Origin of the sequence: Streptomyces sp. H27-H1 (genome assembly GCF_026627445.1) — a bacterium.
GTDB lineage: Bacteria > Actinomycetota > Actinomycetes > Streptomycetales > Streptomycetaceae > Streptomyces.
In genome coordinates, this window is sequence record NZ_JAPNLJ010000006.1 from 165,375 (window position 1) to 221,247 (window position 55,873).

The following is a 55,873-nucleotide window of genomic DNA, read 5'->3' on the forward strand; positions in this document are numbered from 1 at the left end:
GAGCAGCAGCCGGATGTCCTCCACCTTGACGCCGCTGCGCCCCGTCTCGATACGGCTGATCTTCGATTGGTGCCACCCCGCCAGCCGGGCCGCCTCACCGCTGGTGAATCCGGACCGGTCGCGAAGGGCACGGAGCTCCTCGCCGAGCTTGCGTCGGCGGACCGCGGGACCTTGCTGCACGCCCTCCTCCTTCCACCGGCACACCTCGCACCAGTCTGCCGTCCAAATACGCTCTTCCGTAGCAGAGTTCACTGCATCGAGCGACAGATATATGCATATCTTGGGGGATCGGCGGAAACGGCGGGACGATGGATGGCACTCTGGCGTCCAGCACAGATCCGGGACGGCTTCGCCCCGGTGGGAAAGGGACCGTCGCCATGGCAGATCACCAGGAAGCATCCGTCACTCTGCCGAGCGATCCCGCCTCGGTCGCGGCCGCCCGCCGCTACGTCGCGGAGGTGCTGGGCGGGTGGGGACTCCCCGACGGTACCGACGCCGCCGACAGCGTCCGCCTCATCGTCTCGGAGCTGGCCACCAACTCCGTGCAGCACACCTTCGGGCAGTCGCCGACCTTCACCGTGGACATCCGGCTGGAGCGCGAGGAGTGGCTCCGCATCGGGGTCACCGACAGCTACCCGCGCTGGCCCAAGCGGCTCCCGGCCGCGGTCCAGCAGGACAACGGCCGGGGGATGGTCATCATCCGCTGGCTCGCCGCGGAGGCCGGCGGCCGGCTCTCCGTCAGCCCCACCGAGGACGGCGGCAAGACCGTGTGGATCGCCCTGCCCTGGACGGCCGGCGCTCCGGCGAAGAGCGCCACCGGCTGCTGAACCAGGCCCCGGCCTGCCGGGGCGCGAACCTCAAGCGAGGTTGCGTTCCGCCGTGCTGCGCTCGATGCACAGCTCGTTGCCATCCGGGTCGGCGAGTACCACCCAGCCCAGAACCCCATCCTCCGAGCGCCGGTCGTCCACGACCTTCGCGCCGAGTCCTAGCAGGCGCTCGACGGTCTCGTCCCGTGTGCCGGTGGGCGGCTGGATGTCCAAGTGGACCCGGTTCTTGACGGTCTTGGCGTCCGGCACGCGGATGAACAGGAGTCCGGGCGCACCGGGCTGTCCCGGCTCGAGCAGGATCTCGTCGTCACCTTCGACGTCGTCGGGGTGTATCGGGAATCCGGTGACCGCAGACCAGAACTCGGCGCTCTTGTAGGGGTCGTGGGCGTCGAAGGTGATATGTCGGACGGGGTTGACGAACATGTGACTCCTCGCTGGGTGTTCTGTGAGTGCATGCGTATACGGAAACAGGCCTGGCGAGCAACCGAGTTGAACCGGGTACCTGCCCGAAACCTGGGTTAACTCGGCGGAAAAGCGCGACGCCTAGCGTGGCAGCCGCGTTCCCTTCACCATTGATCACCCATGGGCCGGCAAAGCGACGGTGGGCGGAACGGAAAGCCTTTCCCCGTGAAGGGCAAGACAAGGTTGGCTCGGATATGCGCAGGTCAACAAAGTGTTGAAGGCCCGTAGGGTCGGCTCGGCGCGATGCTGATCATGTTCCGGAAGCTTGGTGATTCCCGTGCAGTTGACCCCCCACGAGCAAGAGAAGCTGCTCATCCACGTGGCCGCCGACGTGGCCGAGAGACGCAGGGCCAGGGGCTTGCTCCTCAACCACCCCGAGGCGATAGCCCTGATCACCGCACACATCCTCGAAGGAGCCCGCGACGGCCGGACGGTGGCCGAACTGATGGCCTCCGGGCGGACCGTGCTCTCCCGCGAGGAGGTCATGGAGGGGATACCCGAGATGATCCACGACGTCCAGGTCGAGGCGACCTTCCCCGACGGCACCAAGCTCGTCACCGTCCACGATCCGATCGTAGACAGGGGAGTCCTCGCGTGATCCCCGGCGAAATCGCCTACGGAGACGGCCCGGTGCGCCTCAACGAGGGCCGGCCCGTCACCCGGCTGACCGTGCTCAACGCCGCCGACCGGCCCGTCCAGGTCGGCTCGCACTACCACTTCGCCGAGGCCAACCCCGGCCTCGACTTCGACCGCGGCGCCGCCCGCGGACTGCGGCTCGACATCGCCGCCGGCACCGCCGTCCGCTTCGAACCGGGCATCCCGGTCGCCGTGGACCTCGTACCGCTGGCCGGGCTGCGCACCGTGCCGGGACTGCGCGGAGAGACCGGAGGGCCGCTCGATGGCTGAGATATCGCGCCAGGTCTACGCAGACCTCTTCGGGCCCACCACGGGCGACCGCATCCGCCTCGCCGACACCGACCTCTTCGTCGAGATCGAGCGGGACCTCGGCGGCGGCCCCGGCCGGGCCGGTGACGAGGCCGTCTTCGGCGGCGGCAAGGTCATCCGCGAATCCATGGGACAGGCCCGCACGACCCGCGCCGAAGGAGCCGCCGACACCGTCATCACCGGGGTGGTGATCCTCGACCACTGGGGCATCGTCAAGGCCGACGTCGGCATCCGCGACGGCCGGATCTGCGGCATCGGCAAGGCCGGCAACCCCGACACCATGGACGGCGTCGACCGGACCCTGGTCATCGGCCCCGAGACCGAGATCATCGCGGGCAACGGGAAGATCCTCACCGCCGGCGCCATCGACGCCCACGTGCACTTCATCTCCCCGACCGTGATCGAGGAGGCCCTCGCCTCGGGGATCACCACCCTCGTCGGCGGTGGCACCGGCCCCGCGGAGGGAACCAAGGCCACCACCGTCACCCCCGGACCCTGGCACCTGGCACGGATGTTCGCCGCGCTGGAGGCCTACCCCGTCAACATCGGCCTGCTCGGCAAGGGCAACACCATGTCCCGCGAGGGCATGTACTCCCAACTGCGCGGCGGAGCACTCGGCTTCAAGCTCCACGAGGACTGGGGGTCCACCCCGGCCGTCATCGACGCCTGTCTCACCGTCTGCGAGGAGACCGGCGCCCAGGCCGCCATCCACACCGACACCCTCAACGAGGCCGGGTTCGTCGCCGACACCCTCGCCGCCATCGGCGGACGGACCATCCACTCGTACCACACCGAAGGCGCGGGCGGCGGGCACGCCCCCGACATCATCACCGTGGTGTCCGAGCCGAACATCCTGCCCAGCTCCACCAATCCGACCCGGCCGCACACCGTCAACACCGTCGAGGAACACCTCGACATGCTGATGGTCTGCCACCACCTGAACCCCGCCGTCCCCGAGGACCTGGCCTTCGCCGAGTCCCGGATCCGGCCCTCCACCATCGCCGCCGAGGACGTCCTGCACGACCTCGGAGCCATCTCGATCATCTCCTCGGACGCCCAGGCCATGGGCCGCGTCGGCGAGGTCATCCTGCGCACCTGGCAGACCGCCCACGTGATGAAGAAGCGACGAGGCTCCCTGCCCGGTGACGGACCGGCCGACAACCACCGGGCCCGGCGCTACGTCGCCAAGTACACGATCAACCCCGCCGTCGCCCAGGGCCTGGCCCGCGAGATCGGCTCCGTCGAGACCGGCAAACTCGCCGACCTGGTGCTGTGGAACCCCGCCTTCTTCGGGGTCAAGCCCGAACTGGTCATCAAGGGAGGCCAGATCGCCTACGCGCAGATGGGGGACGCCAACGCCTCCATCCCCACCCCGCAGCCGGTCCTGCCGCGCCCGATGTTCGGGGCGTACGGTCGGGCCCCCGGGCTCAACTCGGTCAACTTCACCGCCCAGGCGGCCCTGGACGACGGACTGCCCGAACGGCTCGGCCTCGGCAAAGAGTTCGTCGCCATCGAGAGCACCCGCAAGGTGACCAAGGCGGACATGCGCAACAACGACGCCATGCCCAGGGTGGAGGTCGACGCCGACACCTTCACCGTCACCATCGACGGCGAAGTGGTGGAGCCGGCCCCCGCGACAGAACTGCCCATGGCCCAGCGTTACTTCCTCTTCTGATGGGCGCGGACTCCGCCGCCGGGCACGGCCCGATGGGCCTCGCCACCCTCCTCGTGCTCGCCGACGGCCGCTTCCCCGCCGGAGGGCACGCCCACTCCGGTGGGGCCGAAGCGGCTTGCAAGGCGGGCCGGATCCACGACGCCGCCACCCTGGCGGAGTTCTGCCGGGGCCGGCTGCACACCGCCGGGCTCGTCGCGGCCGCCCTCGCCGCGGCGGCCGCCCTCGGGATCGACCCGGCGGCCCTCGACGAAGCCGCCGACGCCCGGACCCCGTCGCCCGCGCTGCGCACCGCCGCGCGGCGGCTCGGGCGCCAGCTGATGCGGGCCGCCCGCGCCACCTGGCCCGGCGCGGAACTCGACGCACTGGCGGCCGCGTTCCCGCGCGGGGCGCACCAGCCCGTGGTGCTCGGCGTCACGGCCCGGTCGGCGGGGCTCGGGCCGCTCGAGGCCGCGCACGTGGCGGCGTACGAGAGCGTGAGCGGGCCGGCCACCGCCACCGTACGGCTGCTCGGGCTGGACCCCTTCGAGGCGACGGCGGTCCTGGCCGGGCTCGCCCCCGAGCTGGACTCCGTGTCCCGTCAGGCGGTGCGGGCAGCCCTGCGCGCCCGCACCGACGGCACGCACACGCTGCCCGCGGCTTCCTCGCCGCTGCTGGACATCGCGGCGCAGGCCCACGCCGACTGGCCGGTACGCCTGTTCGCCTCCTGATCAGCCGCTCGATCCGGCGCCTGTCCTCCCGTAGCGGGACCCCGTACGCACTCCCACCCCGCATCTCCCCTCCCGCCCCAGCTCAAGGAGAGCCCCCATGCATCTCGACCACGGCGTGACCTTCCCGCACCGCCACACCCACAGCGCGGAGCCGCTCCGGGCGGACGGCACCCGCCGCGCCCTGCGCATCGGCCTCGGCGGGCCCGTCGGCTCAGGCAAGACCGCCACCGTCGCCGCCCTGTGCCGGGCCCTGCGCGCGGAGGTGTCCATGGCCGTGGTCACCAACGACATCTACACCCGGGAGGACGCCGAGTTCCTGCTCCGCGAAGCCGTCCTGCCGCCCGAGCGGATCAGCGCGGTCGAGACCGGGGCCTGCCCGCACACCGCCATCCGCGATGACATCTCCGCCAATCTGGAGGCCGTCGAGGAGCTGGAGGAGGCTTTCCGCGAACACGGATCACTCGGCTTGATCCTCGTCGAGTCCGGCGGCGACAACCTCACCGCCACCTTCTCCCGGGGCCTCGTCGACGCCCAGATCTTCGTCATCGACGTGGCCGGCGGCGACGACATCCCCCGCAAGGGCGGCCCCGGCGTCACCACCGCCGACCTGCTCGTCGTCAACAAGACCGACCTCGCCCCCCACGTCGGCTCGGACCTGGGCCGGATGGCCCGCGACGCCGCCGAGCAGCGCGGCGAACTCCCCGTCGCCTTCCAGTCCCTGCGCAGCGAGGAGGGCGTGGCCCCGGTGGCCGCCTGGGTGCGCGAGCGGATCGCCGCCTGGACCGCCCGGTGAGCCCGAAGGGGAGCCCTACGGTCACCAGCGCGGCCCCCGCCCTCCCCCCGGCCGGTCTGCGTGCCACCGCCCGGATCGGCGCCGCCGCCGACGGGCGGGGCTCCACAGCCCTGCCGCTGCTGGCCGGAGAGGGGCCGCTCGCCCTGCGCCGCACCCGGGGCGGGCCCGGCGAGGCGGGCGTCATGCTGGTCGGCGCCATGAGCGCCCCCCTGGGCGGCGACCACCTCACGGTCGAGGCCACCGCGGGGCCGGGCGCGCGGATGGTGCTCCGCTCCGCGGCGGCCACCCTGGCACTGCCCGGGCGGCACGGGGAAGCCGCGCGGTACGACGTACGGATCCGGCTCGCGGACGGGGCGGCGGTGCGCTGGCTTCCGGAGCCCCTCGTCTCGGTGCGCGGCAGCGACCTGCGGGTCGACACCCGCGCCGAACTCGCTCCCACCGCACGGCTCCTGCTGCGCGAGGAACAGGTGCTGGGCCGTACCGGGGAGGCTCCGGGCCGCCTTCGCACCCGGCTCACCGTGACCCGGGACGGACGGCCGCTGCTGGATCAGGAGCTGGACTGCGGCCCCGGCGCACCCGGCGGCTGGGACGGCCCGGCGGGACTCGCGGGCCACCGGGCGCTCGGCCAGCTGCTGGTGGTGGACCCGGAGTTCGCGAAGGCCCCGCCGCAGGCCGGGATGCTGGGGGAGTTCGCGGCGCTCGCCCCGCTGGCAGGGCCCGCCGTCCTGGTCACGGCCCTGGCCCCGGACGCGCTGCGGTTGCGTGAACTGCTCGACTCCGCCTGCGCCGCCTACGGTTGGTGAACCCGGACGAATCAGACACCGCTCAGCGGTACACCCATTTCCGGATATCGGTCTGGCAAAGAACGGCCCCGTACTCTGTCGCACACTCCTGGTCAGGCGGAAGTATCCCCTGCACACGCCGAGGACATCCACGCCGGCGTGAACCATGCCGCCCACGGCGGCAGATGACGCAGGGGGAACAACCACGTGATACGCAACGCGGCGCTGGGGAGCGCCGCCACTCTGATCACCGGCACGCTGGCGGCGAGCCTGCTGCTCGCCCCGTCCGCGTCGGCCACCCAGGCCTTCCCGTCCGGCCCGTCCGGCCGGGACAACGGGATCGCCGAGGCCTTCGGCACCCAGATCGCAGCCGCCCGCGCGGCCCGCGCCGGGATCGACTGGAAGGGCTGCCCGCCCGACTGGGGCTTCGCGGCGCCCATCCAGTGCGGCTATGTCAAGGTCCCGCTGGACTACAGCAAGCCCTTCGGCAAGACGATCGACCTCGCGGTCGACCGCGCCGTCAGCACCGGCACCAAGGAAGAGCGCCAGGGCGCGCTCATCTACAACCCCGGCGGCCCCGGCGCCTCCGGCATGCGCTTTCCCCGCCGCATCACCACCCAGAGCCCGCTGTGGGTCAACACCGCCAAGGCGTACGACTTCGTGGGCTTCGACCCGCGCGGCGTCGGCCACTCCGCGCCCATCTCCTGCATCGACCCGCAGGAGTACGTCAAGGCCCCCAAGGCCGACCCGGTGCCGGACAGCAAGGCCGACAAGGACGCCCAGCGCAAGCTCGCCGAGGAGTACGCGGACGGCTGCAAGGAGCGCAGCGGCGAGATGCTGCCGTTCATGACCACGCCGAACATCGCGCGTGACCTGGACGTCATCCGTGCCGCCCTCGGCGAGAAGAAGCTGAACTTCCTCGGCGTCTCCTACGGCACCTACATCGGCGGGGTCTACGCGACCCTGTTCCCGACGCACGTGCGCCGCATGATCGTCGACAGCGTCGTGGACCCGTCCCGCGACAACATCTGGTACGAGGCCAACCTCGGCCAGGACGTCGCCTTCCAGATGCGCTGGAACGACTGGGAGGACTGGGTCGCCAAGAACGACGCCTCCTTCCACCTCGGCAACACCCGCGCCGAGGTCGAGGCCAAGTGGCTCGAGCTGCGCGCCAAGGCCAAGGCCAACCCGCTCGGCGGAGTGGTCGGCCCGGCCGAGCTCATCGGCTTCTTCCAGAGCGCCCCGTACTACGACTCCTCCTGGGTGCCCGTCGCCCAGACCTGGGCCGCGTACGCCGCCGGTGACGAGCAGGCGCTGATCGACGCCATCGCCCCCGACATGAGCGACATCCAGGGCAACGCCTCGGCGGAGAACGGCAACGCGGTCTACACCGCCGTGGAGTGCGCCGACGCCAAGTGGCCCACCAGCTGGTCCAAGTGGGACCGGGACAACACCAAGCTGCACGCCCAGTACCCCTTCATGACCTGGGCCAACGCGTGGATGAACCTGCCCTGCGCGACCTGGAAGTCCAAGCAGTACAACGCGATCGAGGTTGGTGTCGGCGCCCACCGCGGCCTGCCCCCGGTGCTGATCGTCCAGGCCGAGCGCGACGCGGCCACGCCGTACAAGGGCGGGGTCTCGCTGCACCAGCGGCTCGCCGGCTCGCGGCTGATCACCGAGCAGAGCGCCGGCTCGCACGGTGTCACCAACCTGGTGAACCCCTGCATCAACACGCGGGTGGACACCTACCTGCTCACCGGCAAGGTCGACGCCCAGGACGTGACGTGCGCCCCGCACGCCACCCCGGTGGCCCCGGCCCCCGTCGCCGCCAAGCTGCTCGCGCCGGCTCCGGCCGCCGACGAGCGGGCGGCCGACGAGCTCCCGGCCATCCGCTAGCCGGACCGGGCGGGAACAGCTCCGCATCACCGCACGGGAGAGGGCTCAGCGCGTCCAGCGCCGGGCCTTCTTCCGTGCTTCCTCCTCCTCCGCCTTGACCTCGGTGGCGTACCGGTCCACGTACTCCTGGCCGGACAGCGCGAGGACCTCGTACATGATCTCGTCGGTGATGGCCCGCAGCACCGCCCGCTCGCCCTCCATCCCCGCGTACCGGGAGAAGTCCAGCGGCCGACCGAAGCGGATCGTGACCCGGCGGACCTTGGGGATCTTCTGCCCGGGCGGCTGGATCTCGAAGGTCCCGACCATCGCGCAGGGGACGACGGGCACCCCGGCGCCCAGTGCCATCGCGGCCACCCCCACCTTGCCCTTGTAGAGCCGCCCGTCGTGCGAGCGGGTGCCCTCCGGGTAGATGCCGAGCAGTTCGCCCTTGGACAGCACCCCGAGCCCCTCGCGGAGCGCCGCCTTGCCGGCGTCCTTACCGGAGCGGTCGACCGGGATCTGGCCGGCGCTGCGGAAGAAGGCGGCGGTGAGCCGTCCCTTCACGCCCGGTCCGGTGAAGTACTCGGCCTTCGCGAGGAAGGTGATGCGCCGCTTGAGGATCGCGGGCATCAGGAAATGGTCGGAGAAGGACAGGTGGTTGCCCGCGACGATCGCCGCTCCGTCCGCCGGGATGTTCTCCAGTCCCTCGATGCGTGGCCGGAACAGGAGCCGCAGCAGCGGCCCCAGGATCACATGCTTGAGCAAGTGGTAGAACACCAGGCCGCTCCCGTCGACATCCCGTTGTCACGGGACATCCTACGGATGGTCGGCCCAGAGGCGCAGAGGGTGGCGTCAGGCACCGCGTGAGGCAGCCATTCCTGCTGTGAGCAGCCCCAGGACCACCCAGCCGAACCACAGCCAGCCGTTGCTTCCCAAGGCCACCGAGTACGTGGCGATCGCCACGAGAGAGGCGAAGGTCATCACTGCCATCGCCTTCACGGATCCGGTCATGCCCCATGGTGGCGCGCGAAGGCGGTTCCGCGCTACTGGCCACGCGCTTGGAGTGCGGCGAGATACGAGTTGTAGGCCGCGAGCTCCTGGTCCCCGTTGCGGTCCTCGGCGCGGTCGGAGCGCTTCGCGGCCCGCTGCTCGGAGTGGTACCACTGGTAGACCAGCGCGATCAGCACCAGCACCGAGGGGATCTCGCTGAAGGCCCAGGCGATGCCGCCGCCCCACTGCTGGTCGAGCAGCGGATCGATGCCGAGGGAGGCGGACGGGTTCGCGTACGTCTTGATCATCGGCTCGCTCGCCATCATCAGCGCGATGCCGAAGAAGGCGTGGAAGGGCATTCCGGCGAACAGCTCCAGCATCCGCATCACGTAACCGGGGCGGTGCGGGCCCGGGTCCACGCCCATGATCGGCCAGAAGAAGACGAGGCCGACGGCGAGGAAGTGCACCATCATCGCGATGTGGCCCATCTTCGACCCCATCAGGAAGTCGAAGATGGGGGTGAAGTACAGGCCGTAGAGGCTGGCGATGAACATCGGGATGGTGAACACCGGATGGGTGATCACCTTCATGTACCGGCTGTGCAGGAGCATCAGCAGCACCTCGCGCGGCCCCTTGTGGCCGCGGGCCGCCGGCGGCAGTGCGCGCAGCGCCAGCGTCACGGGCGCGCCCAGCAGCAGCAGGATCGGGCTGAGCATGCTGATCACCATGTGCTGGACCATGTGCACGCTGAACATGACCATGCCGTAGTCGTTCAGCTTGGTGCACATCATCAGGGCCACGCTCAAAACGCCGACGGTGAAGGCGATCGTCCGCCCGGCCGGCCAGGAGTCCCCGCGCCGCAGCAGCCGCACCACGCCCCACCCGTACAGCGCGAGGCCGACGAGCGAGCCGATCAGGAAGAAGGCGTCGAAGGAGAACTCGAGCCCGCGTCCGAGGGTGAAGGGCGGCAGGTCCATGTCCATGTTCATGCCGTCGTGCGCGAGGTAACTCAATCTCTTCACTCCCTTGACCCGTGGTGCCCCACCACAGTAATGCCGCCCCCGGACGGGAAATCGTCCGGGGGCGGTGTCGAGAGGGGGGAAAGATCACAACACGTTCTGGGCCTCGGCGTACCGCTCGGCCGGAACCGTCTTCAGCGTCTGCACGGCCTCGTCGAGCGGCAGCATGACGATGTCCGTGCCGCGCAGCGCCGTGAGCATCCCGAACTGGCCCCGGTGGGCCGCCTCCACCGCGTGCCAGCCGAAGCGGGTCGCCAGCACCCGGTCGTACGCCGTGGGCGTGCCGCCGCGCTGGACGTGGCCCAGGATGACCGGGCGGGCCTCCTTGCCGAGGCGCTCCTCCAGCTCGACGGCGAGGCGGTTGCCGATGCCGGCGAACCGCTCGTGGCCGTACATGTCGGTGCCGCCCTCCTCGAGGGCCATCGAGCTGCCCTCGGCGGGCTTGGCGCCCTCGGCGACCACGACGATCGCGAAGCGCTTGCCCTGCTCGAAGCGCTCGCCGACGATCGTCGTCAGTTCCTCGATGTCGAAGGGGCGCTCCGGTACGACGATCGCGTGCGCGCCGGCCGCCATGCCCGAGTGCAGGGCGATCCAGCCGGTGTGGCGGCCCATGACCTCCACGACCATCACGCGCTGGTGGGACTCCGCGGTGGTCTTCAGCCGGTCCAGCGCCTCGGTGGCGACCCCGACCGCGGTGTCGAAGCCGAAGGTGACGTCGGTCGAGGCGATGTCGTTGTCGATCGTCTTGGGGACGCCGACGATCGGCAGGCCGCCCTGCGAGAGCAGGTTCGCGGCCTTCAGGGTGCCCTCGCCGCCGATCGGGATGATGGCGTCCAGGCCGAGATCGGCTACGTGGCCGCGGGCCCGCTCCACGCCGTCGCGCAGATGGGCGGGCTGGACCCGGGAGGACCCCAGAATCGTTCCGCCACGGGCCAGGATGCCGCTCACGGCATCCAGATCGAGCTTGCGGTAGTCGCACTCCAGGAGGCCGCGCCAGCCGTCGCGGAAACCGATGACCTCGTCCCCGTGGTCGACGACGGCGCGGTGCACGACGGAGCGGATGACGGCATTGAGCCCGGGGCAGTCGCCTCCGGAAGTGAGCACACCTATGCGCATGGCAGGAAGGACCTTTGCAACGTGGGCCGACGACCGGACCACGTCGTCCGGTTGGAACTGGACAGCAGCCTACAAGCGGATCGCGTGTGGACTGAACCATCCTCCACATGCTGGTCAGATCAGTCGTACGAAAAGACGTCGGCCCGGATGCCCCGAGGGGAATCCGGGCCGAAGGCCGCTCGCGGTGGTGCCGGTGAGGCTCCTACGCGGGCTGCGTCGCCGCCGCGATCCGCTCGGCGCGCAGTGCGTCGTACCAGCGGTCGTCGACGGGCGGCAGCGCGTTCACGTCGAGGGCCAGCTTCAGCAGCAGGTCCGCGATCTGCGGGTTGCGCGCCATCACGGGACCGTGCATGTACGTCCCGAACACCGTGTCGTTGTACGCGCCTTCGGTGCCGTCGCCGTTGCCGTTGCCGCGGCCCATCGTGACCCGGGCGAACGGCTTGGCCGTGGGGCCCAGGTGCGTCACGCCCTGGTGGTTCTCGAACCCGGTCAGCTGCGGCAGCCCGAGCCGCGGGTCGATGTCGCCGAGCACGTCGCCGACGCACCGCTCGCCCTCGCCGCGCACCGTCACCACGTCCAGCAGGCCGAGGCCCTGCTGGCGCTCGCCGACGTCGTTGACGAACTCCTGGCCCAGGATCTGGTACCCGGCACAGACGGAGAAGACGATCGCCCCGTTCGAGACGGCGCGCTCCAGACCGCCGTCGCGCACCAGCCGCTCCGCGGCCAGCCGCTGCGGGCGGTCCTCGCCGCCGCCGATCAGGTAGATGTCGCCCGAGGTGGGGATGGGCTGGTCGCTGCGCACGTCCACGCGCTGCACGTCCAGGCCGCGCCGGCGGGCCCGGCGCTCGACGACCAGGGCGTTGCCCTGGTCTCCGTACGTGCTCAGCAGGTCGGGGTAGACCCACACCAGACGCAGGCTGTTGTCGCTCATGCTCTTGTCCTTATGGGTACTAGTTGCCGACGCGGCGGCGCACGTCCTGGAAGGCGGTGTAGTTGGCGATCAGCTCGATCTGTCCGGGCGGCGCCAGCTGCACGGCCTCGTCGAGGGTCTCGCACACCCGGAAGTCCAGGCCCGCGACTTCGAGGCGGACCGCGAGGTCCAGCTTGCGGTCGCCGATCACGAAGATCGGGTGGCCGACCAGGCGCGGGTAGTCCACGTCCCACAGCCAGGAGGTGTCCGTGCCGTCCGCGCCGCGCGCGTTGACCGACAGGATCACCGGGGTCGGCGGCGGGTCGATCAGGGAGAAGGTCTCCAGCCAGCCCGCCGGGTTCTTCGCGAGCAGCAGCCGCAGTTCGCGGCCCTGGAAGCTCACCACGTCGTAGCGGCCGGCGACGGCCTGCACCTGGTACATCCGCTCCAGCGCCACCTGCGGCGGGACGCCGAAGACGGCTGCCACCGCGGCCGAGATGGCCGCGTTCGCCTTGTTGGCGCGGCCCGGGAGCTGGAGGCTGATCGGCCAGGCGCTGCCGTGCGGGTCGAGCACGTGGTCGCCGGAGAGCACCCAGCTCGGGGTGGGGCGGCGGAAACCGCACTCGCCGCAGTACCAGTCGTCGCCCGGACGCTGCATGACGCCACCGCAGGAGGGGCACGACCAGGCGTCGTCCTTCCACTCCTGGCCGGCCGCGACCCACACCACGTTCGTGGAGGAAGAGGCGGCCCACACGATGAGGGGGTCGTCCGCGTTCGCGACGACGACCGCCTTCGAGCCCGAGAGGCCCTCGCGCCACTTCTCCGCGAGCATGCGCGTCTCGGCGGCCCGGTCCAACTGGTCGCGGGAGAGGTTCAGCAGGGCGATCACCTTGGGGGTGACGTCCCGGGCCACTCCGGCCAGGTACTTCTCGTCCACCTCGATGACGCCGTAACGGGCGTCCGAGCCGCCCGCCAGGGCGGAGGTGATGCCCGCCGGCATGTTCGCGCCCAGCGCGTTGGAGACGACCGGGCCGCTGGCCCGCAGGGCCTCCGCGATGAGCCGGGTCGTCGTGGTCTTGCCGTTCGTCGCCGAGACGAGGACGACGTCGAGATGCTGCGCCAGCGCGCCGAGGAGATCGGGGTCGAGCTTGAGCGCGACCTTGCCTCCGATCACCGATCCGCTTCCGCGTCCCGCGGCCCGCGACACCGCCGCCGCGGCCTTGCCCGCCGTCACGGCCAGCTTGGCCCGCGGCGAAAGCGGCTCTGTGTTGCCTGCCATCGTCCCTTGTCCTCCTTGCGTCGGTCGCCCCCAGCCTATCCAGTACCGGCCCGCGCCCGGACCGCGGCGCCCCCGGTCTGCCGAAGATCTCCTCATATAGTCGCCCGTCGTACCCTTACGGCCATGCGACAGCGTCCCCTCCCCGGTACCTCCGGCATCGTCCGCACCATGAGCCTGCTGGGCGACCCGGTGCTCCATTCCGTTTGCGCGGAGGTCACCGAGTTCGGTCCGGCCCTCGACCGGCTCATCGAGGACATGTTCGCCACGATGTACGCCGCCCAGGGCGTCGGCCTCGCCGCGAACCAGATCGGCGTCGCGCAGCGGGTGTTCGTATACGACTGCCCCGACGACGAGGACGTCCGCCACGTCGGGCACATCGTCAACCCCCGCCTGGTGTCCGCCGACGGGGACGAGTTCGTGGGCCCCGAGGGCTGTCTGTCCCTGCCGGGGCTGGAGGCGGGAACGGTCCGCTTCGACCAGGCCGTGGTGGAAGGGGTCACCTCGGACGGCGCGGCCGTGCGGATCCTCGGGAGCGGGTTCTTCGCCCGCTGCCTGCAGCACGAGTGCGATCACCTGGCCGGGACCGTGTACGCGGACCGCGTGACGGGGCTCCGGGCACGGCGTCTGCGGCGGGCGATCCGCAAGACGCCCTGGGGCGCGGAGGCGCTGCGCGGCTAGCCCGCCGGTACGGCTCGCGCAGCCGGATCCGGCGGGGCTGCTCCGGCGGGGCTCAGAAGCCGGGGCCGTCCGGGCGGTTGCCGGCTGTGGCCAGGCGGCCCCACAGGAGGTCGGTCAGGGCGCTGACGAGTTCCGCGCGCTCGCAGGGGCGCTCGCCGAGCCACCAGTCGCCCGCCGCGTGCATCATGCCGACGATGCCGTGGCCCCAGACCCGGGCCAGGCGTTCGCCGCCGGGGCCGAGGTCCACGCGTTCGCCGATCACCTGGGCCAGTTCCTCGCCGAGGCGGCGCAGCAGCGGGGCCGAGTGCAGGCCGACGTCGAACCCGCGCTCGGTGGCCTGGGAGTCCTCGGCCGGATGCATGAGGAAGCGGTAGACCTGGGGCCGGGCCTCGATGGCGGAGAGATAGGTGTCGAGGGTGGCCTCCACGCGGCTGCGCCGTTCGGCGGGGGCGTCGAGCGCCGCGCGAAGCGAGTCGAGGAGGGCGTCCGTGTGCCGGACGGCGAGGGCCTGGTAGAGGCCCGCCTTGTCGCCGAAGTGGCGGTAGAGGATGGGCTTGGTGATCCCGGCCTCCGCCGCGATGGCGTTCATGGACGCCTTGGGGCCGTCCCTGAGGACGACCCGGTCGGCGGCCTCCAGCAGCTCCCGCCGCCGGCGCTCGCCCGCTCCCGGTTCGCCGGCCTGCCGTGTGGTCTCCATGCCGTGTTCTCTCCCCGCCCTTGCGATGTCCTGAGGCACACGCAACGTAACACCCCGCACACCCTGGTGATCTCATCGGTGGTCCGCCGTCGTTGCTGCTTGACAGTGCTTACCGGCCGGTAACAGACTGGAGTCGGAGTAGGGGTTACCGTTGGTAACCACTTGTAGGACAGGCGAGACGAAAGCTGGAGGGGACATGGCGGAGTTCACCATGGAGCTGAACGACGACCAGAAGCAGGTACGGGACTGGATCCACGGCTTCGCCGCCGACGTGATCCGCCCCGCCGCCGCGGAATGGGACGAGCGCGAAGAGACTCCGTGGCCCGTCATCCAGGAAGCCGCGAAGGTCGGCATCTACTCGCTCGACTTCTACGCCCAGCAGTTCTTCGACCCCACCGGCCTCGGCATCCCGATGGCCATGGAGGAGCTGTTCTGGGGCGACGCGGGCATCGCGCTGTCCATCGTCGGTACCGGGCTCGCCGCCATCGGCGTAGTCGCCAACGGCACCGAGGAGCAGATCGGCACCTGGATCCCGCAGATGTACGGCACCCCCGACGACGTGAAGGTCGCCGCCTTCTGCTCCTCCGAGCCCGACGCAGGCTCCGACGTCGGCGCGATGCGCACCCGCGCCGTCTACGACCAGGCCAAGGACGAGTGGGTGCTGAACGGCACCAAGACCTGGGCGACCAACGGCGGCATCGCCAACGTCCACATCGTCGTCGCCGTCGTGGACCCGGAGCTGGGGACCAAGGGCCACGCCTCCTTCATCGTGCCGCCGAACACCCCGGGCCTCTCCCAGGGCCAGAAGTTCAAGAAGCACGGCATCCGCGCCTCGCACACCGCGGAGGTGGTGCTGGAGGACTGCCGGATCCCCGGCTCCTGCCTGCTCGGCGGCAAGGAGAAGCTGGACGAGCGGCTCGCGCGGGCCCACGAGCGGGCCAAGGCGGGCGGCGGGGAGCGCGTGAAGAACGCCGCCATGGCCACCTTCGAGGCCTCCCGCCCGGCCGTCGGCGCCATGGCGGTCGGCACGGCGCGCGCCGCGTACGAGGTGGCGCTGGACTACGCGAAGACCCGTACGCAGTTCGGGCGGCCGATCATCGACAACCAGGGCGTCGCCTTCCAGATCGCGGACATGCGGACCTCCATCGACGCGGCCCGGCTGCTGGTGTGGCGGGCCTCGTGGATGGCGGTCGCGGGCAAGCCCTTCACCTCGGCCGAGGGTTCGATGTCGAAGCTGTTCGCGAGCGAGACCGCCAAGAAGGTCACCGCCCAGGCGGTTCAGATCCTCGGCGGCAACGGCTTCACCCGCGAGTACCCGGTGGAGCGCATGCACCGCGACAGCGCGATCTACACCATCTTCGAAGGCACCAGTGAGATCCAGCGCCTGGTGATCGCCCGCACCCTCTCGGGCATGCCGATCCGCTAGCGCGTGGCCGGGACGGAGAAGGGGTCCGGGGCCGCATCACGGCGGCTCCGGACCCCTTCGTGCGCCGGGGCCCTGCCTCGCGGCGCCCCTGCGGCGGACGGCCGGGGGCTTTCAGGGGCGTAGGAGGGCTTCCAGGGCGCGGGTGAAGAGGAGACGGGCCGCCGTCGCGACCAGGGGGTCGAAGGGGCGGCCCAGGCCGCGGACGTGCAGTTCCTCGCGCCATTGCGCCTCGCAGCCGCCGGCGGGTGAGGGACGGAGCTCGAGCTCCGCCCGGCCCCGCACCGCGCGGCCGTGTTTGACGAGCCGGACCAGTCCGGCCGAGCCGTCCCGAGGGGGCTGCCAGAAGGTGACTTCCATCGGGTCGTCGAAGGTGATCCTCCCCACGCCCGTACGCATGGTGAAACGGGTCCCGGTGTGCGTGGGAGGCGGCGTTTCGATGATCGCTCGGGTGAGCGGGACGACGGCGCCGTGGCGTTCCCAGTCCGTCAGCCTGCGCCACGCCTCCTCGGGGGCGAGAACTGTTCGGCGAATGATCCGGATAGCGGGCATGAGCGCATCGTAAGCGGGCATACACACCCTGAACTGGGCGGCGAATATGGGTTCCGTCCGGGGGTGGCGATCAGCAATACTCACCGCCACCGTGGATCGCGGATTCGACCGGGTGACCACCGGCCTTCCCGCCCCACTTTGCGAGGAGGTGCGCCATGTGCTCCCACCAGCCCCCCTGCCCGTCCGCCGACAGCGTCCACCACGATGCCGCACGCACCGTGGCCTTCCACCCCGAACAGGGCTGGAACCTGCTCTGCAATGGCGCCGTGGTATTCGACGACACCGGTGAACTGCTCCCCGACGGCCGCACGGTGGAACCCCGCCGCCCGGCCCTGGTCTGAGCGAGGAGGCAGCATGCGCCAGCAGCTGATCCGCAAGCCCGTCCCCAAGCCCGCGCCCCGAGACCTGGATCTGCGCACACCGTCGGGCAGACCCCTCCCGTACTGACGGGAGCCCCGGATTTACGCAACGGCGCCACCGGCTGAGCGTCAGCTGGTGGACGCCGCCGTGCCGCCCAGGAAGGCGCTCTCGTAGGCCTCGTCGCCGATCGCCGCCCTGGCGTTGCGCTCGCCGTGGTCGCGCAGCGCCGTGAGCGAGGGGGAGCCCATCTGCGGCCGGCCCACCGTGCGCCACCAGGCGTGCCCCGTGCCCAGCAGCCGGGCCGCCAGCTCGCCGTCGCCCATGGCCGCCACCGAAGCCGCCAGCAGGTCGAGACCGAGCGCGATCCCGAAGCGGTCGCCCAGCAGCCGCTTGCCCGACAGCATCGCCCGCGCGTGCCGGGCGGCCTCTCCGTAGTGGCCGAGCCCGAAGGCGGCCACGGCCAGGATGTAGTCCGCGTACGCCCGCAGCCAGCGCTCTCCCAGTTCCGCGCAGGACTCGCGCAGGCCGCGGGCCTCCAGCTCGGCCTCCTCGAAGCGCCCGAGGTCGCACAGGGCGTAGCCGGTGGCCAGCCGGCACAGCAGCCAGCCCACGCCGGTGGGCCTGCCGCCGTGGCCCCCGCGTGCCCGGGGGCCGGCCAGCGCCAGTGCCCGTACGGAATCGCCCGGCATCATCACCGAGACCGCATGCAGGTAGGCGGCGCGCAGCTCCGGCTCGGGATCGGCCAGCGCGGCCGCCGCGTCGGTGCACCGCCTGCCGAGTTCCTCGGCCGTGGCCAGCTCGCCCTGGAGCAGGGTGGTGAGCCCCAGTGCCCACAGGGCCTGGGCGTACGCGGCTCCCGAGCGCGGGCCCGTGCGCAGGGCCCGCTCCAGGAAGGCCCGGCCCTCGAGCACGTGGCCGCAGGAGAACCAGAAGAACCAGAGCGCGCCGGCCGTCTCCAGGGCCGCCGTGGGATCGGAGCGGAGCAGGTGCTCCAGGGCGGTACGGAGCTGGGCGTGCTCGGCGGTCATCCTGCGGTACCAGTCCACTTGGCCGGGCCCCATCCAGCCCGGGTCGGCGGCCTTCGAGAGCGCCGCGTACCAGTGGGCGTGCCGGTCGGCGACGATCCGTTCCTCGCCCAGTTCCGCCAGCCAGTCCTGGCCGTACTCGCGGATCGTGTCCAGCAGCCGGTAGCGGGCGCCCGCACCCCGTTCCCGGGTGCACCGGACCACCGACTTCGCGACCAGGCCCGCCAGCACCCGTTCCACCCGCGCGGCGGGCAGGGGGCCGCCCGAGCACACCGCGCGCGCCGCGGCGACATCGAAGTCCCCGGTGAAGACCGAGAGCCGGGCCCACAGCAGCCGCTCGACCGGCTCGCACAGCTCGTGGCTCCAGCCGATCGCGGTGCGCATCGTCTGGTGCCGGGGGAGGAGGGCGGCGGCGGCGGACAGCAGGTCGAAGCGGCCTTCGAGGCGCTGCGCCACCTGCTCCAGGGTCCAGAGCCGCATCCGGGCGCCGGCCAGTTCCAGGGCGAGGGGGATCCCGTCCAGGCGGCGGCAGATGTCCGCGGCGAGGGCCGCCCGGGCGGGGTCGTCGAAGGCCGCACCGGAGCTCGGGGTGGCGGCGAGCGCGCGGGCCCGGAACAGGGCGAGGGCGTCGCTGTCGGGTCCGTCGCTGGGCAGCGGGCTGACCTCGAGGACGTTCTCCCCGGGGCAGCCGAGCGGCTCGCGCGAGGTGATCACCACGGTCAAGCCCGGCGCTGACTGCAGGAGTTCGCCCACCAGGTGCCGGCAGGCAGCCACCAGGTGCTCGCACGTGTCGAGGACGAGCAGCATCTCCTTGTCGGCCATCCACGCGCACAGTTCCTCGTCCAGGGGGCGCCGGGACTGGGGGGCGAGGCCGACGGCGTACGCCACGGTGGCCGTCAGCAACTCCGTGTCGCGCAGCGGGGAGAGCTCCACCCACCAGACCCCGTCGGGCCTGCGCTGGCGGGTGTCCGCGGCGGCGCGCAGGGCCAGCCTGGACTTGCCGACACCGCCGACGCCCGTGAGTGTCACGAGCCGCCGCTCGCGCAGCAGGTCGGACAGGAGGCCGAGTTCACGCTCGCGGCCCACGAAGCTCGCCGTCTCCGGCGGCAGGTTTCCCGGCACGGCGCCAGAGTCTGGCCCAGGATCGCCGTCCGTGGAATCTGCCTGATTGTTGTTGACCGAGTACTCACCGAACACGGGAGTATTCTGCGTGATCTTCTTTCTCCATAGTGCCGTTCGGGCCAGATCGAACGAACAGTTCGTCAGCAGGTCTGCTCTCGAGCGGGGTTCAGGAGGTCAGGACGATCCGCCGTTCGGCCGAGAAGGCGCCCCAGGTGCCGTCGGGCAGCCGGGCCCGGATCTTCACCGTCCATACGGTGCCGGGCGGTTCGGCGACCGTCAGGCGGTGCTCCGCCCGGCCGGCCGGGACGGCGCCCGCACCGAACTGGATGACGGTGGTGGGCCGGCCATTGACGTAGAGCTCGTACTCGCTGGTCTTCCGGCCGGTCGGCGGTGGGGTCCAGGTGAGGGTGAGCGCGCCCGGCGAGGCGGCCGCCGTGAAATCGGCCGGAGCGGTACCGGTCCGCTGCCCGGGCCCGGCCGGGGTGGCCACGTCCGCCGCCGGGCCGGAGGGGGAGGAGTTGTCGGCGCCGTCGCGGGCCCGGACGGTGAAGGTGTACACGCTGTCGGGCTGGAGCCCCTCCAGGACCGTCGTGGTCGAGCCGGGGCCGGCCGTGTGGATCCGGGCGTCGCCCTGGTAGACGTCGTACGCGGTGACGCCCGTGTCGTCGGTGGCCGCGGTCCAGGTCAGCCGGGCGGAGGTGGGTCCGAGCGGCTGACCCTGCGTACGGGCCGGGGCGGTCGGGGCCTGTCGGTCCTCGGCCTTGGCGGCGGGGGTGGTGGCCGAGGCGGCCGCGCTGGACGGTGAGGTGTTCCCGGCGGCGTCCCGGGCCCGGACGGTGAACGCGTAGGCCGTCTGCGGGGTGAGGCCGGTGATGTCCGTCATCGTCTTGTCGGCGGGCAGTTCGCGCACCAGCCGGTCCTGCTGGAAGACGAGGAAGGCGGTCACCCCGTCGGCGGGCGCGGGCGACTGCCACATGACGTGCACGGAGGTGGCGCTGCCGGCCTGGGCCGTGAGATCGGCCGGGGCCGGCGGGGGCGTGGTGTCGGACGGACCGCACGCCGTCAGCGCGGCGGCCGCGAGGGCCAGGGCGAGAGCCGAGAGGCGGCCCGGCGCGAGGGCGGCCGCCGATTCCCGGAAGGCCGGCCGCCGGGGGTGGCGTGCGGGGTGCGGCGCGGTGCGGGGTGCGGGGTCGTGCACGGCGGGCGCCTCCTTCTTCCGGTTCGTGGGGTGGCTTCCGGTTCGCGGGGTCTTCCGGTTCTTCGGTTCTTCGGGTCTTCCGGTTCTTCCGGCGCCTCGGAAAGGTCTAGACATATATGGCACGCTCCGCGGCGGCCGGGCAAGACCTCTGCGAGAGCCCTTCCCGGCTCCGGCGCCCGGTTCGTGTCCATCCGTTCCCGTCCGGCAATATTGCGTACGCGCTCCGCCGGGGCGTGATGTTCAGCGACGGACGGCCCTTCGGCGCCAAGGACGTCGTCTTCACCTACCGGACCCTCCTCGACGTGAAGACGAACAACGCGTCCAAGTCCGAACTCGACGCGATCACGGACGTGACGGCGCGCGGCGACGACGCCGTCGTCTCCACCCTGAAGTACCCCTAAGCCCCCTTCGCCGAGCGGACCGTCCTGCCCATCGCCCCCGAGCACGTCGCGGGCGCACAGGACGTCAACAGCGGCGAGTGCCGGGCGGAGTCCGGGGGCGGGCCTGCTGGCCTGCTGGCGGTGGGGCACGATCCCGTGCTGCTCGCGCGATGGTGCGGTCACCGGATGGTCCGCCTGGAGGGGATCGTCAAGGACTGACAGCCGGTCACGGACGGTCAACGCCCGTTTGGCGGACACGAGTTTCGCCCGAAGGGCCCTCCTTCTGCGCCACCATGGCGCCGCGTAAGGAGGTGTTCCGATGGTGATCTCCCTCTCCGTCGTCGTCCTGCTCCTCGTCCTCGCGTGGATCTTCATGCGCGGCGGCGGTCTCAAGCTGTCCCACGCGCTCGTCTGCGTCCTGCTCGGCTTCTACCTCGCGAGCAGCAGCGTGGCGCAGACCATCCACAACGGAGTCTCGGCCACGGCGAACGTGGTCAGCGGCTTCAAGCCGTAATCCGCCCCGGGGTAAAGCCCCTTCCCGCGCAAGACGATCAACTGTTGCGCCTTCGTGAATCATCCGGCTCTTCCATGGACTCCTCAGGCAGTGCGATCTAGCGTCTGGCCGCGGCGCGATGTCATACGCAATGTCAATAAAGCTGAGGACAAGGGAGGAAGTCCGGATGTTCCGAAGAGCGCTGAACTGCGCCGTAGCCCCGGCTCTCGCCGTATGCGCGGTGATGTACGGGGTCTCCCCGGCCGCCGCCGAGGAGATACCCCTGGCCCCCGGCCACCGCCTGGTCAGCCATTACGAGGGCGGCCCTGCCACCGCCGCGCCACTGCCCGGCGAAGCCCCGCCGCAGCACCCCTTCCTCGCGCCCAACGGCCGCAGCGGCATGCACTCCGACGCGGCGGGCAGCGCCACCTCGCCCTGGTCCGGCCCGCTCGGCAAGAACCCGCAGGTGACCAGCGCGAAGATCGCCGCCCTGGGTGGCGAGTGCGCCACCGCCACCTTCGACTCGGGCGGCCGGCTGGTCACGGTGTGCGGCACCTTCGGCGGGTTCAAGGTCAAACTGCTGGAGCCCAGGACGCTCGCCACGCTCGCGGAGTACCAGCTCCCGCAGCGTTCCTCGACGGTCCAGGCGATCACCTCGCTCGACTTCGCGAAGATCTTCAAGGACACCTCGGGCGGCGCCTACTTCTATCTGGACAACCAGGACCGGGCGGTACTGGCCGACTCCCGCCAGCACATCCTGCGACTCTCGCACGTACAGAACCAGGACGGCGGCTGGCAGTTCAAGGTCGACGACGACTGGGACCTGACCGGCCAGGTCCCGCACGACTGCGTCGACTGGACCAACCTGTGGCCCACCGGCACGTGCGACCCCGTCACTTCGGTGATGCCCGACTGGAACGGCCGCGTCTGGTGGGTCACCCGCCAGGGCCGCGTCGGCACCGTGGACCCGGCGACCTCCGTGATCCGCTCGATCCGGCTGGCGGGGGAGGAGATCCAGAACTCCTTCTCGGTCGGTGAGGACGGCGTCTCCATCGTCACCGACCACGCCCTGTACAGCTTCCGCGCCACCGCCGACGGCGCCCCCGTGGCGCAGTGGCGCCAAACCTACGACCGGGGGACGGGCACCAAGCCCGGCTCGGTCAACCAAGGCTCGGGCACCACCCCGGACCTCTTCGGCGACGGCTACGTCGCGATCACCGACAACGCCGACGACCGGATGAACGTCCTGGTCTTCAAGCGGGGCGTGGAGGTACCCGAGGACCGGCGGCTCGTGTGCAAGGTGCCGGTCTTCGGTCCGGGGGCCTCCACCACGGACAACTCCCTGATCACCTGGGGCAACAGCATCGTCGTCGAGAACAACTACGGCTACGAGAACGTCACTTCGCTGGTCCTTGGAAAATCGGTCGTCGGCGGCGTCAGCCGCATCGACGTCCGCGCCGACGGCAGCGGCTGCGACACGGTCTGGCAGAGCGCGATCCGCTCGCCCTCCGTGGTCCCCAAGCTCTCCACCGCGAACGGCCTGCTCTACTTCTACGAGAAGGAGCCGAACTTCTGGGGGATCGACGCCTGGTACCTCACGGCGGTCGACTTCCGCACCGGCGAGCGCCGCTGGCGCCAACTGACCGGCACCGGACCGTTGTACGACAACAACTGGGCCCCGATCACCCTCGGCCCGGACGGGACGGCCTACGTCGGCGTCTTCAACGGCATCGTCGCGGTCCGCGACGGCGGCTGAACCACCGCGGGGGCCCACCCGGTGGGCGGGCCCCCGCGCAGGACGGTCGGCCACTCAGGACGGTCGGCCGACCCGCTCGATGGCCACCATCGCCGCGTCGTCACCCAGGAAGCCGTCCGGGGTGTGTGCGAGGAGGTCCGCGCACAGGTGGCGCAGGAGGGCCTGCGGGCCGTCCCCGGGCCGGTCGGCGGCCCGTTCCGACAGCGGATAGAAGGCCCCCGAGGCGTCACGGGCCTCGATGACGCCGTCCGTGTACAGGAGGATCACGTCCCCCGGCTCGAACGGGAAGGACTGCGCGGCGAAGCCGGCGTCCATGAACTCGGACAGGCCCAGCGGCGGCGCCGGATGGTCCACCTGGAGGGTGACGACCCGGCCCCCGCGCAGCAGCAGCGGCGGCGGGTGACCGCAGCTGACCACCCGCAGGGACGGCTCCCCGTCCGGGACGTCGAGCACCGCCGCGGTGGTGAACCCCTCCTCCGGGCGGCCGGGGCCCCCGGGACCGTCCGCGCCCCGGTCGGGGTCGGCCGACACGGCGGCCTCGAGGTAGCCGACCAGCCCCGGCAGGTCCCGCTCCAGATGGGCGGCGGCCCGGAAGGCGCCGAGGACGATCGAGGCGTCGCCGACCGCGTCCAGCCCCTTGCCGCGGACATCGCCGATGATCAGCCTCGTGCTGTCGGCGGTACGGGCGGCCGCGTACAGGTCGCCGCCGATCTGCGCCTCGGCCTCGGCCGACAGGTACACGGAGGCGATCCGCAGCGGGCCCATCCGGTCGCGCAGCGGTCGTAGGACCACCTGCTGCGCCGCGACGGCCACGGAACGCAGCCGGGTGAGCTGTCGCTCGTGCGTCTGGCGCAAATGCGCGAAGAAGGTGACGAAGACCGAGATCAGCACCAGGGCGATGATCTGGAAGGTGTGGTTGAGGTCCGTCAGGGAAGTGCGGGCGACGGCCACCGCCACCTGTGCGAGGACCGCCGCGGCGCCGACGAACCCGGTTGTGCGCGGCCCGGCGAAGGAAGCGGTGAGCGCCGGGGCGGCCACCAGGAAGGGGCCCAGGTGGACCTCCGGAGGCGCCAGTACGTCGACTGCCGTGACCACGGCGATCAGGGCGAACGGGACCGACAGCAGCGCCGCGCGTGACTCCCGGAGCCTGCTGGTGCGTGGGGACGTCGCCGAGGGATCCATGCCTCTTGCATACACCGCACACGGCCGGGCGGCACCCGCTCCGGCCGTGTGGCCGGAGCGGATGCCGCCCGGGTGGTGCTCAGGGTGCCGGGTGCGTCAGCTCACCTGGAGGGTGACGTCGTCCACGACGAAGGAGGTCTGGAGCGAGGCGTCCTCCACGCCCTGGAACTTCAGGGTGACGCTCTGGCCGGCGAACCGGGAGACGTCGTAGGTCTTGAGCTGGTAGCCGGATGCCGCGTTGACGTTGGACAGGGTCGCCAGCGTCTGGCCGCCCACCGAGACCGTGAAGGTGTCGTAGACGGTGTTCTCGGTCTCGTCGGTGTCGATGTGCAGGTAGAAGCCGAGTTGGTACGAGGAGCAGCCGGTCGGGATGGTCACCGACTGGGAGGCGCTGTCCGTGTGGGCCTGGCCGTAGCCGTTGAGCCAGGCCTTGTACGTGCCGCCGTGCGGGGTCTGGCCGGCCTGGTCGGTGATGACGCCCGAGGTGGACGTCCACGGGGTGGTGCCGCTCTCGAACCCGCCGTTGGCGACGAGCTGGCGCGGGGTGCAGGAGGGGCCGGTGCCGGTGACGGTCAGGGTGTAGGTGGTGGTGTGGCTGACCGAACCCGATCCGGTGACGGTCAGGGAGTACGTGCCGGGCGCGGCGCTCGCGCCGACCTGCACGGAGAGCGTCGAGGAACTGCCGGACTGGACCGAGGTGGGGCTGAGGCTCGCCGTCACACCGGCGGGGGCGCCCGTCACCGACAGGGCGACGGTCTGGGCGGCGCCGCTGGTGGTCGCGGTGTTGATGGTGGAGGAGGCGCTGCCGCCCTGGGCCGCGCTGCCGGTGGCCGGGGAGGCGCTGATCGAGAAGTCGGGGCCGGGGGTGGTCCCGCCGACGGCCTGGTTCCAGACGGTGTAGGCCACGCCGTCCGCGCTGCGGTCTAGGACCGTCGCGCTGATGTTGTTCGTGGTGTCGCAGGAGCTGTGGTAGCAGGGGTCGTACGCCGCGTTCGCGGTGCCGCCCCATTTCGTGGCCTGCGCCGAGGTCTTGCGGGCACTGGCGCCGGCCGCGTAGCCGGAGGTGGGGATGCCGCCCTGCTGGAAGGAGTAGTCGTCACTGCGGCCCTGTCCCTCGGTGTTCTCCTCGGGAGCGAGGTTCAGGGAGGTCCAGTAGGCCTTGAGCGGGGCGGCCGCGGTGGAGTTGACGTTGTTGATGAAGTAGCCGCCGTTGATCGAACCGACCATGTCGAAGTTGTAGTAGGCCTTGATGGCCGACTTCTGGGTGCTGGTGAGCTGGTTCACGTAGAACTTCGAGCCGTTGAGGCCCTGCTCCTCGTCGGTCCACCAGGCGAAGCGCACGTGCTTGGTCATGGTGGGGTTCTTCTGGGCGAGGACGAGCGCGTTCTCCAGCAGGGTCGCGGAGCCCGAGCCGTTGTCGTTGATGCCCGGACCGGCCGAGACGCTGTCGAGGTGCGCGCCGAACATGATCGTCTGGTCGGCGGGGCCGCCGGGCCAGTCGGCGATCAGGTTGTTCGACGGGTAGGTGCACGAGCTGCAGTTCTGCTCGCTGACCGTGTAGCCGGCCGCCTGCAGCTTGCCCTTGATGTACGCCACCGACTGGGTGTAACCAGCGCTGCCCGCGCGGCGGTTGCCGCCGTTCTGGGAGGCGATCGTGTTCAGCTGGGTCAGGTGCGCCTGGACGGCGGCCACGTCGATGTTCGGCGCGCCGGGGTTGGGTGTGGTGCCGCCGACGGTGAGTGCGTAGTCGACGGTGTGCGAGAGGCTGGTGCCCTGGCCCTTGACGACGACGGCCGAGGAACCGGGAGCCGCGCTGGAGGAGGCGGTCAGGGTCAGCGTCGAGGACTGGCCGGACTGCACGGTGGCCGGGTTGAAGGTGGCGCTCACTCCGGCCGGCAGGCCGGTCGCGGTGAGGGTCACCTGCTGGGCGGTGCCCTGGGAGACCGTGGTGGCGACGGCGGTGGTGACCGACGCGCCTTGCTGGACGGTGCCCGAGGACGGGTTCAGCGTGAGCGAGAAGTCGCTGTTCTCGCCGCTCGGAATGCAGGTCGGGTCGGCCGACTGGGCGGGCACGCTGATGGCGTCCCAGGCGCCCTTGGTCTTGTTGAACAGGTTGCAGGTGGTGTCCAGCGACTTGGCGGAACTCAGTGTCGCCGTGCGGTACTTCTTGTAGGACATGCTGGAGGTTTTCAGCAGCATGCCGCCGTAGAAGATCTTGCCGGCGTTCTGTGCGCCCACGCCGGTCAGCGTGGACTGGTTGCAGGTGCTGCTGTTCGGCTTGCCGCCGCCCGGGCTGGTGCCCTCGGCGAGCAGGTAGAACCAGTGGTTGAGCGGGCCGGCTGCCGCGTGCACCTCGGTACCCGGTATCGCGGAGCTGTAGCAGGCAGGGTCGTTGTTGACGGCCGGCGGGTTGTACATGTTGCGGATCGGACCGTTGCCCACGAGGTTGATCATCTCGCCGACGGTGTAGTCCGGAGTGTCGTACGGGGAGGGCTCGTTGATGAAGGCCTCGGTCAGCGCGCCGAAGATGTCACCGGTGGCCTCGCCGAGCCCGGATTCCTGGCCGCTGGTGCCGCCCGGGGTGTTGGAGTCGATGGCGTGCCCGTACTCGTGGGCCACCACGTCCACGCCGGCGATCCACTCGTTGGCGTTGTTGTGGCCGATGCTGACCGAGCTTCCGTCCCAGTAGGCGTTCACGTCATTGAGACCGACCTTGGCCGGGAAGCTGCGGCCGTTGCCGTTGACGCCGTTGCGGCCGAGCCACTGGCTCAGCATGTCCCACTGCTTCTGGGCCGCGAACATCAGGTCCGTACAGCCGGTCTCCTTGGACGTGGGGTTGCCGGTGCCCCAGGAGTCGGAGGACTTCGAGAAGACCGTGCCGGAGCTGTAATCGGCGCAACTCAGGCCGGTCCGGTTCGGGTCGCGCAGGGAGTAGGTGCCACCGGAGGCGGTGGTGTCGATGGTCAGCGGGTTCGGGCCGTTCCACTTGCTGTTCCCGCTGCCCGCCACCACCTCGTCGAAGCGGTCGACGACCTTGCCGGTGCGGGCGTCCACGAACACGTGGAGCTTGCTGGGCGCCTTGGCGGTCCGCCCGATCAGGACGGTCTCCCAGGCCAGTACCGGCTTGTCGTCCTTGAGCTTGACGACGAGCCGGCTGCTCTGCACCTTGTCGGTCTTGACCAGCTCGGCGCGCGCGAGGGCCTCGGCGGCCGAGGCCGTGACCGAGGCGGTGGTGGCCACGTCGATCACGGTCGCCGAGGCCGACTGGAGGGCGCGTACCCGGCCCTGCCCGTCCGCGAGGACGACCGCGTCGCCGCCGACCACGGGCAGGCCGCGGTAGCTGCGCTCGTACGCGACGGAGTACAGGTCCTTCACCCAGGGGGTGACCAGGCGGCGGTCGTACTGCTGCTGCGGGGAGTTGACCAGGCTGTCGAGCCCGCTGCGTACGGCCGCGTCGGCCGCGGCGACCGCCCGTTCGGCGGCCGTGGCGGGGCCGGGATCCGTGTTCTGCGAGGCGGTGGCGGTGGTGGCCAGCGTGCCGGCGAGGCCCGTGGTCAGCACCATGGCCGCGAGGGCGGCCATCCATCTGGTGGGCTGCAAGAGTCCACTCCGATCGTGGGGGAGGCGGGGAGGGGAACGGGGATCTGGCTGTTCCGGGCCGAGTATGGGCGTGTCCATGACGAGATCGGGACATACCTGCGGACATAAGACCGGCGTTATGGTGCGGACGGGTGGCGCTGCATAAGCTGCGGGGATGCAGCTGGAGTTGAGACATCTGCAAGCCGTCTGCCAGATAGCGGAGACCGGCAGCCTGGGGGGTGCGGCACGGAGACTCGGGGTCTCCCAGCCGGCGCTCTCCGCCCAGCTGCGCCGGATCGAGAGGGTCACCGGCGGCGAACTCTTCGTCCGGGGCCGGCTCGGAGTCGAACCCACCCCGCTCGGCCAGTTCGTCCTGGCCAAGGCGCGCCGGGTGCTCAGCGAGATGGACGCCCTCGGCGCGGAGACACGGGACCGCACATCCGATGCCCCGCTGCGCCTGGGCTGCATCCTGCTGGTCCTGATCGACGGCCTGATCGCCCGGCAGGACCTGGTCCTGTCGGGCCGCGAGATCACCGTGGACCTGGAGGACTCGGTGACCGCCCTGGTACGGATGCTCGGCGCGGGGCGCTACGACGTCATCGTGTACGGCGAGGTGAACGACCACGAGGTGCCGCTGCCCGGGGGAGTGGCGGCCCGCACCCTGGTCCCCAAGGAGCCCTTCTGCATCCGGATGTCAGCCCGCCACCCGCTGGCCCGGCTGGAGGCCCTCGACCTCGCCGACCTCGCCGACGAGCAGTGGATGACCCTGGTCGAGGACGACGACGGCGGACCCGAGGCGCTGATCGAAGCCTGCGCCAAAGCCGGCTTCGTCCCCGCGCTGCGCTACCGGATCACCGACCGCATGATGCAGTACGACCTGATCTCCGCCGGCCGCGCCGTCTCCCTCAGCCAGCCCACCGCACCCGCCGTGGCGGGCACGGTGATGCGGCCGGTGATCGGGGCGCCGATCACGGGGCGCATCCGGCTCGCCTGGAACCGCTCGACGGTCTCGGCCCTGCAGGCGGAACTCTTCTACCGCTCGGCAGCTCTCGCATACCTGGCCAATGTGGACAACAACTCCTTCCACCGTGCCTGGTGGGACCTGCATCCGGAAGTCCATCCGGTCCTGGACTGACCCTCCCGCGCCGCCGGCCCCGCCCCGGCCCGCACGGTTCTGACGTCATTTCACGCTCCGTACATTGAACGGGTATTCGGCTCCCTTCACGCTCTCCGCATGGCAGTGGCCGCCACACCATTTTCCCTTCGGACAGCAGGAGGAAATGCCGATGAGTAAGAAAGTCCGGCCGCGGGTCAGCAGGAGAGGGTTCCTCGCCGGTACGGCAGCGGCGGGGGGCGCCGTCACCGTTCCCTCGATCGGCCAGGCCTCGGCGGCCCCCGCGGCCGCTGCGAAACGCCCGAAGATCCTGCTGATCGTCACCGACGACCAGCCGAAACAGACCGATTGGGCACTCCAGAAGACCATCGGCCGGCTTGCCGGCCACAGGGTGTGAAGTTCAACCACGGCCACGTCACCACACCCCCCTGTGCGCACCCTCGCGCTCCTCGGTGTTCTCCGGGCGCCACGCCCACAACCACGGGGTCCGTAACAATGCCGCCTCGGTCGCTCGACCAGAACACCACCGTCCAGCACTATCTGAAGCAGGCCGGATATCGCACGGGTCTCTTCGGCAAATACCTCAATTCCTGGAACGTCGCTGACTCACCGCCGCATTTCGAGGAATTCGCACTGCTCCAGCCCGGATGTGTCGACGCCAAGTGGAACCTCGACGGGTCGGTCCATACGTGGAGTACTACCGGGGCCACCATGTCCTCCCCCCACTTTCCCCTGTTGCGCCCCGGGGCACGACTCCCGGGCCGCCGCCGTCACGCTGCTCCCCGCGCCCCGGCCCGTACGCGGTCTGCTCGAACTGCCCGGGGGACGGTTCCTCATGGGCGCCGAGGACGCTCGCCCAGGGGTACGCCTCGCGCGCGATGCGCGGCGGTTCCTTCCTCTGCCACGACTCGTACTGCAACCGCTACCGGGTCGCTGCCCACAGTTTCAACACCCCCGACAGTTCCACGTCCAACGTCGGCTTCCGGGTGGCTGCCTGATGGGTTGTCAGTCCGTGGTGACGAGTCCAGCCACGTGATCGGTGACCATGTCCAGGATCTCGGCTGCGGCCTTGTCGTCGCCGAGGACCAGGAAGTTCAGTGTCACCCCGTCCGTCATGGCCGCCAGATAGCGGGCCAGTACGGGCACCGGCACGCTGAGCTCGAACGGCGTGATCCGGCGCAGCTCCTCGATCAGCTGGGCGTACGTATCGCAGTAGGACTCGTACTGTTTGCGCGCCAGGTGCCCGAACTCGGGCTGACGCAGCGCGTACTGGGTGAGCTCGTAAGTCAGCATGTGCGCGCCGGGGCTGGCCGCCACATGATCCCAGTAGGCCTGGAAACCGGCCCGGATGGTCTCCCGCAGCGTCGGCCTCGGCAGGATCGCCGCCTTCACGATGGTGACGTAGTGGGCGGTGATGGTCTCGATGACCGACTCCAGCAGAGCCTGCTTGGAGTCGAAGCAGTAGTGGAAGACGCTCAGGGAGACGCCCGCCTCGGCGGCGATGGACCGGGTCGTGGTCCTGGACACCCCGTCGCGGGTCATCGCGCGGATCGCCGCCTCCGTCAGCTGCCTGCGCCGGTCGGTCAACGGCATCCGTGCCATGTACGGGTTCCCCTTCGCTCCGGTGTGCCCCGAGCGGGGTGTCCGCGGGCGCACCGGCCCCGGACACCCCGCTCGACGCCGTCAGCTGCTGTATACGCCGACTTCGTACAGGGAGTAACCCCACTGGGTAGCGCGTCCCGCTCCGTGGACGCGCACGTACCGGGCCGGGACCCCCGAGAACTGGGCCGTGTCCAGGCCGCCGTCACCGCTCGCCGTGGACCAGGCCGTCTGCCAGTTCGTGCCGTCCGGGGAGAGCTCGATGCGGTAGGACTTCCCGTACGCGCGCTCCCATTCGAGCGTGACCCGCTTGACCAGGGCCGCGGAGCCCAGGTCGAACTGCACCCACTGGTCGTCGTTCCAGTCGCTCGCCCAGCGGCTGCCCCGGTCGCCGTCCACGGCCTTGCCGGGCGCGTAGCTGACGAACGGGTTCCACTCGGCGGAGCTCGCCGAGGAGGCCGCGCCCGCCGCGAGGTTCACCCCGGCCTTGTGCCGCTCCGAGGATCCCCAGGTGCGCAGGTAGGACTCGGCGCCCTTGAACAGGTCGTCCACCACGCCCTGCCCGCCGACCAGCCGGATGTCCTCGATCCAGTCGGGGACCAGGCCGTAGTGCGAGGCGCCGTCGGTGTTGAGGTCCCACGTGCGCTGACCGGTGGTCTGCTTGTCGATGACGGAACCGCCGTCGGTGCTGCGGAACGGGTACGTGACCGGGGTGGGCGCGTTCGCCCCGCGCGGACCGGGCCAGCCGCCGACGCCGTTCATGTCGGTGCCGTAGCCGTAGCCGACGCCGTACTTGTCGCGCAGCGCGTCCGTCCGCTTGGCCTCCGCGCTGAACGCCTCGGACCCGCTCATGTACTGGGCCGCGAATCCGCCGAACTTGTAGAGCCGCTCGGTCCAGCCCAGGTCCATCCAGCTGTGCGAGGAGATCACGCCCGGGTACGACTCGGTCTCGAGGATGTCGAAGGCCTGGCCGGCCGCCTTCACGCTCATGTGGTCGATTTCGAGCATCATCTTGCGTTTCATCATGCCGCGCACCGCGTAGTCGCCGAGCTCGGTGAGGCCGCGGGTGTTGCACTGGGCGCCCGCGGCGTACGAGGGCACCGTCACGCCGGCCGGCAGCTGCTTCTCGGCCGAGGCCGCCGGGGCCAGTCCGATCGGGTTGTCGTGCTGCGGGCCCGCGCACTGCTCGGTCTGCCAGAAGGTGCCGGTCGACAGGAACTGCCCGACGTTGATGGCCGTTCCCAGCGCGCCCTCGTCGAAGCGGACCCCGCACAGGGCGTTGTCGAACTTGTGGCACAGGAACATGCTGCGCACGCCGAGGTTGTACAGCTCGTCGAGGCCGCGGTCGATGTCCTGCTTGCTGCACTGCGAGATGTCCAGGATCTGCTTGCAGCCGAAGGGCTCCGAGGTCTCGACGCCGAGTACCACCGCCAGCTTGCCCTGCTTGATCACCTCACGGGCCTGCGCGGAGTCGGTGACGATGCGGAACCACCCCTTGCCGGCGCCGCCGTACATCTTGTCGACGAAGGCCTGCATGTCGTAGGTCTTCTGCGCCTCCAGGCGGATGGCGGTCATCTCGTCGCAGGAGCGGTCCTTGAAGAAGTAGACCGAGCAGATCACCCCGTTGGTGACGAGGTCGTTGACCAGCACGCGCTGGCCGCCGCGCCAGGCCCGCTCGATCCAGGCGTAGTAGTTCTGCTGGTGGGTCAGCGAGTCGTGGGCGGGCCAGTCCTTGAAGGTCGGCCAGCCGTCGGGGTCGTGCTTGCCGTCGCCGCCCTTGGTGATGAAGTCGAAGATCGCGAGACTGCCGTCGGGATAGTGCTCGGGACAGTCCTTGAGCGCATCGGCCACCCCGGCGTCGGAGAACGGCTTTCCGCAGATCAGCCGGCCGCCGAAGCCCTCGTTGGACATGATGTGGTCGTGCGCGTCGACGAAGCCCCGTACGTTCCCCTGGGCGTCGGTGCCCTTGAAGGGCTCGCCGGTCACGTTGATCGCGGAGTCGGGTGCGGGGCGTGCGGTGGGGTTCCACCAGCCGTTGTCGGCCGCCGCTCCCGGGGTGGGGCCGAGCGCCATGGCGAGCAGGCCCATGAGCACGGACAGGATCGCGAACGGCCCCCGCCGTCGGTGGGTGCGCGGGTGCGTGTGCGGGTCCGGTTGCTGCCCCGGTTGCCGTTGTGGTTGTCGGGTGATGGCCACTACTCACGTCCTCGGTCGGCGGAGGGTGCGGTCGAGGACACGGTCCACCGGAGGCGTGGCCGCCCAGGCACCTGTTTGTCATGTCCCGCGCAAGCATTGCGTCGAGAATCGCTACTGCCGGGTACAGAGTCAAGAGTCCGGGTCACATGACCTGATGGATCGTCACCCTACTCGCCCCGTGCGCTGCGGTCAGCGGAACGCCGCGGAGCGGGCGTAGCGCCCCGGGGTGGTGCCGACGACGCGCTTGAAGTGCCGGGTGAAGTGGGACTGGTCGTAGAAGCCCGCCGCGACCGCCACCTCGGCGGCGGGCCGGCCGTCGAGGAGCAGCCGGCGGGCCAGGGCGACCCGGCGCGAGACGAGGTACTGGTGCGGGGCGATGCCGAAGGCGCCGCTGAACGCGCGCACCAGATGGGCGGGGTGGGCCTGGAGCAGGCCGGCCGCCTCGTCCAGCGACAGGCCGCCGGCCGCCCGCTCGTCGAGGAGTTCGCGCAGGCTCCGTGCGATGCCGGGGCTCGGGCCGGTCGATGCGTCGGCTGCGGGGAGTTCGAGGCGCGGACGGAGCAGGGTGCGCAGCCGCTCGCCGATCAGGGCCAACCGGCTCTCCGCCTCGAACTCGTCACCGGGGGCGGCGAGAGCCCGGTGCAGCTGCCCGACGCGTCGGCGCAGTACGGGGTCGGTGAGGTCCGGACCGTCCACGGCGGCGCCGATGAAACGCTCCTCCAGCAGGGTGGTGTCGAGGTAGACGACACGCTTGCGAAACCCGTGCGGGGTCGCGGCGGAGCCGTTGTGCGGAACCTGCGGCGGGAGCAGGCTCACCGTGCCGCCCGGGGTGCCGCGCCGGTGGCGGTCCAGGTCGTAGCGGACGGCGCCGTCGTCGACGATCAGCAGGGTCCACTCGTCGTGGACGTGCATGGGGTAGGCGTGCGCGGTGAAGCGGGCATGGAAGACCTCGACGACACCCGCGACCCGCGGGCGCCAGGCCGATACCTCCTGCTGGGGCTGCACGCAAAGAACGTACAAGACCGCGCGAACGCGCTCCCGGCAGGCTGGGGCCATGAGCGAAGAGAACAACGAGAAACACGAGAACAACGAGAAGCACGAGAAGCACGAGAAGCACGAGAAGCACGAGAAGAGTCGGCAGGGGAGCGGCCCGGACCAGGGGGTGGAGGCCGGCGCGGACGCGCCCGTACGCTTCGACACCAAGATCGCGGTGCTGCTGCGCGACGACCTGGAGACGTGGCAACGGCTCAACGTCACCGCGTTCCTGGTCAGCGGGCTCGCAACGGCGTCCCCGGAGGTGGTCGGCGAGCCGTACGAGGACGCCGACGGAACCCCCTACCTGCCGATGTTCCGCCAGCCCGTCATGGTCTTCGAGGGAGGGAAGGAAACGGTGACGGCGGCGCACGAGCGGGCGGTGCGGCGCGGGCTGCCGACCGCGGTGTTCACCTCGGACCTGTTCGCCACCGGCCACGACGCGGCCAACCGGGCGGCGGTGGCCGCGGTGGGGAAGGATCTGCTCGACCTGGTCGGGATCGCCGTCTATGGTGCGCGCAACTCCGTGGACAAGGCGCTGAAGGGCGCCCGCATGCACCGGTGAGCATCGAGGGCCGCGTCGGGGCGGACCGGCGGGCCGTACCGGCCGTCAGCGCGCGCCCTCGGCGAGCCGGCGCTCCAACTCCCCCTCCGGCAGGTCCTCCAGGTGGGTCAGGAACACCCACAGGTGTCCGAAGGGGTCGCGCAGGATGGCGGTCCGGTCGCCGTGGAACTGGTCCTCGGGCGCCTGCACGACCTCGGCCCCCGCGGCAACCGCCGTCCGGGCGAGCGCGTCCACGTCCGGGACGAAGACGTGCAGCGCGACCGAGGTCCCGCCCAGCTCGGAGGGCGCGGTGAAGGGGCCCTCGGAGACGTCGCCGAGCATCAGGACGGCCCCGCCGATCCGGATCTCGGCGTGCAGGACCCCGCCGTCCGGGTGGCCGAGGCGGAACTCTTCGACCGCGCCGAAGGCCTGTTCGTAGAAGGAGAGCGCGCGGGCCGCGTCGGACACCATGATGTGCGCCACCACGGCGGAGCGGTAGCGCTCGGGAATGACGGTCTGGACTGTCTCGTGTGTGGTCATGTGCCGGACCGTAGGACCTCAACTCGACTTGAGGTCAAGGCCCCGCGCGTGCGGTCAACCGGCGGAACCGGCCATGCCGGGCTTCTTGAGTGGGCCACGAGCGGCTGACGGTACAAGGCGCTGTACCGGCCGACCAGGGCTGGGCCGCACCACGCCGGATGCACCGCAGGACCACATCCCAGAACGGAAGCCCCATGGCCACTGACCAGGTACTGACCGGTTCTGCGCCACCCCGCTCCAGCACGGCGCCGCCCCGCGAGAGCTCCGTGCCGATCCACGGGAACACCCCGGCCGCAGCGCAGCAGCGCCCCCGTACGGTCCGGGTGGACTCCCTCACCGGCCTGCGCTTCCCGGCCGCGCTGTTGGTCTTCGCCCACCACGCCTTCCTCGGCATACCCCCGCTGCGGCTGCTGGCGGACGAGGGCACCGAGAACCGGCTGGCCCACTGGTCAGCGGGTTCGTCCTGACCTGGTCGGCCCGGGACCGGGACACGACGACGGCGTTCTGGCGGCGCCGGTTCGTCAAGATCTATCCGACCTACGTGGTCACCTGGGCACTCGCGCTGTCGCTGTTCGCGATGTTCTACACCTCCGCGGGCGTCGCCGTGGCCAACCTGTTCATGGTGCAGGTCTGGTGGCCGGAGTACATGACCAACTTCAGCGTGAACGCGCCGAGTTGGCCACTCGCCGTAGAAGCGATCTTCTACCTGTGCTTCCCCGCCCTGCTGAAGGCCTTCCGGCGAATCGACCCCGGTCACCTGAAGTACTGGATCACCGGTGCGATCGCCACCGTGGTGGCCACCCCCGCGCTCGCGTACGCCTTGTTCCCGAGCGGCGACCGGATCCCCAGCGGTCACGACAGCTCGGTCTCCCAGTACTGGTTCAGCTACGTGCTGCCCCCGGTCCGCATGGCCGACTTCGCCCTCGGCATCCTGGTGGCGCTCGCCGTGAAGCACGGGCGCTGGCGCAACATCGGCATGGTCTGGTGGAGCCTGCTGCTGGCCGCCGGGCTACTGGCTGACCTTCCACGTGCCCTACCTCTACGGCCAGCGCGCCGTGATGATCCTGCCGATCGTTCTGCTGATCGCGGCAGCGGCGAGCGCGGACATCAAGGGCGGGCCGAGCCTGTTCCGCAACCGCACGATGGTGTGGCTGGGCGAGGTCTCCTTCGCCTTCTACCTGCTGCACTACATCACGATGTGCTCACTACGATGGGCGCTCGGCGAGGAGATGTACTCGCTCCCGGTCACCCTCGCCCTGCTGGCGGGCGTCGGCGTGGTCACGCTCCTGATGTCCTGGGGGCTCTTCGCCTGGGTCAAGAACCCGCTCGTACGACGCTTCGGCCGTTCGCGGCCCGCGAAGACCGGCTGAGCTCCGCCCGGCCGGGGCCGACTGCGGCCCCGGCCTCAGGGCATCTCGTCCGGGTCGCAGCTGGCCCGGCGCAGGCCGATCGTCCGCAGGGCGCGCATCAGCCCCTCGGTGTCCCCCTCGCGGACCACGTGCACCGCCCCCTCCACGGCGACCGCCGCCAGCGCCCGGCCGGCCTCCGCGCCCGCCGCCGTACGCAGCACCACACCGCTGGGCGGGTCCAAGGCCCGCACCCCGCGGAAGACACCGGCCGCGGACGGATCGCCGTCGAGGCTGCCGCGCAGGGCGAGCACGGTGATGTCGGGGAGCAGGATCCGGGCATGGGCGAGGGCGACGGCGGGCTCGTGGGCATGCGAGATGACCTGGAAGTGCGGGTTGCTCTGGATCCGCGACCGCAGCCGCTCCAGTTCCACGCCCTCCGGTACGCCGACCACCAACACCGTCATCACAGTCCCCATCCTCCGTCCCGGCGCCCTCCCCGGCCAGACGGCCCCTTCCGCCGTCGTGGCAGCGGTCTGCGCGGCTCCCGAACCCACCGCGTCCGACAGCGACACTCCGCCCGGCCCGTCAGCCGTCTACCGCCTTCTGCTCCGGGGGGCCGGTCCAGTGCGTGCTGCTTGGTGATCTTCCAGGTCACGGCCTGGTCTTCCGCCCGGTGGCCTGCGGGCGGTATCGCTCGCCCTGAACGCGTGGGGCTGGGCGACCGTGACCTCCAGGCCGCTCCCGAAGTTTCTCGTCTCTCCCCAGGCGGTGGCGGGCGGCGGTCCGACCCAGGCCGGGGCTGGTCCGGCTCCGCCGACCACTCGGCATCGGCTGCCCGGTCAGTGGGCGGCCGCTCCGAATTCCGCGTGCCGTCCGTGTGAGGCGTACTCGGCGTCGTCGGCCGGGGGCGGTGCGGGGAAGGCGGTCCGGCGTAGTTCCGCTCGGGCCTGTTCCAGGAGCAGTTCGAAGTCCTCGTCCGTCATCGTGCTCACCTCTCAAGGTCCTGCTACGGGTGATTCGCGACGGAACCATGATCGGATTGGCCGCCGGCCGTTCGGCACGGGCCGCCGGCCGTTCGGCACGGGCATCCGGTCGTTGGGCACGGGCATCCGGCCGACCGGTACCAATCCGACCCACGTGGTGTGGAGCCTGTCCCCGGGCAGCCGCATCGAGATGGCCTGCCAGCAGGACGGCTGGTACCACCTCGCCGACGGATCGGGCTGGGTGCCCTCCCGCTACGTCCAGGCCCACGACTGGGTGCGCTACTGCTGACCGCAACAGTCGGCAGGGGCACCTTTCCGTGCCCGCGGTCGTCCCGGTCACCGGTCTAGCGGGCCCGGGGCGGCTGCGGACCTGGTTTGAGCGGCCGAGGGTGTAGCCCCGGTGCGTCGGGTCCAGGGGCTTGGTGGCCTCCTTGAAGAGGTACTCGGCACGCTCGTAGGACAGGCGGCGCCGGCCCGTGTCCGGGCACAGGTCGGCCGGCCCGGGTGTCCGGGCCGGTCCGGGCCGCCGGTCGGAGAGGAACACGGGGCCCCGGGTGCGGCCGGCCAGCAGCCGGGGCAGGAGCGGGGCGGTCCCGGAACGCCAGTTCACCCAGGTGCGGCCCGTGCGCGCCCGGCGGTCGAGCAGGTCCAGATCCTCCACGTTCAGGGACAGGACGGCCTTCACAGCCGCCCCCGATTCGTGCAGGAGCCGCCACAGCGTCTGTTCGCGCAGCGGCAGGTCCGGGGTGTTCCAGAGCACGTCGAGCTGCGCGGGTCCCAGGGCGGACGGCCGGGGACGGGGCTCGGCCCGCCGCTCCAGCCCTGCCGCGAGCTCGTCCAGGCCGGCCCAGGCGCCGAAGGAGCGTACGGCCGCGCGGTGCCGGTTCCAGGTCCTGGCCGCCGCAGCGCCCCAGGCGGCCGCGCAGACCCGTGCCACCCGGTCGGCCGTCAGGGAGGGCAGCGGAGTGCTGTCGCCGAGGGCCAGGCGTAGGCGGCGCAGGGTCTGGCCGTACGACCGGACCGTGGCCGCGTCCAGATCCTCCCGGCCCAGGAAGTCCTCGGCCGCCCGGCCGAGGGTCGCTCCGGGCGGGCCGGCGGTGGCGGGGATCTCCTCCGCGCGCCGGTGCAGGAAGGCGCGCTCGGCGGCGTTCCTGGCCAGGGCCGCCGCCCGGTGGAATTCCAGTCGCGCCTCCTGGCCGCGGTCCAGGCGCAGCAGCAGGTCCCCGCGGACACTGGGCAGGAGGTGGTAGTCGCGGAGTACGGGATCGGCGACCAGGGAGTCGACGAGGTCGAGGCCGGCCTGCGGCCCGTCCGCCATCCCGAGCGCGACCGCCCGGTTGAGCTGGACCACCGCCGTCGGCAGCAGCTGCGCCAGCCCCCCGTACAGGGCCGCGATCTGCGCCCAGTCCGCTGAGCGCGCTGAGAAACGGCGGCCCCGGCTGGCTCCAGATCGTCAACTTCCTGATCGCCGGAACGCTGCTCGCCATCGGGGCGACGGGCCTGCGCCGGGTCCTGCACGGTGCCCCCGGAGGCACGTGGGCGCCACGGCTGGTCCGGATCGTCGGCATCGGCATGATCGCCGCGGGAGCGTTCGTCATGGACCCGGTCGACGGGTTCCCCGTGGGCGCCCCCTCGGCGCAGGCCGCCACACTCACCTGGCACAGCTACGCCCACTTCGCCGCCGGGACGGTCACCTTCACCTCGCTGGTCGCCGCCTGCTACGTCCTGGGCCGGCACTTCTCCCGCGCCGGGAACCGCCGGTACGCGATCGCCTCCCGCGTCGCCGGCACCGCCCTCCTGATCGGGAACGGCTGGGCGATGGGCGGCGGCCGGGCCGGCACCCTGACCCTGGCCGTCGGTGCCATCACGGCGATGCTCTGGACCTCCGTGGTCGCGTACCGCTTCCGCCGAGGCCTCTGACCCGGCAGGCACCTTCGGCGGGCGGCGGTCAGGCAGCGCCGCCGCGGAAGGCCGTGGCATGCACGGTGTCGCCGCAGAGGGCGAAGTTTCCGCCGTCGTCGGGCGCGAGCTGGAGATGGCCGCCTCCCACGCCCAGTACCACCGAAGGCGCCACGGCCGGCTCGGCGCCGGAGGCGCAGTAACCGCCGGCCTCACCGAGCACCGGTTCGAAGGTGAGCAGCGTCGAGGCCAGGCCGCCGACCGACACCCGTACCTCGTGCACCGGGCCCTGGCGGACCACGTCGAGCGGCTTGTTCCTGTCCGGGGAGCCCTGGCCCGCGAGGGCCACGGTGGGGAAGCCCCGTAGGACGCACGCCCCCGGGCCGTCGTTGACCACGGTGATCCGGACCTGGCTGTTCCCGGTCCGCTGCGCGCTGTCCGCGATGAGCTGCCCGCCCGTACAGGCAGTGGCGGCGGCGGACCGCCCGGCCGTCTCCGCCGCGGCGCCGGGGCCGGCGGCCACCAGCAATGCGCAGGCCGTCGTGGATGCCAGGAACCAGAGGGATGGTGTGCCCTTCACGGGACCTCCCGGGCTTTTAACCGGTGATGCGCAGGGTGTCAAGTCCCGAACTTCCGGAACGTGACCCCGATGCACCCCCCGGGGCTTACTGGTGATGCGGGCCTCACCGAAAAGGAAATGAGGCAACAGGGAAGAGAAGGAAAACCTCTCAGAGGAACTCCTCCTCTCACCAAATTACCGCACCGTCCCGGATTTCCGGGGCGTCACATATCCCTCTGGATCAGTAGGAGAAGGCCATGAACCGTAAGACCAGCACCAACAACGTCGTCCGTACCAACCGTCGCGGATTCCGCATCGCAACTCTGGTCGCCTCGGCCGCCATGATCTCCGGAGGGGTCCTCATTCCGGCATCCATGGCTACGGCAGCCTCGATGCCCGCCCATGTGGCCACCGCCCTCCCGGCCGCCGGTGGCGCCGGAGGGGACGGCGGCGAAGGCGGCGGCGGCCTCATCGGCGGCGGCGGCGGCTCCGGCGGCTCCGGCGGCGGCAGCGTCCTCGGTACCGGCGGCGCCGGCGGCAACGGCGGCAAGGGCGGGACCGGAGTCCTCTCCGGCGGCGGTGGCGGCGGCGGCGGTGGCGGCGGCGAAGGGAAGATCGGCGGCAAGGGCGGCAACGGCGGCGGCGGTGGCGGCGGTCTCTTCGGAGGCAGCGGTGGCAACGCCGGCAACGGCGGCGACGGCTGGCTGATCGGCGGCAAGGGCGGCAACGGCGGCAAGGGCGGCTTCGGAGTCTTCGAGGGCGGCAACGGCGGCAAGGGCGGCAAGGGCGGCTTCGGCAACCTCCTCGGCGGTCTCGGCGGCGTCGGTGGTGCCGGAGGCGGCAGCATCTTCTAACCGCGCTTGACGGAAACCGCGCTTCACGGGGGTGGGGGCCTTCAGGGCCTCCACCCCCACCCCCCACCTTTCTCATCTGCGACACCCGTGCTTACGGAAACGGAGAACCCCCATGTTCACGAGCCCCTGGCAGCGTCCGCTCATCCTGGCGGCGGCCTCCCTGGCTTTCGTCACCGGTACGGCGTGCGCCGCACAAGCGTCGCAGTCCCACACTCCCGCAAGCGCCTCCTCCTCGGCCCAGGCCGGCCAGCCCGCCTTCTGCGGAATCGGCGGCTTCGGCGGCGGCGAAGGTGGCGAGGGCGGCGAAGGCGGAGAGGGCGGCAAGGGCGGTAAGCCCGGCAAGCCCGGGGAGCCCGGCAAGCCCGGCCGAACCGGCTGCTTCCGGTTCGAAGACCTGCCGGACAAGCCCAAGGCGGAGCTGACGATGGTGGACAAGGTGCGCATCGTGGTGACCCTGCTGGCCGACGACTCCGACAAGACGAAGGAAAAGATCGCCAAGAAGTACGAGATCTCGACCGACCAGATCGACACCTGGAAGAAGAGCTACCTCGAAGGCGACTGGCTGGCCCTGATGGGTGCGGGTACCGGCTCCCCCCTTTCCCCTCTCGCGTGACATGCGGGCCCGCCCGGCCGGTGGCCGGGCGGGCCCTTTTTCCGGCCTGATTCCCGGTCCCGCATTCGATCATTTCTTGACAAAGGAGAATCCCATGCGTCTGCGTTCTTGGAAGTTCCGAATCGGTCTCGTCATATCGTCGACCCTGATCGGCGCCGGTGCGATGGCCCCCGCGGCCATGGCGGCTCCGGCATCGCCGGTCCAGACCCCCCCGGTGTCCAGCGGCTGGAACGGACACGACAGCAGTGACAGCAGACCGGGCACACGGCTCAGCAGCAAGGTCCAAGTCGGCAACGGCAGCGTCCGCGTCGGGGACAAGGTGTGCGCGGGCAAGTGCAACGGATCCGTCAACGGCACCAACGGTGGCAACGGCGGGGTTTGCGCCGGACTGTGCAACGGCAGCGCCAACGGCGGGACCGGCACCCAGGGCCGACCGGCCGGAGAAGGCAACCAGGGCGGCAAGGGCGGAATCTGCGCCGGGTTCTGCAGTGGCAGCGTCAACGGTGGAAACGGAGGCACCGGCGGCATCGCGCTCCCCGGCGGTGACGGCGGCAAGGGCGGCAAGGGCGGTACCGGTGGAATCTGCATCGGCATCGGCTGCCAGAGCAGCGGCCGGGGCGGCAACGGCGGCGCCGGCGGATCCGACTGACCCGCCGGGCCGGGACACACCATCCCCCGTGGGGGCGAGCGCCGCTCGCCCCCACGGGCGTGCGTGTGGACCACTGGATAGACTTGCGGCGGGAGGCGCCTGATGGGCACGGCAGCGAACCGGAGCCTTTACCCGGGCCGGGCCTCCGGCCTGATCGGCAAGCAGATCGCCGGCTACCGGATCGAGCGCATCATCGGCCGGGGCGGCATGGCCGTCGTCTACCAGGCCAAGGATTTGCGCCTGGACCGTACGGTCGCGCTCAAGCTGATCGCCCCGGAGCGCGTCCGCGACGAGGTCTTCCGGCGCCGATTCGCCCACGAATCCCGGGTGGCCGCGAGGATTGACCACCCGCACATCGTGCCCGTCTTCGAAGCCGGTGAGACCGACGGGGTCCTGTACATCGCCATGCGGTACGTCGCCGGGCTGGACCTGCGGGCCCTGCTGGACCGGGACGGCCCGCTCCCCGTTCCGACCGCGCTGCGCATCGCGGCCCAGGTGGCGTCGGCGCTCGACGCCGCCCATGCACACGATCTGGTCCACCGGGACGTCAAGCCCGGCAACATCCTCGTCGCCGAGGGCACCGACAGCGACCACCCGGAGCACATCTACCTCACGGACTTCGGACTGACGAAGAAGTCGCTGGCGCTCACGGGGTTCACCACGGCGGGCGAGTTCGTCGGCACGGTCGACTACATGGCGCCGGAACAGATCTCCGGCCGGCCGGTCGACGGCCGGTGCGATCTCTACAGCCTCGGCTGTGTCGTCTACGAATCCCTCACCGGCGGGCCGCCCTTCGAGCGGGACGACGCCCCCGCGCTGCTGTGGGCGCACCAATACGACAAGCCGCCTCCCCTGACGGAGAAGCGGCCCGATGTCGCGCCGGCGGCCGGCGATGTACTGGCGAAGGCTCTGGCGAAGGTCCCGGAGGACCGCTACGACTCCTGCCTGGAATTCGTGGCGGCTCTGCGCTCCGCCACCGGCGGGGTCAAGCGCGCAGGTCCGCTGCCCCGGGTGGATCCCCGGACTCCCGGGGGTCCGGGGAGCGGCGAGCCGCCGCTGGAGCCCCCGGTCTGGGCGCGGCCGGTGTTCTGCGGCCCGCCGGACGGGCCGTAGGCCACGGGCGGTGTCACAGGTCCGGGGTCACAGGTCCGGGGTCACAGACAGGCCCGGAGTCAACAGACAGGCCCGGGGTCACAGGCCCAGGGATATGGCCAGACGGGTCATCTCGGCCGTGGTGTTGATGCCCAGCTTGGCCCGGATGCGGCGCAGGTAGGCGTCGACCGTGTGCTTGGAGAGTCCCATGGAGCGGGCCGTCTGCACGTAGGTGCACCCGGCGGCGATGTGGCGCAGCGCCTCCTGCTCACGCGGGGCGAGTGCGGCGGCGGGGGCTTCGGTGAGGGGCGCGACGAGTGTGAGGCTCATGGGACTTCCTCCGGCACATCAGCTCGGTCAGCACGGCTGCTCACACCCTTGGAAGCAGGGGACATGTCCACGAATGTGAATGTATGTCCGTGTTAAAGAGCCTGTCGGTGGGAGTTCATCGGGGTGTCCGTCGACTGTCACCGTCGTGTCACAGGGACCGTCCTCAGAGCCCGACGAGGGACTGCTCGGCCCAGATGGTCTTGCCCGTGGCGGTGTGCCGGGTGCCCCAGCGCTGGGTGAGCTGCGCGACCAGCAGCAGACCGCGCCCTCCCTCGTCGAAGATCCGGGCCCGTCGCATGTGCGGGGCGGTACCGCTCGCGTCCGAGACCTCGCAGATCAGGGTGGTTCCCTCATGGATCAGCCGCAGCTGGACGGGTGCCTGGCCGTAGCGGATGGCATTGGTGACCAGCTCGCTGACCACGAGCTCGGTGACGAAGGCGGCATCGTCGAGCCCCCAGGTCGTCAGCTGGTCGGTGGCGTTGCGGCGGGCCTGCGAGACGAGGGAGGGGTCGGACGGCAGGTCCCAGACGGCGACCTTGTCGGTGTGCAGGGCCCGGGTCCGGGCCACGAGCAGCGCGACGTCGTCATCGGGGCGGTGGGTCAGCAGAGCGGTCAGCACCCGGTCGCAGACGGTGTCCAGGGTGACGGCGGGACGGATCAGCGCCGCGAGCATGCTGTCCAGGGCCTCGTCGATGTCGTGGTCGCGGGCCTGCAGGAGGCCGTCGGTGTACAGCGCGAGGAGGCTGCCCTCGGGAAGCTCGGTCTCGACCGTCTCGAAGGGCAGGCCACCCAGGCCCAGCGGCGGCCCCGCCGGGACGTCGAGGAGGTACGCGGACCCCTCGGGGGAGACCACGGCGGGCGGGGGGTGGCCGGCCCGGGCGGCGGTGCACCGGCGGGTGACGGGGTCGTACACCACGTACAGGCAGGTGGTGCCGATGCCTCCCGACGCTTCCTGGCCGGTCTCGTCGGCCGACAAGTGGATGATGAGGTCGTCGAGGTGGGTGAGCAGCTCGTCGGGCGGCAGGTCCACATCGGCCAGCGTGCGCACCGCGGTGCGCAGCCGGCCCATGGTCGCGGAGGCGCGCATGCCGTGGCCGACGACATCGCCCACGACAAGGGCCACCCGTGCTCCCGACAGCGGGATCACGTCGAACCAGTCGCCGCCCACACCGGCCTCGCCGCCCGCGGGCAGATAGCGCGAGGCGATCTCCAGCGCCGACTGGACGGGCAGGGTGTGGGGGAGCAGGCTGCGCTGCAGCGTCATGGTGCTGGTGTGCTCCCGGGCGGTCCGGCGTGCCCGGTGGAGGCTGGTGGCCGCCCGGGCCGTGAGCTCCTCGGCCAGCCGCAGGTCCTCCGGATCGAAGGGTTCCCGGTGCTGGTGACGGCTGAAAACGGCCAGGCCGAGGGCGGTCCCGCCGTCACGCAGTGGCACCAGCATCACCGAATGGGTCCCGTACTCGCTGATCCAGCCGGCCCCGGGATCCTGTGCCACCCACCGGACGACGGCCGGGTCGGCGGTTCCGTACACGGCGCCCCGGCCGGCGGCCAGACATTCGACGGGGGGCGACAGCGGTGGGTAGACGGTCGTCTCCCCGACCGCGATCCGGGACTCCTGACTTCCGCCGAGGACAGACCGCACAGCGGTACGGGACAGGGTGAGCGGCCCCGACCCGGGCCCCGGGGACGGCCCGCCGCCGCGCCCGGACGGCTCCAGCAGATCGATCACCGCGAAGTCGGCGAGTCTGGGCACGGTCGCGTCGGCCAGCTCCTGCGCGGTGCGGGCACTGTCCGGGGTGGTGCCGATGAGGGCTCCGGCGAGGTCGGGCGGGAGCACCTGCCGCGGGGCGGTGTCGCCCATAACCCTGTCGTGCGCGGCCAGGTACACGGCACGCACCCGGCCGTCCGGGTCCGCTACGGGTGCCAGCGAGGTCGCCCAGGCGTGCGCGCCCCCCGTGCCCGGGGGGCGGACGAAGCCGTCCAGGGACTGCGGCTCGCCCGTCTCCAGCACCCGGCGCATCCCTCGCTCCGTCTCCTCGCTCACCGGGTCGGGGGCGATCTCCGGCAGGCGCAGTCCGCGCATCTCGGCCTCGGTGAGGCAGAGCGCGCGGTGCATGCCGGCGTTCGCCCGCACCAGCCGCAGGTCCTCGTCGAAGACCGCCAGGGCGCAGGGGGACCGGGCGAAGGCCCACTCGCCCAGGGGTTCGTCCCAGGACGTACGGGCTCCCCCCGCCACGGCGGTCACCAGGAACCACTCGGCCGTCCCGCCGGACGAGGTCCTGCGGTGCGCGAGGAGTGCCGCGTCGAGCTGCCGGCCGTCCCGGTGGCGCAGCGGCACGGTGCCGCTCCACCGCTCCTGCCCGGGCGCGACGGGCCGCGCCACACCATCCGTACCGGCGGGTTCGGTGGTTCCGCCGGGTCCGTCGGCGAGCAGATTCGCGGCGGGCAGCCCCACGACCTCCGAGGGCACGTAGCCGAGCAGCCGACCGGCGCCCTCGCTCCAGCCGGTCACGATGCCCTGCTCGCTGACGGTGGCCGTGGCCGTGTACGCCCCCACCGGGGAAGCGTGCGTCCGGGCCGGCCGCTCACCGGGAGGGGTGGGAAGTTGCTCCATCGCCGCTCATCTCGCCTTCGCTGGCCAGGGGCTCCACTGACAAGCATGATCCGGCGCGGCAAGGAGCACCAACGCAGTGCGGTGACGTGGCCGGGTGCGCCAGGACGAGGGCCAGGGCCGCGTCCGCCGTCTGCCACACCACCGCGCGGCGGGGCCCGTCGAGGAGGGGCGGCCACAGGCCGAGGATCACGATGCGGCGCGGAGCGGCGCCGAAGATGCCGCTCCGGTCGGCCTTGACCGCGGCCTCCTTCAGCGCCCAGGCGGCGGCCAGGACCTCCGGCCGGTCCGTGCCGATGAGGGAGAGCTCCCCGGGCGTCAGGACCTGGTCCGCGACCCGGCGTACCGCGTCGGCCGAGGAGGTCTCGCACAGGTCCACTCCGACCGGTTGCGGTGCGAGGGCCGCGGCCACGTGGCGGGCGGTGTGGCTGATGGAGAGGTGCAAGCCGGCCGGCGGGCTGCCGCCGATCAGGACGTACGGGCTGCCGTCCGCGCGGGGGAGGATCTCCACCTCCCGCGGCGACGCGCCGACGGTTTCGTGGACCAGCCGTTTGGCGAGCAGCCGGCCGGCCGTCCACTCGGCCTGCCGCCAGGCCGGCAGCGCGTGAACCACACGCCGTTCCGCCGACGAGAGGGGCGGCGGCGCCCGGTGGAGGTCGAGGCGACGGGCCACGAGGAGGCCGGCGCCGCCCCAGCGGTGGACGCGGCCCGGTCCGATCGCCGGGAAGCCGGCGGGTTCCGCGGCGGGGGCGTCGGCTGGGCGCAGGTCAGGCCGCACGGGCCGTGTCCAGGAGCCGCAGTCCCTGCTCCAGGGCGGTCACGGCCCCGCGGATCTGGCCGGCCGTGTGCTCGCTGGTGAGGAAGAAGCGCAGCCGGGCCATGTCCTCGGGAACGGCCGGATAGAGGATGGGGTTGACGCTGATGCCCTGCCGGAACAGCTCCTCCGCGAGCCGCAGGGCTTTCAGGGAGTCCCCGACGATGCACGGGACGATCGGAGTGTCGTGACTGTCGCCGACGCTGATGCCCGCCTCCCGGGCGAGGCGGACGAACAGCGCCGCGTTCTGGGCGAGGCGCGCCACCCGCTGCGGCTCGGCGCGCAGCACGCGCAGGGCCGTCAGGGAAGCCGCGGTGTCGGCCGGGGTCATGCCGGCGCTGTAGACGAAGCCCGGAACGGTGTAGCGCAGGTACTCCACGACCGCGCGGTTCCCGGCGACGTACCCACCGCAGCTCGCCAGGGCCTTGGACAGCGTGCCCGACCACAGCTCCACGGCGGACCGGTCGGTGCCGCAGTACTCGCCGACGCCGCTCCCCGTCGCGCCGATCGTTCCGATGCTGTGCGCCTCGTCGATCATCAGCAGCGCGCCGTGGCGGCGCTTGACCTCGACGAGGGCGGGCAGGTCGGCGATGTCACCGTCCATGCTGTACACGCCCTCGACGACGACGAGCACCCGGCGGTACTGGTGGCGGACCCGCGTGAGGAGGGCGTCCAGCGTGCTCGCGTCGTTGTGCGGGAACGGCCGCCGGGTCGCGCCGGAGAGCTTGCACCCCTGCAGGATGCTGTCGTGGGCGAGGGAGTCGTGGACGACGAGGTCCCCGGGTCCGACGAGATGCCCGATCACGGTGACGTTGGTGGCGTGCCCGTTGGCCAGGGTGACCGCGGATGCGCATCCGAGCAGGTCGGCGAGTTCCGCCTCGAGCTCCAGGTGGAGCGGGCGGCTGCCCGACAGCAGCCGGCTGGCGGACACCGACGTGCCACAGCGTTCGATGGCCTGCCGGGCCGCCTCGGTCACCCGGGGGTGCGTCGCCAGGCCGAGGTAGTTGTAGCTGGAGAACGAGAGGAGCTCGCGGCCGTCGACGACGGTCGTGTCCGTCATACCGGCCTCGTGGACGAGGAAGTAGGGATTGGACAGGCCCGTCAGGGAGAGCGCCGCGAACCGCTCGCCGTGGGCGGTGACCTCCGGGAAGCACTCGATCCGGGTGAGCTCATCGGGCAGCGGGACGGGCGCGGGCGCCGGGGGCGACACCTCGTCGCACGGTGCGCCCTCGCCGTGGGATGCCTCTGTGTGGGATGCCTCGGCGTGTGACGCTTCCGCCCGGGCCGCCTCGCCGTGGCCGGCGCGCTGGCCGGGGACGGCCGCCGGGGCAGTGGCCTCCACGGGCGCCGAGGCGTCCGCAGGGGCGGTGGCGTCAGCGGATCCGGTCGCGATCAGAGCGGCGATCTTCTCTACGGTCGGCCGGTCGGCGACCCCCTCGTCGAACCTCCACCGCGGCCACTGCCGCTTGAGGGAGGTGAAGAGGTCGGTCAGCATCAGCGAGTCGAAGCCGAGCTCGTCGATCAGCAGCTGGTCGCCGCGCAGGTGGCCCACCGGGAACGCGCTGATCCGGGCCACGTGGGCCAGTACGCCCTCGGTGACCTCGCCGATGTTCGCGAGGGGCGCGGCCTCCTCCACGGCCGGGACGAGGGAGACGAGCGGGCGGCGGGTCTCGACAGGGGCGGGGGCCACCGGGGCCGCGGGGACCGCAGGAGCGACCGGGGAGACAGGGACGGCCGGGGCGGGCTGGGGGAGGGGCGCCACCGCGGATGCCGCGGATGCGACGGCCGCCTTCGACTGGGCGGCCGGGAAGACCGGGGTGGCCTTCGGCGCCACGACGGAGACCGGTGCGGCGGGCCGCTGCGCCGCGGGCCGCTGCGCCGCGGGGCCGCGGGGCCGCAGTGCCGTCGGGCGGGCCGCGGGGCGCGGGGCGGGTGCGTCCTCGTTCGCGGGACGCCGGCCCGGCACCCAGTAGGACTGGCCGCCGAGCTTCGCCACCGGCAGGTCCAGCAGCCGGCGCTCCTCCTGCGGAACCAGTGCGCGCGGGTCGACCGGGGCGCCCAGGACCGCGAGCCGGGCGAGGGCCAGCACGAAGGTGCGTCCGTCGTCCGGCACCTCCCCGGCGGCGGGGACGACCAGGACGTCGCCGTGGCCGGTGAGGTTGCGGCGGACCGAGGTGAGCAGCGAGTTCCCGCCGGTCACCTGGACGAAGACCCGGGCCCCTTGGTCGTAGGCGGTGCGGACGGCGTCGCTGAAGAGGACCGGCGCGGACGCGTGCCGGGCCCACAGGGTGCGCAGCCGGTCGGGGTCGGTGCAGACCTCCGCGTTCACAGACGAGACGAACGGTACGGCGGGGCTGCTGATGCGGCGGGCGGCGAGGCCCGAGCGCACGTCCTCCTCGGCGCGGGCCAGCAGCGGGGAGTGGAAGGCGTTCGACACGTCGAGCGCCACCGTGACGACCCCGGCCCCGGCGCAGGCCTGCCGCACGGCGGCCAGTCCTTCCGGTGTGCCGCTGACCACGACCTGGCGGGGCTGGTTGAAGCAGGCCAGCCACACGTCGTCGATGCCGTCGATGAGCCGGCGGCAGGTGTCCTTGTCGGTCTGCACGGCGAGCATCCCGCCCCGGAAGCCGGTCTCGGCCCGCCGCAGGGCCGCGCCCCGGTGCACCAGCAGCCGGACGGTGTCGACGTGGGTCAGCGCTCCGGCCGCGGCGGCCGCCGCGAACTCCCCGACGCTGTGGCCGAGGGTGAGGTCGGCAGTGATGCCGCAGTCGGCGAGGACCCGGGTGGCGGCGATCTGGACGGTGCCGAGAAGCGGCTGGCACACATCGGTGGCGGCGATCCTGCGCCCCAGCTCCCCGGTGTCCGCGAGGGAAGCGGCGGCCTCGCCGTACAGCAGGTCGGCGAGGTCGAAGCCGAGGTCGCCCCGGGCCACGGCGCTGAGGACGCAGACGGCAGAGCGGTAGGCGGGGAACCTCTCGTAGAGGTCCCGCATCATGCCCGGCCGCTGGCTGCCCTGACCGGGGAAGAGGAAGGCGATACGGCGCTGCGCGGCCGGCAGCGGGGCGTCGGCCGCGAAGGCGCCGTCCCCGAGGTCGCCGCGGGAGCCGGTGAGGAGCTGCTCACGGGCGTGGCGCAGTCGCAGGACGAATCCGGCCGTGTCGGTGGCCACGATCGCGAGCCGGGCCGGCAGCGGAGCCCGCGCGCCTAGGGTGTGGGCCACGGCGGCCAGCGGCGTACGGTCCGCCGCGTCGAGTACGTCGAGTACGTCGCCGATGTGCTGGTCCAGCAGCTCGGGGCTTCCGGCCGAGAGGAAGACGAGCTGGGGCCGGGCGCCCTCGGTGTCTCCCGTGCTCTTGGCGCTTGTGGTGAGGCGCGGAAAGTGGCCGTGGACCGGGGCGGGCCGCTCCTCCAGGACCACATGGACGTTGGTGCCGCCGAATCCGAACGAGCTGACTGCGGCACGCCGCGGGGTGCTCCCGACCGGAAAGGGCCGCGGGGTGTCGGCGAAGCGCAGGCCGGAGGCGGAGATGCCCAGGTCGGGATGGGGAGTGGTGGCCGGCTGCGGGACGACCGTGCGGTGGTGGACCACCAGGGCGGTCTTGATGAGTCCCGCGATGCCCGCCGCGGACAGGGAGTGCCCGATCAGGGCCTTGCCCGAGGAGAGGTAGCACAGCGCGGGGTCGTCGTCGGGGTACTCGGTGCGCAGCAGGCGCAGGGCCTGCGCCTCCGCACGGTCCCCGGCGGCGGTTGCGGTGCCGTGGGCCTCCAGGAAGCCCACGGAGGACGGGGCCACCCCGGCGTCCTCGTAGGCGCGGCGCATGGCGCGGAGCTGGCCTTCGGCGGTCGGTACCAGGGGTCCGGGGGACGCGCCGTCGTTGGCGGAGCCGATGCCCTTGATCACCGCGTAGACGCGGTCGCCGGCGGCGAGGGCGTCGGCGAGCGGCCGTACGACGACGACTCCGGCGCCCTCGCCGAGGACGAACCCGTCGGCCTCCTCGTCGAACGGGCGGCACACCCCGGTGGCGGACAGGGCGCGGAGCCGGGAGAAGCCGACCAGGCTGTCGGGGGTGAGGTTGAGGTAGACGCCGCCGACGAGGGCGATCCGGCAGGTGCCCTGGCGCAGGTGGGCCATGGCCTGGTCGAGGGCGACCAGCGAGCTGGAACAGGCGGCGTCCACGGCGAAGCTGGGCCCGCCCAGGCCGAACTGGCGGCTGACGGTGCCGGAGGCCATGTTGAGCAGGCTCCCGGGCAGGGTGAAGGCCGCGACGGTGCCGAGCCGTCCCGCCTGCTCCTTGACGGCGTCGAGGAAGCCGTCCCGGTCGTCCGGGTGCGCCGCGTCGGCCAAGCTGATGGCGCGCATGTGGCCCGTCATGAGGTCCTTGTAGTCCGACACCGACAGCCCGAAGAAGACCCCGGTGTTCTCCCGGTCGAAGTCTCCGCGGCCCATCCCGGCGTCGTCCAGGGCCTCGCGGCTGACGTCGAGCAGCAGCCGGTGCTGCGGGTCCATGGCCCGCGCGCGGGCCGGCGGCACCCCGTAGTGCAGGGCGTCGAAACGGTCCACGGAGTCCAGGAAGGCGACCTGGTCCGTGTAGGCGGAATTGGGGGCCGACCGGTCGCCGGGGGCGTGGAAGACCTCGTGGTTCCAGCGTTCCCCGGGCACGGCGGCGAACTGCCGTTCCCCGCTCAGCAGGAGGTTCCAGTAGCCGCGGACGTCGGCGGCGCCGGGAAAGCGGCAGCCGAGTCCGATGATGGCGATGTCAGTCATGGCGGGTCCGCCTTCGGTCCGGATGGCGCGTCGCTCCTGCTGTGGGCAGGACGGTCGCTTTCCACCGTGCCCGGCGGCGGCACGGAGCCGTAGACCCGGTTGTTCGTTACTTGACAGCCGCTGACGGGCGGGTATGCGAGGGGGCCGGGTTCCGGGTGTTGCCCGAGGGTCAGCCGGTGAAACCGGCCGTGATGGAGGTGAACTGCCAGTCGCTCTGGGCGATGCCGGAGCAGGTCTCCTGCAGGCCGCCGCCGGGGCAGCCCCGGTCGCGGTTCACCGACCAGAAGGCGAGGCGCGCGATGTGGTGGGAGTTGGCCCAGTTGCGGATGTCGGTCCAGTTCTGGACGGTGGTGGTCTCCTGGGTGTCGCTGACGCCGTTCATCCCGGAGATGCCGATGTGCGCGTAGGCGGTCGCGTCGTCCCAGCCGTAGGTGGACTTGAGCTTGGCCTTGAGGCCCTCGGTCGCGCTCACGGTGCTGGCGTACATGTCGGTCGAGGCGTTGCCGAAGTCGAACGGCATGATCGTGAAGACGTCGATGCCGGCGTTCAGCGCCTTGGACTGCTCGATCAGGCGGTTGCCCCAGCTGGTCGGACCGGTGGTGGCGGTGCCGAAGGTCAGGATGGTCTTGAGGCCGGGGTTGTTCTGCTTGACGATCTTGAGCGCGCCCAGGATGCGGTCCTGGACCACGGCGTTCTCGAACTCGTCGGTGTTCTCTATGTCCACGTCGATGGCCTTGAGGCCGTAGGCGCTGATGACCTGCTGGTAGGCGCCGGCCAGGGCCTCGGCGCTGGCGCAGTTGGGGCCGAGCTTATTGCCCTGCCAGCCGCCGATGGAGGGCACGATGTCGCCGCCCGCCGCGCGGATCGAGGCGATGGTGCTCTGGTCCACGCCACCGGTCAGCGGGCGCTGCCCGTCCCAGGACGGGTTGCAGCCGCCGGAGGAGAGGATGAAGGCCATCGTGAACCACTTGGTGCCCGTCGCGTTCATGACGGTGGTCGCGCTGGGCGGGTTGCCCCAGCCGAGGTAGAGGTACGGTGCGGCCTGCTTGAAACCGGTCGGCGGCGTGGTCCCGGTGTCGGTGGTGACGTTGACGGTGTTCGAGGCGGCCGAGGTGTTCCCCGCGGCGTCACGGGCGCGCACGGTGAACGCGTAGGCGGTGCTGGGGGTCAGACCGGAGACGGTCGCGCTGTTGGTGCCCGAGGTGGCGACCTTCGCCGCGCCCTGGTAGACGTCGTAGCCGCTGACGCCGACGTTGTCGGTGGACGCGGTCCAGGTCAGGGACGCCGTGGTGGAGGTCTTGCCGGTGGCGGCGAGGCTGCCGGGCACGGTGGGCGCCTGGGTGTCGACGGTGCCGCCGGGGCCGTCCAGGGTGATGTCGTCGGCGTAGTAAGTGCCCTGTCCGTACCAGCCGTTGAGGTAGATCTCGGCACTGGTCTGGGAGGCGCCGGTGGTGAAGGCGACGGTCAGCTTGGTGTAGGCGCCGGCCGAGCTGGTCCAGGTGGAGGCGCCGCCGGTGACACCGAGGTAGACGTAGCTGCCGCGGACCCAGGCGGAGAGGGTGTAGCTGGTGCTGGGCCGTACGGCGACGGTCTGGACGCACTTGGCGTTGTCGCTCGCACCGGCCGCGCCGGCCAGTGCCTTGCTCCCGCCGTGCACCGGCGAGGCGACCACGGAGCCCAGCCCCGCGGAGCAGGACCAGCCGGCCGTGGTGCCGGCCTCGAAGTCGCCGTTCGCGAGGAGGTTGGCGCCGAAGGCCGCCCCCGGGGAGGTCAGTACTGCGGCCGCGCCGAGCAGGGCCGCGCCGAGGCTGCAGGCCAGCCGTGTACGGGTTCGGGTAGGGGTACGCAAGGAAGTGCCTCCAGTGGGGATGGGGGGACGGCGTGAAGCGCGAAGCGCGGGTGCGGCCCGCCGGGGAGGTGTGGGGGCGGGGCAGCGGTGGGGGAGGCCCGGCGTGGGCCGTACTTCGGGACGGGCGTGGGGAGTTGGCTTCGTGTCCGCTTCGGATCCGCTTCGTGGCCGGGAACCTAATCCTCCGGAAGGATCGGCGTCAACAGGTCTGGACCAACTGATAGGTGGTTATCTCAATCGGAAGGTTTACTAACCATGCGGGTTGACAAGTCTCCCGCCCCTTCGGAACCATGTCGCGGTGCCAGCCTCCCGCCCCCACCGTGTCGCCGTCCTCGTCCTCGAAGGTGCCAAACCCCTTGATGTCGGCATTCCCGCGCAGGTGTTCACGACCCGCGGGAGCATGCCGTACGAGGTCCGGGTGTGCGGCGCGGCGCCGGGACTCGTGACCGGTGGTGACGGCCTCTCGTACTCCGTCGCCCACGGACTCGAGGCCCTCGCCTGGGCCGACACCGTCTTCGTCCCCGGTTACCGCTTCCCGGACCGCGAAGACCCGCCCCGGGTCGTCGTCGACGCGCTGATCGCCGCACACGACCGGGGCGCGCGGCTCGCGGCCATCTCCACGGGAGCCTTCGCGCTCGCCGCCACGGGCCTGCTCGACGGCAAGCGCGCCACCACGCACTGGCACTACACGCGGGCGCTCGCGGCCAAGTGGCCGCTGGTCCGGGTCGACGAGAACGTCCTGTTCGTCGACGAGGGCTCCGTGCTGACCTCGGCCGGAGCCGCCTCGGGCATCGACCTGTGCCTGCACGTCCTGCGCGCCGATCTCGGGGTGGCCGCGTCGAACCACACGGCCCGGCGGCTGGTCGCGGCCCCCTACCGCAGCGGCGGTCAGGCGCAGTACGTGCAGCGCAGCGTGCCCGAACCGCTCGGCCCGCGGTTCGCCGCCACCCGCGAGTGGGCGCTGCACCGGCTCGGCGAACCCCTCACCCTGGAGGCGCTCGCCCGGCACGCCGCGGTGTCCCCGCGCACCTTCTCGCGGCGCTTCGCCGAGGACACCGGGTACACGCCGATGCAGTGGGTGATGCGCGCCCGCATCGACGTGGCCCGCGAACTGCTGGAACGCTCGGAGCGGAGCGTGGAGCAGATCGCCGCGGACGTGGGCCTGGGCACCGGCGCCAACCTGCGCCTGCACTTCCAGCACATCCTGCGGACCACGCCGAGCGAGTACCGGCGCACCTTCGCCCGGGGCGAGTGACCGGGCGGGCGGTTTCCGGGGCCGGTGACCTCTGCGGCCCGGGGTGCGGGGCCGGGGCCGAACCGCCGCCGCGTGGCGTGATCCTTGCGGACCGTGGCGATCGCGCCGCTGTCGCCGGCGGCCCCGGCGCGCGAACCTTGTGGTGAACCCCAAGGGACAGGGAGCCACCATGACTCGCATTGCCATCAACGGATTCGGCCGCATCGGGCGCAACGTGCTGCGCGCTCTGCTCGAACGCGACAGCGACCTCGACATCGTCGCCGTCAACGACCTCACCGAACCGGCCACCCTCGCGCGGCTGCTCGCCTACGACACCACGTCCGGCCGGCTCGGCCGCCCGGTGTCCGTCGACGGGGACGTCCTCGTCGTCGACGGCCGCCGCATCAAGGTGCTCGCCGAGCGCGAACCGTCGCAACTGCCCTGGGGCGAGCTCGGCGTGGACATCGTGCTGGAGGCGACCGGCCGCTTCGCCTCGGCCAAGGCCGCCCGCGCCCACATCGACGCCGGAGCCAAGAAGGTGCTCGTCAGCGCGCCGGCGGACGGCGCCGACATCACCCTCGCGTTCGGGGTGAACAGCGACTCGTACGACCCGGAACTGCACACGATCGTCTCCAACGCCTCGTGCACGACCAACGCGCTCGCGCCGCTGGCCGCCGTACTCGACGACCTCGCGGGCATCGAGCACGGCTTCATGACGACGGTGCACGCCTACACGCAGGAGCAGAACCTGCAGGACGGTCCGCACCGCGACCCGCGGCGTGCCCGCGCCGCAGCCGTGAACATCGTGCCGACCACGACGGGCGCCGCGAAGGCCATCGGCCTCGTACTGCCGAACCTGGAGGGCAAGCTCTCCGGTGACTCGATCCGCGTCCCGGTTCCGGTGGGGTCGATCGTCGAGCTGAACACCACCGTCGCCCGCGACGTGACCCGCGAGGACGTGCTCGCGGCGTACCGCGCCGCGGCCGAAGGGCCGCTCGCCGGCGTGCTGGAGTACTCGGACGACCCGCTCGTCTCGTCCGACATCACGGGCAACCCGGCCTCGTCCATCTTCGACTCGGCCCTCACCCGCGTCGAAGGCCGCCACATCAAGGTGGTCGCCTGGTACGACAACGAGTGGGGCTTCTCGAACCGCGTGATCGACACGCTCGAACTGCTCGCCTCCCGCTGAGGTTCGAACCCCGGCGGTCCAGCGCCGCGGCCCGGTTCCCGGTCCGTGGCGCATCGGCGTGCCGGCATGCCGGCGCTCGCTTTTCGCCTGCCCGTCACCTGCTCGTCGTACGTCGTTTTCCGCGGCGCCCTTTTACCGTCTCTTCCCGGCCATGCGCAAGGCTTGAACCAGAAAATTCTTGATTGCGCACTAGACTGGCGGGCTGTTTGGCGCTGGACCGGAACAACCTGGGCAGA

The 55,873-nt window shown here is 71.6% G+C and carries 53 protein-coding genes and 4 pseudogenes (1 of these 57 running past the window's edge); 30 read left to right on the top strand and 27 right to left on the bottom strand.

Translation table 11 applies throughout. The features are described from left to right. Positions 1-180 carry the beginning of a helix-turn-helix domain-containing protein gene (locus tag OTB20_RS08750; RefSeq protein ID WP_267816140.1) on the bottom strand. It extends 705 nt beyond the left edge of the window, so only the first 180 of its 885 coding nucleotides appear in the window; the start codon lies at positions 178-180; its stop codon lies off the left edge, out of view. Positions 181-377: 197 nt separating this feature from the next. Here OTB20_RS08750 and OTB20_RS08755 point away from each other — a divergent pair, with 197 nt between their 5' ends. Then, the gene (locus OTB20_RS08755; protein ID WP_267816141.1) at positions 378-827 is read left to right on the top strand and encodes an ATP-binding protein; all 450 of its coding nucleotides are present in this window, start codon (positions 378-380) and stop codon (positions 825-827) included. 30 nt (positions 828-857) lie between these two features. Here the strand turns inward: OTB20_RS08755 and OTB20_RS08760 are convergent, their stop codons facing one another. Then, the gene (locus tag OTB20_RS08760) at positions 858-1,250 is read right to left on the bottom strand and encodes a VOC family protein (RefSeq protein WP_267816143.1); all 393 of its coding nucleotides are present in this window, start codon (positions 1,248-1,250) and stop codon (positions 858-860) included. A 316-nt stretch (positions 1,251-1,566) separates the two neighbouring features. Here OTB20_RS08760 and OTB20_RS08765 point away from each other — a divergent pair, with 316 nt between their 5' ends. The 7 genes from OTB20_RS08765 to OTB20_RS08795 all read left to right on the top strand — a co-directional run bounded on the left by OTB20_RS08765 (position 1,567) and on the right by OTB20_RS08795 (position 8,087). Further along, on the top strand, positions 1,567-1,887 hold the full coding sequence (locus OTB20_RS08765; RefSeq protein WP_267816145.1) for an urease subunit gamma: 321 nt from the start codon (positions 1,567-1,569) through the stop codon (positions 1,885-1,887). Next, complete coding sequence (locus OTB20_RS08770) at positions 1,884-2,195, top strand: urease subunit beta (RefSeq protein ID WP_267816147.1); 312 nt, start codon at positions 1,884-1,886, stop codon at positions 2,193-2,195. Before OTB20_RS08765 ends, OTB20_RS08770 begins: the two co-directional genes overlap by 4 nt. Then, complete coding sequence (locus OTB20_RS08775) at positions 2,188-3,909, top strand: urease subunit alpha (RefSeq protein WP_267758656.1); 1,722 nt, start codon at positions 2,188-2,190, stop codon at positions 3,907-3,909. The genes OTB20_RS08770 and OTB20_RS08775 overlap by 8 nt, the downstream gene beginning before the upstream one ends. Before the next feature lie 32 nt (positions 3,910-3,941). Beyond that, on the top strand, positions 3,942-4,616 hold the full coding sequence (locus OTB20_RS08780) for an urease accessory protein UreF (RefSeq protein ID WP_267816316.1): 675 nt from the start codon (positions 3,942-3,944) through the stop codon (positions 4,614-4,616). A 97-nt stretch (positions 4,617-4,713) separates the two neighbouring features. Beyond that, positions 4,714-5,409 (top strand): urease accessory protein UreG, encoded by a 696-nt coding sequence (gene ureG, locus OTB20_RS08785; RefSeq protein WP_267816149.1) that lies wholly within the window; start codon positions 4,714-4,716, stop codon positions 5,407-5,409. After that, complete coding sequence (locus OTB20_RS08790) at positions 5,406-6,212, top strand: urease accessory protein UreD (protein WP_267816150.1); 807 nt, start codon at positions 5,406-5,408, stop codon at positions 6,210-6,212. Before ureG ends, OTB20_RS08790 begins: the two co-directional genes overlap by 4 nt. Before the next feature lie 186 nt (positions 6,213-6,398). Next, positions 6,399-8,087 (top strand): alpha/beta hydrolase, encoded by a 1,689-nt coding sequence (locus tag OTB20_RS08795; protein WP_267816152.1) that lies wholly within the window; start codon positions 6,399-6,401, stop codon positions 8,085-8,087. Positions 8,088-8,132: 45 nt separating this feature from the next. On the opposite strand, the gene OTB20_RS08800 is transcribed toward OTB20_RS08795, so the two are convergent. From OTB20_RS08800 to OTB20_RS08825, 6 genes are all read right to left on the bottom strand, one after another. After that, positions 8,133-8,843 (bottom strand): lysophospholipid acyltransferase family protein, encoded by a 711-nt coding sequence (locus OTB20_RS08800; protein WP_267816154.1) that lies wholly within the window; start codon positions 8,841-8,843, stop codon positions 8,133-8,135. Positions 8,844-8,918: 75 nt separating this feature from the next. Beyond that, a complete protein-coding gene (locus OTB20_RS08805) occupies positions 8,919-9,077 on the bottom strand; it encodes a hypothetical protein (protein ID WP_267757098.1) in 159 nt (52 codons plus the stop codon). A gap of 32 nt (positions 9,078-9,109) precedes the next feature. Then, positions 9,110-10,039: a cytochrome c oxidase assembly protein gene (locus OTB20_RS08810; RefSeq protein ID WP_267816318.1), complete on the bottom strand. Its 930-nt coding sequence runs from the start codon at positions 10,037-10,039 to the stop codon at positions 9,110-9,112. Between the two features lie 123 nt (positions 10,040-10,162). Beyond that, positions 10,163-11,191, bottom strand: a complete 1,029-nt coding sequence (locus OTB20_RS08815; protein WP_267816156.1) for a 6-phosphofructokinase — start codon at positions 11,189-11,191, stop codon at positions 10,163-10,165. Between the two features lie 202 nt (positions 11,192-11,393). Further along, a complete protein-coding gene (locus OTB20_RS08820) occupies positions 11,394-12,122 on the bottom strand; it encodes a type 1 glutamine amidotransferase (RefSeq protein WP_267816158.1) in 729 nt (242 codons plus the stop codon). Between the two features lie 19 nt (positions 12,123-12,141). Next, positions 12,142-13,380 carry a MurT ligase domain-containing protein gene (locus OTB20_RS08825; protein WP_267816159.1) on the bottom strand — a complete coding sequence of 413 codons (1,239 nt, stop codon included), beginning with the start codon at positions 13,378-13,380 and terminating at the stop codon, positions 12,142-12,144. A 123-nt stretch (positions 13,381-13,503) separates the two neighbouring features. On the opposite strand from OTB20_RS08825, the gene def reads away from it, so the two are divergent. Next, positions 13,504-14,058 (top strand): peptide deformylase, encoded by a 555-nt coding sequence (gene def / locus OTB20_RS08830; RefSeq protein WP_267816160.1) that lies wholly within the window; start codon positions 13,504-13,506, stop codon positions 14,056-14,058. A gap of 52 nt (positions 14,059-14,110) precedes the next feature. Here def and OTB20_RS08835 read toward each other — a convergent pair whose 3' ends face one another. Continuing rightward, positions 14,111-14,755: a TetR family transcriptional regulator gene (locus OTB20_RS08835; protein ID WP_267757103.1), complete on the bottom strand. Its 645-nt coding sequence runs from the start codon at positions 14,753-14,755 to the stop codon at positions 14,111-14,113. 196 nt (positions 14,756-14,951) lie between these two features. Between OTB20_RS08835 and OTB20_RS08840 the strand changes: the two genes are divergently transcribed. Further along, entirely contained in the window at positions 14,952-16,181 is a 1,230-nt protein-coding gene (locus OTB20_RS08840; RefSeq protein ID WP_267816162.1) for an acyl-CoA dehydrogenase family protein, read from the top strand. 111 nt (positions 16,182-16,292) lie between these two features. Here the strand turns inward: OTB20_RS08840 and OTB20_RS08845 are convergent, their stop codons facing one another. Then, positions 16,293-16,730 carry an SRPBCC family protein gene (locus OTB20_RS08845; RefSeq protein WP_267816164.1) on the bottom strand — a complete coding sequence of 146 codons (438 nt, stop codon included), beginning with the start codon at positions 16,728-16,730 and terminating at the stop codon, positions 16,293-16,295. Between the two features lie 155 nt (positions 16,731-16,885). Here OTB20_RS08845 and OTB20_RS08850 point away from each other — a divergent pair, with 155 nt between their 5' ends. Continuing rightward, positions 16,886-17,071 carry a DUF5999 family protein gene (locus OTB20_RS08850; RefSeq protein WP_267757106.1) on the top strand — a complete coding sequence of 62 codons (186 nt, stop codon included), beginning with the start codon at positions 16,886-16,888 and terminating at the stop codon, positions 17,069-17,071. Positions 17,072-17,218: 147 nt separating this feature from the next. Here OTB20_RS08850 and OTB20_RS08855 read toward each other — a convergent pair whose 3' ends face one another. After that, the gene (locus OTB20_RS08855; protein ID WP_267816166.1) at positions 17,219-19,237 is read right to left on the bottom strand and encodes an ATP-binding protein; all 2,019 of its coding nucleotides are present in this window, start codon (positions 19,235-19,237) and stop codon (positions 17,219-17,221) included. A 166-nt stretch (positions 19,238-19,403) separates the two neighbouring features. After that, positions 19,404-20,435, bottom strand: a complete 1,032-nt coding sequence (locus tag OTB20_RS08860) for a fibronectin type III domain-containing protein (protein ID WP_267816167.1) — start codon at positions 20,433-20,435, stop codon at positions 19,404-19,406. Positions 20,436-20,650: 215 nt separating this feature from the next. On the opposite strand from OTB20_RS08860, the pseudogene OTB20_RS08865 reads away from it, so the two are divergent. The 3 genes and pseudogenes from OTB20_RS08865 to OTB20_RS08875 all read left to right on the top strand — a co-directional run. Beyond that, positions 20,651-20,912, top strand: a pseudogene (locus OTB20_RS08865) (ABC transporter substrate-binding protein); the annotation flags it as partial. 222 nt (positions 20,913-21,134) lie between these two features. After that, positions 21,135-21,329 carry a hypothetical protein gene (locus tag OTB20_RS08870; RefSeq protein WP_267757109.1) on the top strand — a complete coding sequence of 65 codons (195 nt, stop codon included), beginning with the start codon at positions 21,135-21,137 and terminating at the stop codon, positions 21,327-21,329. A gap of 166 nt (positions 21,330-21,495) precedes the next feature. After that, positions 21,496-23,064, top strand: a complete 1,569-nt coding sequence (locus OTB20_RS08875; RefSeq protein WP_267816169.1) for a hypothetical protein — start codon at positions 21,496-21,498, stop codon at positions 23,062-23,064. Between the two features lie 54 nt (positions 23,065-23,118). Here the strand turns inward: OTB20_RS08875 and OTB20_RS08880 are convergent, their stop codons facing one another. Beyond that, positions 23,119-24,246 carry a PP2C family protein-serine/threonine phosphatase gene (locus tag OTB20_RS08880; protein WP_267816171.1) on the bottom strand — a complete coding sequence of 376 codons (1,128 nt, stop codon included), beginning with the start codon at positions 24,244-24,246 and terminating at the stop codon, positions 23,119-23,121. Between the two features lie 96 nt (positions 24,247-24,342). Then, on the bottom strand, positions 24,343-27,828 hold the full coding sequence (locus OTB20_RS08885; RefSeq protein ID WP_267816320.1) for a M28 family peptidase: 3,486 nt from the start codon (positions 27,826-27,828) through the stop codon (positions 24,343-24,345). 172 nt (positions 27,829-28,000) lie between these two features. Between OTB20_RS08885 and OTB20_RS08890 the strand changes: the two genes are divergently transcribed. From OTB20_RS08890 to OTB20_RS08900, 3 genes and pseudogenes are all read left to right on the top strand, one after another. After that, a complete protein-coding gene (locus tag OTB20_RS08890) occupies positions 28,001-28,960 on the top strand; it encodes a LysR family transcriptional regulator (protein ID WP_267757111.1) in 960 nt (319 codons plus the stop codon). Positions 28,961-29,111: 151 nt separating this feature from the next. After that, positions 29,112-29,336 (top strand): twin-arginine translocation signal domain-containing protein, encoded by a 225-nt coding sequence (locus tag OTB20_RS08895; protein WP_267816173.1) that lies wholly within the window; start codon positions 29,112-29,114, stop codon positions 29,334-29,336. Positions 29,337-29,808: 472 nt separating this feature from the next. Further along, positions 29,809-29,937 (top strand): annotated as a pseudogene (locus OTB20_RS08900) (SUMF1/EgtB/PvdO family nonheme iron enzyme); the annotation flags it as partial. A gap of 7 nt (positions 29,938-29,944) precedes the next feature. Here the strand turns inward: OTB20_RS08900 and OTB20_RS08905 are convergent. The 3 genes from OTB20_RS08905 to OTB20_RS08915 all read right to left on the bottom strand — a co-directional run bounded on the left by OTB20_RS08905 (position 29,945) and on the right by OTB20_RS08915 (position 33,739). After that, positions 29,945-30,541 carry a TetR/AcrR family transcriptional regulator gene (locus OTB20_RS08905; RefSeq protein ID WP_267816174.1) on the bottom strand — a complete coding sequence of 199 codons (597 nt, stop codon included), beginning with the start codon at positions 30,539-30,541 and terminating at the stop codon, positions 29,945-29,947. Between the two features lie 81 nt (positions 30,542-30,622). Beyond that, on the bottom strand, positions 30,623-32,626 hold the full coding sequence (locus OTB20_RS08910) for a discoidin domain-containing protein (protein WP_420716359.1): 2,004 nt from the start codon (positions 32,624-32,626) through the stop codon (positions 30,623-30,625). Positions 32,627-32,923: 297 nt separating this feature from the next. Continuing rightward, positions 32,924-33,739, bottom strand: coding sequence for a helix-turn-helix domain-containing protein (locus tag OTB20_RS08915; protein ID WP_267816176.1), 816 nt, complete (start codon positions 33,737-33,739; stop codon positions 32,924-32,926). A 49-nt stretch (positions 33,740-33,788) separates the two neighbouring features. On the opposite strand from OTB20_RS08915, the gene OTB20_RS08920 reads away from it, so the two are divergent. After that, positions 33,789-34,331, top strand: a complete 543-nt coding sequence (locus OTB20_RS08920; protein ID WP_267816178.1) for a DUF2000 domain-containing protein — start codon at positions 33,789-33,791, stop codon at positions 34,329-34,331. A gap of 45 nt (positions 34,332-34,376) precedes the next feature. On the opposite strand, the gene OTB20_RS08925 is transcribed toward OTB20_RS08920, so the two are convergent. Beyond that, entirely contained in the window at positions 34,377-34,850 is a 474-nt protein-coding gene (locus OTB20_RS08925) for a VOC family protein (RefSeq protein ID WP_267816180.1), read from the bottom strand. Positions 34,851-35,044: 194 nt separating this feature from the next. On the opposite strand from OTB20_RS08925, the gene OTB20_RS08930 reads away from it, so the two are divergent. The 3 genes and pseudogenes from OTB20_RS08930 to OTB20_RS08940 all read left to right on the top strand — a co-directional run bounded on the left by OTB20_RS08930 (position 35,045) and on the right by OTB20_RS08940 (position 36,220). Continuing rightward, complete coding sequence (locus OTB20_RS08930) at positions 35,045-35,317, top strand: hypothetical protein (RefSeq protein ID WP_267816182.1); 273 nt, start codon at positions 35,045-35,047, stop codon at positions 35,315-35,317. Beyond that, positions 35,314-35,805: pseudogene (locus tag OTB20_RS08935) on the top strand (acyltransferase family protein); the annotation flags it as partial. The gene OTB20_RS08930 and the pseudogene OTB20_RS08935, both read left to right, overlap by 4 nt. A gap of 73 nt (positions 35,806-35,878) precedes the next feature. After that, on the top strand, positions 35,879-36,220 hold the full coding sequence (locus OTB20_RS08940; protein WP_267816183.1) for a hypothetical protein: 342 nt from the start codon (positions 35,879-35,881) through the stop codon (positions 36,218-36,220). A gap of 35 nt (positions 36,221-36,255) precedes the next feature. On the opposite strand, the gene OTB20_RS08945 is transcribed toward OTB20_RS08940, so the two are convergent. Continuing rightward, entirely contained in the window at positions 36,256-36,663 is a 408-nt protein-coding gene (locus OTB20_RS08945) for a hypothetical protein (RefSeq protein ID WP_267816185.1), read from the bottom strand. A 375-nt stretch (positions 36,664-37,038) separates the two neighbouring features. Beyond that, positions 37,039-37,191: a hypothetical protein gene (locus OTB20_RS08950; RefSeq protein WP_267757120.1), complete on the bottom strand. Its 153-nt coding sequence runs from the start codon at positions 37,189-37,191 to the stop codon at positions 37,039-37,041. Between the two features lie 103 nt (positions 37,192-37,294). Here OTB20_RS08950 and OTB20_RS08955 point away from each other — a divergent pair, with 103 nt between their 5' ends. Further along, positions 37,295-37,471 (top strand): hypothetical protein, encoded by a 177-nt coding sequence (locus OTB20_RS08955; RefSeq protein ID WP_267816331.1) that lies wholly within the window; start codon positions 37,295-37,297, stop codon positions 37,469-37,471. Between the two features lie 567 nt (positions 37,472-38,038). Here OTB20_RS08955 and OTB20_RS08960 read toward each other — a convergent pair. After that, a pseudogene (locus OTB20_RS08960) lies at positions 38,039-38,458 on the bottom strand (site-specific integrase); the annotation flags it as partial. Between OTB20_RS08960 and OTB20_RS08965 the strand changes: the two are divergent. Both OTB20_RS08965 and OTB20_RS08970 read left to right on the top strand, forming a co-directional pair. Continuing rightward, positions 38,354-38,596 (top strand): hypothetical protein, encoded by a 243-nt coding sequence (locus OTB20_RS08965; RefSeq protein ID WP_267816332.1) that lies wholly within the window; start codon positions 38,354-38,356, stop codon positions 38,594-38,596. The pseudogene OTB20_RS08960 and the gene OTB20_RS08965 sit on opposite strands and share 105 nt — an antisense overlap. Positions 38,597-38,601: 5 nt before the next feature. Further along, entirely contained in the window at positions 38,602-39,102 is a 501-nt protein-coding gene (locus OTB20_RS08970) for a DUF998 domain-containing protein (protein WP_267816324.1), read from the top strand. Positions 39,103-39,130: 28 nt separating this feature from the next. Here the strand turns inward: OTB20_RS08970 and OTB20_RS08975 are convergent, their stop codons facing one another. Continuing rightward, complete coding sequence (locus OTB20_RS08975; RefSeq protein WP_267816187.1) at positions 39,131-39,661, bottom strand: DUF4232 domain-containing protein; 531 nt, start codon at positions 39,659-39,661, stop codon at positions 39,131-39,133. A 236-nt stretch (positions 39,662-39,897) separates the two neighbouring features. Here OTB20_RS08975 and OTB20_RS08980 point away from each other — a divergent pair, with 236 nt between their 5' ends. The 4 genes from OTB20_RS08980 (at position 39,898) to OTB20_RS08995 (ending at position 42,869) form a co-directional block, all read left to right on the top strand. Beyond that, positions 39,898-40,494 (top strand): hypothetical protein, encoded by a 597-nt coding sequence (locus OTB20_RS08980; protein ID WP_267816190.1) that lies wholly within the window; start codon positions 39,898-39,900, stop codon positions 40,492-40,494. A gap of 112 nt (positions 40,495-40,606) precedes the next feature. Beyond that, entirely contained in the window at positions 40,607-41,107 is a 501-nt protein-coding gene (locus OTB20_RS08985; protein ID WP_267816192.1) for a helix-turn-helix domain-containing protein, read from the top strand. 94 nt (positions 41,108-41,201) lie between these two features. Beyond that, positions 41,202-41,756, top strand: a complete 555-nt coding sequence (locus OTB20_RS08990; RefSeq protein WP_267816194.1) for a hypothetical protein — start codon at positions 41,202-41,204, stop codon at positions 41,754-41,756. Between the two features lie 102 nt (positions 41,757-41,858). Then, on the top strand, positions 41,859-42,869 hold the full coding sequence (locus tag OTB20_RS08995; protein ID WP_267816196.1) for a serine/threonine-protein kinase: 1,011 nt from the start codon (positions 41,859-41,861) through the stop codon (positions 42,867-42,869). Between the two features lie 78 nt (positions 42,870-42,947). Here the strand turns inward: OTB20_RS08995 and OTB20_RS09000 are convergent, their stop codons facing one another. From OTB20_RS09000 to OTB20_RS09020, 5 genes are all read right to left on the bottom strand, one after another. Further along, a complete protein-coding gene (locus tag OTB20_RS09000; protein WP_267757128.1) occupies positions 42,948-43,178 on the bottom strand; it encodes a response regulator transcription factor in 231 nt (76 codons plus the stop codon). 163 nt (positions 43,179-43,341) lie between these two features. Next, complete coding sequence (locus OTB20_RS09005; protein ID WP_267816198.1) at positions 43,342-45,789, bottom strand: SpoIIE family protein phosphatase; 2,448 nt, start codon at positions 45,787-45,789, stop codon at positions 43,342-43,344. Further along, entirely contained in the window at positions 45,761-46,564 is an 804-nt protein-coding gene (locus tag OTB20_RS09010) for a 4'-phosphopantetheinyl transferase family protein (RefSeq protein ID WP_267816200.1), read from the bottom strand. Before OTB20_RS09010 ends, OTB20_RS09005 begins: the two co-directional genes overlap by 29 nt. After that, positions 46,554-51,365, bottom strand: a complete 4,812-nt coding sequence (locus tag OTB20_RS09015; RefSeq protein WP_267816202.1) for a type I polyketide synthase — start codon at positions 51,363-51,365, stop codon at positions 46,554-46,556. The genes OTB20_RS09010 and OTB20_RS09015 overlap by 11 nt, the downstream gene beginning before the upstream one ends. 169 nt (positions 51,366-51,534) lie before the next feature. Continuing rightward, entirely contained in the window at positions 51,535-53,214 is a 1,680-nt protein-coding gene (locus OTB20_RS09020; RefSeq protein WP_267816203.1) for a carbohydrate binding domain-containing protein, read from the bottom strand. Positions 53,215-53,512: 298 nt separating this feature from the next. On the opposite strand from OTB20_RS09020, the gene OTB20_RS09025 reads away from it, so the two are divergent. Continuing rightward, complete coding sequence (locus OTB20_RS09025; protein ID WP_267757133.1) at positions 53,513-54,469, top strand: GlxA family transcriptional regulator; 957 nt, start codon at positions 53,513-53,515, stop codon at positions 54,467-54,469. 169 nt (positions 54,470-54,638) lie between these two features. Continuing rightward, complete coding sequence (gene gap / locus OTB20_RS09030; protein ID WP_267816205.1) at positions 54,639-55,637, top strand: type I glyceraldehyde-3-phosphate dehydrogenase; 999 nt, start codon at positions 54,639-54,641, stop codon at positions 55,635-55,637. Positions 55,638-55,873: the final 236 nt, after the last annotated feature.

What these genes read in the sequence shown, in the direction of transcription:
- OTB20_RS08755 (WP_267816141.1), top strand. Translation starts at nt 378, where the DNA reads ATGGCAGATCACCAGGAAGCATCCGTCACTCTGCCGAGCGATCCCGCC.
- OTB20_RS08760 (WP_267816143.1), bottom strand. Translation starts at nt 1,250, where the DNA reads ATGTTCGTCAACCCCGTCCGACATATCACCTTCGACGCCCACGACCCC.
- OTB20_RS08775 (WP_267758656.1), top strand. Translation starts at nt 2,188, where the DNA reads ATGGCTGAGATATCGCGCCAGGTCTACGCAGACCTCTTCGGGCCCACC.
- OTB20_RS08780 (WP_267816316.1), top strand. Translation starts at nt 3,942, where the DNA reads ATGGGCCTCGCCACCCTCCTCGTGCTCGCCGACGGCCGCTTCCCCGCC.
- ureG (WP_267816149.1), top strand. Translation starts at nt 4,714, where the DNA reads ATGCATCTCGACCACGGCGTGACCTTCCCGCACCGCCACACCCACAGC.
- OTB20_RS08805 (WP_267757098.1), bottom strand. Translation starts at nt 9,077, where the DNA reads ATGACCGGATCCGTGAAGGCGATGGCAGTGATGACCTTCGCCTCTCTC.
- OTB20_RS08810 (WP_267816318.1), bottom strand. Translation starts at nt 10,039, where the DNA reads ATGGACATGGACCTGCCGCCCTTCACCCTCGGACGCGGGCTCGAGTTC.
- OTB20_RS08815 (WP_267816156.1), bottom strand. Translation starts at nt 11,191, where the DNA reads ATGCGCATAGGTGTGCTCACTTCCGGAGGCGACTGCCCCGGGCTCAAT.
- OTB20_RS08820 (WP_267816158.1), bottom strand. Translation starts at nt 12,122, where the DNA reads ATGAGCGACAACAGCCTGCGTCTGGTGTGGGTCTACCCCGACCTGCTG.
- OTB20_RS08825 (WP_267816159.1), bottom strand. Translation starts at nt 13,380, where the DNA reads ATGGCAGGCAACACAGAGCCGCTTTCGCCGCGGGCCAAGCTGGCCGTG.
- def (WP_267816160.1), top strand. Translation starts at nt 13,504, where the DNA reads ATGCGACAGCGTCCCCTCCCCGGTACCTCCGGCATCGTCCGCACCATG.
- OTB20_RS08835 (WP_267757103.1), bottom strand. Translation starts at nt 14,755, where the DNA reads ATGGAGACCACACGGCAGGCCGGCGAACCGGGAGCGGGCGAGCGCCGG.
- OTB20_RS08840 (WP_267816162.1), top strand. Translation starts at nt 14,952, where the DNA reads ATGGCGGAGTTCACCATGGAGCTGAACGACGACCAGAAGCAGGTACGG.
- OTB20_RS08845 (WP_267816164.1), bottom strand. Translation starts at nt 16,730, where the DNA reads ATGCCCGCTATCCGGATCATTCGCCGAACAGTTCTCGCCCCCGAGGAG.
- OTB20_RS08850 (WP_267757106.1), top strand. Translation starts at nt 16,886, where the DNA reads ATGTGCTCCCACCAGCCCCCCTGCCCGTCCGCCGACAGCGTCCACCAC.
- OTB20_RS08870 (WP_267757109.1), top strand. Translation starts at nt 21,135, where the DNA reads ATGGTGATCTCCCTCTCCGTCGTCGTCCTGCTCCTCGTCCTCGCGTGG.
- OTB20_RS08875 (WP_267816169.1), top strand. Translation starts at nt 21,496, where the DNA reads ATGTTCCGAAGAGCGCTGAACTGCGCCGTAGCCCCGGCTCTCGCCGTA.
- OTB20_RS08880 (WP_267816171.1), bottom strand. Translation starts at nt 24,246, where the DNA reads ATGGATCCCTCGGCGACGTCCCCACGCACCAGCAGGCTCCGGGAGTCA.
- OTB20_RS08885 (WP_267816320.1), bottom strand. Translation starts at nt 27,828, where the DNA reads ATGGCCGCCCTCGCGGCCATGGTGCTGACCACGGGCCTCGCCGGCACG.
- OTB20_RS08890 (WP_267757111.1), top strand. Translation starts at nt 28,001, where the DNA reads ATGCAGCTGGAGTTGAGACATCTGCAAGCCGTCTGCCAGATAGCGGAG.
- OTB20_RS08895 (WP_267816173.1), top strand. Translation starts at nt 29,112, where the DNA reads ATGAGTAAGAAAGTCCGGCCGCGGGTCAGCAGGAGAGGGTTCCTCGCC.
- OTB20_RS08905 (WP_267816174.1), bottom strand. Translation starts at nt 30,541, where the DNA reads ATGGCACGGATGCCGTTGACCGACCGGCGCAGGCAGCTGACGGAGGCG.
- OTB20_RS08910 (WP_420716359.1), bottom strand. Translation starts at nt 32,626, where the DNA reads ATGGGCCTGCTCGCCATGGCGCTCGGCCCCACCCCGGGAGCGGCGGCC.
- OTB20_RS08920 (WP_267816178.1), top strand. Translation starts at nt 33,789, where the DNA reads ATGAGCGAAGAGAACAACGAGAAACACGAGAACAACGAGAAGCACGAG.
- OTB20_RS08925 (WP_267816180.1), bottom strand. Translation starts at nt 34,850, where the DNA reads ATGACCACACACGAGACAGTCCAGACCGTCATTCCCGAGCGCTACCGC.
- OTB20_RS08930 (WP_267816182.1), top strand. Translation starts at nt 35,045, where the DNA reads ATGGCCACTGACCAGGTACTGACCGGTTCTGCGCCACCCCGCTCCAGC.
- OTB20_RS08945 (WP_267816185.1), bottom strand. Translation starts at nt 36,663, where the DNA reads ATGACGGTGTTGGTGGTCGGCGTACCGGAGGGCGTGGAACTGGAGCGG.
- OTB20_RS08980 (WP_267816190.1), top strand. Translation starts at nt 39,898, where the DNA reads ATGAACCGTAAGACCAGCACCAACAACGTCGTCCGTACCAACCGTCGC.
- OTB20_RS08985 (WP_267816192.1), top strand. Translation starts at nt 40,607, where the DNA reads ATGTTCACGAGCCCCTGGCAGCGTCCGCTCATCCTGGCGGCGGCCTCC.
- OTB20_RS08990 (WP_267816194.1), top strand. Translation starts at nt 41,202, where the DNA reads ATGCGTCTGCGTTCTTGGAAGTTCCGAATCGGTCTCGTCATATCGTCG.
- OTB20_RS08995 (WP_267816196.1), top strand. Translation starts at nt 41,859, where the DNA reads ATGGGCACGGCAGCGAACCGGAGCCTTTACCCGGGCCGGGCCTCCGGC.
- OTB20_RS09000 (WP_267757128.1), bottom strand. Translation starts at nt 43,178, where the DNA reads ATGAGCCTCACACTCGTCGCGCCCCTCACCGAAGCCCCCGCCGCCGCA.
- OTB20_RS09005 (WP_267816198.1), bottom strand. Translation starts at nt 45,789, where the DNA reads ATGGAGCAACTTCCCACCCCTCCCGGTGAGCGGCCGGCCCGGACGCAC.
- OTB20_RS09015 (WP_267816202.1), bottom strand. Translation starts at nt 51,365, where the DNA reads ATGACTGACATCGCCATCATCGGACTCGGCTGCCGCTTTCCCGGCGCC.
- gap (WP_267816205.1), top strand. Translation starts at nt 54,639, where the DNA reads ATGACTCGCATTGCCATCAACGGATTCGGCCGCATCGGGCGCAACGTG.